Genomic DNA, 57,671 nt, shown 5'->3' with positions numbered 1-57,671 from the left:
GCCGCCTTCCTCGCCGGACGGCTGCCGTTCAACGGAATCATGGACACGGTCACGGCGGTCGTCACGGAGCACGGCAACCTCACCGAAACCGCCGCCGAGGGAACCTCGCTCACGGTGTCGGACGTCCTGGAAGCGGAGACCTGGGCCCGCGCCCGGGCCCGTGAACTGGCAGAACTGGCAGAAATCGCAGCGAAGGCGACCGCGGAGGCGCGCGCATGACCGTACTTCTCACGCTCCTCGGCATCGTGCTCTTCGCGGTGGGGCTGCTCGTCTCCATCGCCTGGCACGAACTCGGCCACCTGTCCACGGCCAAGCTCTTCGGCATCCGGGTCCCGCAGTACATGGTCGGCTTCGGCCCGACCCTGTGGTCGAAGCGGAAGGGCGAGACCGAGTACGGCATCAAGGCCATCCCGGCCGGCGGCTACATCCGCATGATCGGCATGTTCCCGCCGGGCAAGGACGGCCGCGTCGAGGCCCGCTCCACCTCGCCCTGGCGCTCGATGATCGAGGACGCCCGCGAGGCCTCCTTCGAGGAGCTTCAGCCCGGCGACGAGAAGCGGCTCTTCTACACGCGCAAGCCGTGGAAGCGCGTCATCGTGATGTTCGCCGGCCCGTTCATGAACCTGATCCTCGCCGTCCTGCTCTTCTTCGGCAGCGCCATGGCGGTCGGCTTCGAGACCCAGACCACCAAGGTCGCCGGCGTCACCAACTGCGTCATCGACCAGAGCGAGAAGCGCGACACCTGCGAGCCCACCGACCGCCCGTCGCCCGCGAAGGCCGCGGGCCTGCTCAAGGGCGACCGGATCGTCGCCTTCAACGGCGAACGGGTCTCCGACTGGAACACCCTCTCCGAGCGCATCCGCGCCACCACCGGCCCGGCCACCGTCACCGTCCAGCGCGGCGGCGAGGAGCTCCAGCTGCGCGCCACGCTCCTGGAGAACAAGGTCCCCAAGAAGGACGCCGAAGGAAACGTCGTCCAGCCCGTCCAGTACGTCACCGCCGGCTATCTGGGCTTCGAGTCCGGCCGTGAGGTGGTCCCGCTCACCTTCGGCCAGTCCGCCTCCCGCATGACCGACCAGCTCCAGGCCGGCGCCGAGGCCGTCCTCGCCCTCCCCGGCAAGATCCCGGACCTCTGGGACGCCACCTTCGGCGACGGCGAGCGCAAGCAGGACTCCCCGGTCGGCGTCGTCGGCGCGGCCCGGATCAGCGGCGAGCTGATGAACATCGACGCCCCGCCGCAGACCATCCTGGTCTTCTTCCTCCAGCTGGTCGTGATGTTCAACGTCTCGCTGTTCCTGTTCAACATGCTGCCGCTGCTCCCGCTCGACGGCGGGCACATCGCGGGCGCCCTGTGGGAGTCCGTACGCCGCCACACCGCGCGGATCTTCAAGCGCCCGGACCCGGGCCCGTTCGACGTCGCCAAGCTGATGCCGGTGGCCTATGTGGTGGCGGGCGTCTTCGTCTGCTTCACCCTGCTCGTCCTCGCCGCCGACATCGTCAACCCGGTGAAACTGACGTGACGGATGGGCGGCCGGACCCCCGTGGTGTCCGGCCGCCCGCCACCGGGGCGGTAATCTCGAAGACCTGAGCCCGATGAACCACACCTTGGGGTTGTACAGCTGATGACCGCGATTTCTCTCGGAATCCCGACCGTTCCGACCAAGCTCGCAGAGCGGCGCAAGAGCCGCCAGATCCAGGTCGGATCGGTGGCTGTCGGCGGCGACGCCCCCGTCTCGGTGCAGTCGATGACGACCACCCGTACGTCCGACATCGGCGCCACGCTCCAGCAGATCGCCGAGCTGACCGCCTCCGGCTGCCAGATCGTGCGCGTCGCCTGTCCGACGCAGGACGACGCCGACGCGCTCGCGATCATCGCGAAGAAGTCGCAGATCCCGGTCATCGCCGACATCCACTTCCAGCCGAAGTACGTCTTCGCCGCCATCGACGCCGGCTGCGCCGCGGTCCGCGTCAACCCGGGCAACATCAAGCAGTTCGACGACAAGGTCAAGGAGATCGCCAAGGCGGCCTCCGCGGCCGGCACCCCGATCCGGATCGGCGTCAACGCCGGATCGCTCGACGCCCGCCTGCTGAAGAAGTACGGCAAGGCGACCCCCGAGGCGCTCGTCGAGTCCGCCCTCTGGGAGGCCTCCCTCTTCGAGGAGCACGGCTTCCAGGACATCAAGATCTCGGTCAAGCACAACGACCCCGTGGTGATGATCGCGGCGTACCGGCAGCTCGCCGCCCAGTGCGACTACCCGCTGCACCTCGGCGTCACCGAGGCCGGCCCCGCCTTCCAGGGCACCATCAAGTCCGCCGTCGCCTTCGGCGCCCTGCTCTCCGAGGGCATCGGCGACACCATCCGCGTCTCCCTTTCGGCTCCGCCGGCCGAGGAGATCAAGGTCGGCATCCAGATCCTGGAGTCGCTGAACCTCCGCCAGCGCCGCCTGGAGATCGTCTCCTGCCCGTCCTGCGGCCGCGCCCAGGTCGACGTCTACAAGCTCGCCGAAGAGGTCACCGCCGGCCTGGAGGGCATGGAGGTCCCGCTGCGCGTCGCCGTCATGGGCTGCGTCGTCAACGGCCCCGGCGAGGCCCGCGAGGCCGACCTCGGCGTCGCCTCCGGCAACGGCAAGGGTCAGATCTTCGTCAAGGGCGAGGTCATCAAGACCGTCCCCGAGTCGAAGATCGTTGAGACCCTCATCGAGGAGGCGATGAAGATCGCCGAGCAGATGGAGAAGGACGGCGTGATGTCGGGCGAGCCGACGGTCGCCATCGGCGTCTGACCGCGTTCGTACGTCACGAGGCCCCGGCGCCCCCGGCACCGGGGCCTCGCGCTGTCCCGCCGTCGCCCGCGGGCCTCGGACAGGGTTGCGCGCACCACCCGACACCCCGGCGGTGAGCCAGGTAAAGTGCGGAGATCAGCAGACCGCACCGTGAGGCGCCCCCGTGTTGACGCAGACCACCACCCGGGTCCTCGAACCCGCCGACCTCGGCGCCGCGCTCGCCGTCCTGGAGAGCGCCCCCGTCGAGAACGCCTTCGTCGCCGCCCGCGTCCAGGCCGCCGGGCTCGATCCCTGGCGCCTCGGCGGCGAGATGTGGGGCTGGTACGCCGACGGACACCTGCGCTCCCTGTGCTACTCCGGCGCCAACCTCGTCCCCCTCTGCGCCACGCCCGAGGCCGTCCGCGCCTTCGCCGACCGGGCCCGCAGGGCCGGCCGCCGCTGCTCCTCCATCGTCGGCCCCGTCGAGCCCACCGCCCAGCTCTGGCGGCTCCTGGAACCCAGCTGGGGCCCCGCCCGCGACGTCCGCGCCCACCAGCCGCTGATGGTCACGGAGCAGCCCTCCGCCACCGTCGAGCCCGACCCGCTCGTCCGCCGCATCCGCAAGGACGAGCTGGAGGTGATCATGCCCGCCTGCGTGGCCATGTTCACCGAAGAGGTCGGCATCTCGCCGATGGCGGGCGACGGCGGACTGCTCTACCAGGCCCGCGTCGCCGAGCTGGTCGGCTCCGGACGCTCCTTCGCCCGGATCGAGGACGGCAAGGTCGTCTTCAAGGCGGAGATCGGCGCCGCGACCCGCCAGGCCTGCCAGATCCAGGGCGTCTGGGTCGCCCCCGAACACCGCGGCAAGGGCCTCTCCGAGACCGGCATGGCCGCCGTGCTGCGCTACGCCCTCAGCGACGTCGCCCCCGTCGTCAGCCTGTACGTGAACGACTACAACACCCCCGCCCGCGCCGCGTACCGCCGCGTCGGCTTCCGCGAGGTCGGCGCCTTCATGAGCGTGCTGTTCTGAGGCACCGGACCGACTTGTAGGGTGCGGCCATGGACGACGCTGACGTCACGATCGGACCGGTCAACCTCGCCGCGCGGGTGGACGAAGCCCTCGCCGTGCAGGCGCTCGCCTTCGGACTGAGCGAGGACGAGATCGTCGTACGACGGCACATCGTGCTCCGCCATCTGCTGAACCCCGGCGCCTGCGCGTACGGCGCGACCACCGCCGGCGGACGCCTCGTCGGCTTCGTGTACGGCATGCCCAACGACCGCTCCCACTGGTGGTCCGGCATCGTCGAGCCGTACCTCCGCGCCGCGCACACCGTGGAGTGGCTCGACGACTCCTTCGTGATCACCGAACTCCACGTCCACCCCGCGTACCAGGGCCGGGGCGTCGGCCGGGGACTGATCACCACCATCACCGACCGGGCCGAACAGCCCCGCTCCATCCTCTCCGCCATCGACACCGAGAGCCCGGCCCGCACCCTCTACCGCGCCCTCGGCTACCAGGACCTCGCGCGCCAGGTCCACTTCCCCAGCGCGCCGCGGCCGTACGCCGTGATGGGCGCCCCGCTGCCGCTGCGCAGGAAGCCCGCCACGCGGCCCTCGACGGGACCCTCGGCGGGGAACTGATTTCCGCCCGCGCGGGCCCCCCGGCTAACCTCGGGAGCCTCACACTTTTCACCGCAGGAGAGTTCCCCATGGCCCAGGTCCAGCGCATGTCCCGGTTGATGGTCAAGACACTGCGCGACGACCCGGCGGACGCCGAGACGCTCAGCCACAAACTGCTCGTCCGCGCCGGATACGTGCGCCGCAACGCCGCGGGGATCTGGTCCTGGCTGCCGCTCGGCATGAAGGTCCTGGAGAACGTCGCCCGCGTGGTGCGCGAGGAGATGGACGAGATGGGCGGGCAGGAGGTGCTGCTTCCCGCGCTGCTGCCCAAGGAGCCCTACGAGGCCTCCGGCCGCTGGGAGGAGTACGGCCCCGAGCTGTTCCGCCTCCAGGACCGCAAGGGCGGCGACTACCTCCTCGGTCCCACCCACGAGGAGATCTTCACCCAGCTGGTCAAGGACCAGTGCACGTCCTACAAGGACCTGCCGGTGATCCTCTACCAGATCCAGACGAAGTACCGCGACGAGGCGCGTCCGCGCTCGGGCATCCTGCGCGGCCGCGAGTTCCAGATGAAGGACTCGTACTCCTTCGACACCACGGACGAGGGCCTGGCCGAGTCGTACGCGCTGCACCGCGAGGCGTACATCAAGATCTTCAACCGGCTCGGCCTCGAGCACAAGATCGTCTCGGCGATCTCCGGCGCCATGGGCGGCTCGGCGTCCGAGGAGTTCCTCGCCCCGGCCGCGGCCGGCGAGGACACCTTCGTGTACTGCCCGAACTGCGAGTACGCCGCGAACACCGAGGCCGTCACCTTCAAGGCCGAGGCCGTCGACGCGTCCGCGGTCGGCCCGGTCGAGGAGCTGGACACCCCCGATACCCCGACCATCGAGACCCTCGCCCGGCACCTCGGCGTCCCGGCCTCCGCCACCCTGAAGAACCTGCTGGTCAAGGTCGACGGCGAGATCGTCGCCGTCGGTGTGCCCGGCGACCGCGAGGTGGACCTCGGCAAGCTGGAGGACCACCTGGCCCCGGCCGTCGTCGAGATGGTCACCGCCGAGGACTTCGAGGGCCGCTCCGACCTGGTACGCGGCTACGTCGGCCCGCAGGGCCTCGACAAGGTCCGCTACATCGCCGACCCGCGCGTCGCCGCCGGCACCTCCTGGATCACCGGCGCCAACAAGGACGGCAAGCACGCGAAGAACGTCGTCGCGGGCCGTGACTTCGAGGTCGACGACTACCTCGACGTCGTCGTCGTCGAGGAGGGCGACCCCTGCCCGAAGTGCGGCACCGGCCTGAAGATGGACCGCGCGATCGAGATCGGCCACATCTTCCAGCTCGGCCGCAAGTACGCCGACGCCTTCCAGCTCGACGTCCTCGGCCAGAACGGCAAGCCCGTCCGGGTCACCATGGGCTCGTACGGCATCGGTGTCTCGCGCGCGGTCGCGGCCCTGGCCGAGCAGCACGCCGACGACAAGGGCCTGTGCTGGCCCGCCGAGGTCGCCCCGGCCGACGTCCATGTCGTCGCCGCCGGCAAGGCCCTCCAGACCGAGCTGGCGCTCGACGTCTCCGAGCAGCTCAAGGACGCCGGCCTGCGGGTCCTGGTCGACGACCGCGCGGGCGTCTCCCCGGGCGTGAAGTTCACCGACGCCGAGCTCATCGGCGTCCCGAAGATCCTGGTCGCCGGCCGCCGCTCGGCCGAGGGCGTCCTGGAGCTGAAGGACCGCCGCACGGGCGAGCGCGAGGAGCTGACGGTGGCCGAGGCGATCGCCCGCCTCAGCGCGTAACACACGTGGAGGAGCGGGTGGCGGGTCCCACGAAGGGACCGCCACCCGCTCCTTTCGCCTTTCGGGTCAGGGCTCGTCCAGAGCGGACCGGGACGACCGGGACGAGGGCCCGGGGGACGGGTCGACCGGGGGGCCGACGACGGTGTCGTCGGTCTCCTCCTCCTCCGGCTCCTCGTAGTCCCCCAGGTCGGGCAGCGGCGGCTCGTAGCCGTCCCGCGCGCCCGGCTCGCCGGGGAGGGTGGGGGAGAGGTCCGTGAAGGTCTCGGGCAGGGCGACCGGCGGCGCCGCGGCAGCCGGGGGAGTCACGGGCGCCCGCGCCCCGGTCTCGTGACCCGCCTCCCCGCCGCCCTGGGCCTGCGCCGCGCGCTCCAGGAACCGCAGCAGCTCCACCGGGAACGGCAGCACCAGCGTCGAATTCTTCTCCGCCGCCACCGCCACCACCGTCTGCAACAGCCGCAGCTGCAGCGCGGCCGGCTGGTCCGACATCACCGCCGCCGCCTCGGCGAGCTTCTTGGACGCCTGCAGCTCCGCGTCCGCGTTGATCACCCGCGCCCGCCGCTCACGGTCCGCCTCGGCCTGCCGCGCCATCGAGCGCTTCATCGTCTCCGGCAGCGAGACGTCCTTGATCTCGACCCGGTCGATGGCGACCCCCCACCCCATCGCCGGGCTGTCGAGCATCAGCTCAAGACCCTGGTTGAGCTTCTCCCGGTTGGAGAGCAGGTCGTCCAGGTCGCTCTTGCCGATGATCGACCGGAGCGACGTCTGCGCCATCTGCGAGACCGCGAACCGGTAGTCCTCCACCCGCACCAGCGCGTCCGCCGCGTCGACCACCTTGAAGTACACGACGGCGTCCACCCGCACCGTCACGTTGTCCCGCGTGATGCCCTCCTGCGCGGGCACGGGCAACGTCACGATCTGCAGGTTCACCTTGTGCAACCGGTCGATGACGGGAACGATCATCGTGAAGCCGGGCCTGCGCACCTCGGGCAGCAGCCGGCCGAAGCGGAAGACCACGCCCCGCTCGTACTGCTTCACCACGCGCGCGGCCGCCGCCACGTACACCACCGCGGCCGTTCCCACGCCCGCCGCCGCCGTCAACAGCTCCTCGAGCATCACGGCCCCCAGAGGTCCGAGCCGAGTATTACAGCAAGGGTATGCCTCTCGGGGCTGGCCGGCGGATCAAGGCCGGGGCCGCGACGCCTGGCACGGCACCTCGCGGCGTTGCCGAAACGCCCGAATAGCTCCGCTATTAAGGCGCTCCGGCGCCTTGCGATGCACCGCACCAGACGCCGCGTCCTGTCCGACCCTGATCCGCCGGCCAGCCCCCGGAGCCCTCTTGCCCCTACAGCCAGCCGGCGAACTCCAGCAACAGCTCCGCGTCCTGGCGACGCCCCGCCGCCAGGGCGCGGGTGGCCGACTCGACCGCACGGAACAGCGTCCAGGCGCGCAACCGCTCCCGGTCCACTTCCAGGGAGTCCGCCAGCTTGTTGATCCGCCTGCGGGCCACCGACGCCCCCGCCGAGGCGGCCACCAGGTCCTCGACACGGTCCCGCACCAGGCGGGCCAGGTCGTAGGCCCGCTCGCCGACCAGCGGCTCCGGCCCCACGGCGAGCCACGGGCCACGCTCGCCGGACAGGACCTTGCCCTGCCGGAAGCAGCCGTGCAGCAGTAGCGTCTCGGGGGAGTGGGCCACCAGCTCCTCGCGCGCCGCGAGGGCGGCGGCGGTCAGCGCACCGGCCTCGGCGTCGGCGCCGTACTCCGCCATCGCGCCCGCCTGGCGGGCCGTGCGCGCGGCGACCGACTCGAAGCCGTGCTCCGCCGGCGGCTCGACCCACAGCTTCCGCACCGTCCCGGCCGCCTCCAGCAGGGCCTTCGCCTCCGGGAGGGACCGCAGCGACACCTCCGGCTGCAGCCGTTCGAGCACCAGCGGACCGTCCTCGCCCCCCTCGAGCAGCCGCACCGCCCCCCAGCCGTTCCAGTGCGCCAGCGCGTCCCGTTCCAGATCGGGCCGGGTGAACGCGGGGGCGATCTTCAGTGCGGCCGGGGAGCCGTCCGAGCGCCGCACGAGCAGCACCAGGCTGCTCCGGCCGCCGGGGGCCACCACCCGTTCGGTCGTCAGGGCGGCGTGGTCCAGCGCGTCCTGGGTCAGCTCGGGGAGCTTCCCCAGCCACTCGGCCGCGATCGCGTCCCCGTACGTCTCGCCGAGCGCCCGCACCAGTCGCTGCGGCGGTTCGAAACCCATGCGTGCGTTGTTCCTTCCGCGGTACCGGTGCCTGGTCAGGGCCGGACTGGGACCCGCTCGGCGAGCCCAGGAAAGGTTACGCCGGTGCCACGCCAGCGGACGGCCCGTACCGCCGCCTCGCGCAACGCGGCGGCCGCCTCCCGCCGCAGCGGCCCCTCCGAAGCCCGTACGAGATCGGAGTAGACCCCGGCGAGCCGGTCCTCCAGGACCGCCGCCAGGCGGACGGCCGCGGCCGTGTCCGGCACCGCGAACGGCAGCTCGTAGCCGGCCGCCGACGCCGCCGGTTCGCCGCCCAGGTCCCGCACGGTCCTGCGCAGCGCGTCCCGCCGGGCCCGGTGCCCCTCGTACGCCGCCGTGGCCTCCGGGCGCCGCTCCGGGCCGATCCGGCCGCCGACGACCCCGTACCCGTACACCGCCGCGTGTTCGGCGGCGAGGGCCGCCTGGGCCGCTTCGAGGGCGCTCATCCCCGGCCTCCTTCGGTCAGCAGATAGGCGTGGACCGCCGCCGCGGCAGCCACCGAGGCGAGCAGCCGCGCGTACTCGGGCGAGGCTTCCAGGAGCGCGGCCGTGTGCGCGTCGGCGGTCTTCCTGGCCGCCGCGGCCAGCTCCTTCAGGGCGACCGCCGGATCGGCGGACACCGAGGCCGCGGGCGGCGTGGGGGCGGCGGAGACCGCGGCCGTCGGCGGGGCGCTCTTCGCGCCCACGGGGGTCACGGGCGCCGCCGTACCCCCTTCGCCCAGGGCCGTCGCGTGCGCCGCCGCGGCGGCCCGCAGGGGGCTCAGCCGGGCGGAGAGCGAAGGGTGCGCGGCGAGCACCGCGTCGTAACGTTCCCGCAGGGCCTCGGCCGTCGACACCGACCGCCGGCGCCGCAGCGCCTCGGCGCGGGCCGCCCGTTCGGCGGCGCTCGGCCCCTTCGGCCGCTCACCGTCGGCCTCGGAGGTGCAGCCGGCCAGCGCCACCGCGCCGGCCGTCAGGAGCGCGCGTCTGCCTACGGTCCCCGTGCGCCCCACGTCCACTCCCTCGGCCTCCGTCGAAGATCACCGCAGGCGAGCGTACCCGCGCCCCTCGGGCCGGTGGACGGCAACACCCCCCGGGACCGGATACCCTTTGGTCTGACACGCGACGAACCCACAACAGCACACGCGGCCGAGGAGTCACCCGGATGAGCACGACCCAGAGCGACAGGCTGCGCGGACTCCTGGAGCCGCTCGTCCACGCGAAGGACCTCGATCTCGAGGAGATCGAAGTGTCCCGGGCCGGCCGCCGCGGACTGCTGAGGGTCATCGTCGACTCGGACGAGGGCGTCGAACTCGACGCCTGCGCCGAGCTGAGCCGCGCCATCTCCGAGAAGCTCGACGAGACGGACGCGATGGGCGAGGGCGAGTACGTCCTCGAAGTCAGCTCCCCCGGCGCCGACCGTCCGCTCTCCCAGCACCGCCACTACGTGCGGGCCACCGGCCGACTGGTCAAGCTCCAGCTGACCGAGGCCGCGGGCGGCGACGAGGTGATCGCCCGGATCCTGACCGTGGACGACGACGGCCTCGACCTCGAAGTGCCGGGCGTGAAGGGGCGCAAGCCCACCGCCCGCCGGGTCGCGTTCGCCGACATCGCCAAGGCGCGTGTCGAGATCGAGTTCAACCGCAAGGACAAGAAGGAAGAGGAGGCGTAGCCGTGGACATCGACGTGAAGCTCCTGAAGGGCTTGGCACAAGAGAAGGAGATCTCCTTCGACCTGTTGGTCGAGGCGATCGAGTCGGCCCTCCTCATCGCCTACCACCGCACGCCCGACGCCCGCCGCCACGCGCGCGCGCAGCTGGACAAGAACACCGGTCATGTGACGGTGTGGGCGAAGGAAGACCCCTCCGAGCTGGAGGAGGGCCAGGAGCCCAAGGAGTTCGACGACACCCCGTCGGACTTCGGCCGGATCGCGGCGAGCACCGCCCGCCAGGTCATCCAGCAGCGACTGCGGGACGCCGAGAACGACGTCACCTTCGGCGAGTACGCCCGCCGCGAGGGCGACATCGTCGCCGGTCAGGTGCAGCAGGGCAAGGACCCGAAGAACGTCCTGGTCAGGCTGGACGACAAGCTGGAAGCCATCCTTCCGGTCCAGGAGCAGGTGCCGGGCGAGGAGTACACGCACGGTCTTCGGCTGCGTACGTACGTCGTCCGGGTGGCCAAGGGTGTCCGCGGTCCGTCCGTCACCCTGTCGCGCACCCACCCCAATCTGGTGAAGAAGCTCTTCGCGCTGGAGGTCCCCGAGATCGCGGACGGTTCCGTGGAGATCGCGGCGATCGCCCGTGAGGCCGGTCACCGCACCAAGATCGCCGTCCGGTCCACCCGTTCGGGCCTGAACGCCAAGGGCGCCTGCATCGGCCCGATGGGCAGCCGCGTGCGCAATGTCATGGCCGAGCTGCTCGGCGAGAAGATCGACATCGTCGACTGGTCCGACGACCCGGCCGAGATGGTGGCCAACGCGCTGTCCCCGGCGCGGGTCTCCAGGGTCGAGATCGTCGACCTGGCCGCCCGCTCCGCCCGGGTGACCGTGCCGGACTACCAGCTCTCGCTGGCGATCGGCAAGGAGGGGCAGAACGCCCGCCTGGCCGCCCGTCTCACCGGCTGGCGCATCGACATCCGCCCGGACACCGAGCAGTCGTCCGACGGCGAGCGCGACGAGCGTGACGAGCGCGACCACCGCTGAGCAGCTGAGCGGCTGAGCCGCCCAGGGAATGGATCGCGCCGTGGTGACGTTGTGCTACGGCGAGATCACGACAAACGACCGTTCGATTCTTGCCCCGCACGGGTGAGGTCGTTACGGGGAGGTAGACTTAAGCGTGTCTGGCCGGACGCAAGCCCGAGCGTGCCCTGAGCGAACCTGTGTGGGATGCCGGGAGCGAGCGGCCAAGAGCGATCTGCTGCGCATCGTGGCGGTCGAGGGTGCATGTGTCCCCGATCATCGCGGTACGCTGCCCGGCCGGGGTGCGTATCTGCACCCCGCCTCGGTCTGTCTCGACCTGGCGGTCCGCCGCCGGGCGTTCCCCCGGGCCTTCAAGGCCCAGGGACCGCTCGAAACGGCGTCGGTACGACAGTTCGTCGAGCAGGCGGCACCGTAAGAAGAAGTACGGCACGGATTACCAGACCGTGCGGTCAGGTACCTCGCGAGTTGGAAGTAGGTCGAGATTGCGATGAGCACTCGATGAGTACGCGATGAGTACGCCCATGAAGTAGCGACGGTCCGGCGGTAACCGGACCTAAAAGGAGCGAAGTGGCTAAGGTCCGGGTATACGAACTCGCCAAGGAGTTCGGTGTGGAGAGCAAGGTCGTCATGGCCAAGCTCCAAGAACTCGGTGAATTCGTCCGTTCGGCGTCCTCGACGATCGAGGCGCCGGTCGTGCGCAAGTTGACTGATGCACTGCAGGGGCCCGGCGGCAACGCCGGCAAGTCCGCTGCCAAGCCGGGCGCGCCTCGCAAGGCCGCCCCCTCGAAGCCCTCGGCGCCGTCTCCGGCCGCCGCGGCACGTCCCGCTGCCCCCAAGCCCGGCGCACCGGCCCCCAAGCCGGCCCCCGCCGCGCCCGCGGCGCCGGCCCCGGTCACTCCGGCCGCGCCCACGAGCAGCACCCCCTCTCCGGCTCCGGCCGCCTCGGGCCCCCGCCCGGGCCCGAAGCCCGCGCCCAAGCCGGTCACGCCGGCCCCGGCCGCCCCCGAGTTCACCGCGCCCCCGTCGGCCCCGGCCGCCGGCCCGCGTGCCGGTGGCGGCACCCCGGGACCGCGCCCCGCCGGCGAGCGTCCCGCCCGTCCGGGTCAGGGCGCGCCGCGTCCGCAGGGCCAGGGTGCCCCGCGCCCCCAGGGCCAGGGCGCCCCGCGTCCCGGTGGCGCACGTCCGGCCGGTCCCCGTCCGGGCAACAACCCCTTCACCTCGGGTGGCTCCACCGGAATGGCGCGCCCCCAGGCGCCCCGTCCCGGCGGCGGCGCTCCCCGTCCCGGCGGCGGCCCCGGTGCCGTTCCGGGCGCCCCGCGTCCGCAGGGCGGCCCCGGCGGCGCCCCGCGTCCGCAGGGTCAGGGCGGTGCCCGTCCCACCCCCGGTGGCATGCCTCGTCCGCAGGCTCCCCGTCCGGGCGGCGCGCCCGGCGGTAACCGTCCCAACCCGGGCATGATGCCGCAGCGTCCCGCTGCCGGCCCGCGTCCCGGTGGTGGCCCCGGCGGCCGTGGCCCCGGCGGCCCCGGTGGTCGTCCGGCAGGCGGCGGCGGTCGTCCCGGTGGCGGCGGCGGCTTCGCCGGCCGTCCGGCCGGTCCCGGCGGTGGCGGCGGCGGCTTCGCCGGTCGTCCCGGTGGTCCCGGTGGTGGCGGCGGCGGTCGTCCGGGTGGTCCCGGCGGCGGTGGCGGCGGCTTCGGCGGTCGTCCCGGCGGCTTCGGTGGCCGTCCCGGCGGTCCGGGTGGCCGTGGTGGCACGCAGGGCGCCTTCGGTCGCCCCGGCGGTCCCGCGCGTCGCGGTCGCAAGTCGAAGCGTCAGAGGCGCCAGGAGTACGAGGCCATGCAGGCCCCGTCGGTCGGCGGCGTGATGCTGCCTCGCGGCAACGGCGAGACCATTCGCCTGTCGCGCGGTGCGTCCCTCACCGACTTCGCCGAGAAGATCAACGCCAACCCGGCGTCGCTCGTCGCGGTGATGATGAACCTCGGCGAGATGGTGACGGCCACGCAGTCCGTCTCCGACGAGACGCTGCAGCTGCTCGGCGACGAGATGAACTACACCGTCCAGATCGTCAGCCCGGAGGAGGAGGACCGCGAGCTGCTCGAGTCCTTCGACATCGAGTTCGGCGAGGACGAGGGCGGCGAAGAGGCCCTGGTCTCCCGTCCGCCGGTCGTGACCGTCATGGGTCACGTCGACCACGGTAAGACCCGACTGCTCGACGCCATCCGCAAGACGAACGTCGTCGCGGGCGAGGCCGGCGGCATCACCCAGCACATCGGTGCCTACCAGGTGGGCACCGAGGTCAACGGTGAAGAGCGCCGGATCACCTTCATCGACACCCCGGGTCACGAGGCGTTCACCGCCATGCGTGCCCGTGGTGCGAAGTCGACCGACATCGCGATCCTCGTGGTCGCGGCCAACGACGGCGTGATGCCGCAGACGATCGAGGCGCTCAACCACGCCAAGGCCGCCGGTGTCCCGATCGTCGTCGCGGTCAACAAGATCGACGTCGAGGGTGCGGACCCGACCAAGGTCCGCGGTCAGCTGACCGAGTTCGGTCTGGTGGCCGAGGAGTACGGCGGCGACACCATGTTCGTCGACATCTCCGCCAAGCAGGGTCTGCACATCGACTCCCTGCTGGAGGCCGTGGTCCTCACCGCGGACGCCTCGCTCGACCTGCGGGCCAACCCGAACCAGGACGCGCAGGGTATTGCGATCGAGTCCCACCTGGACAAGGGCCGCGGTGCCGTCTCGACCGTCCTGGTCCAGCGCGGAACGCTGCGCATCGGCGACACGATGGTCGTCGGCGACGCGTACGGCCGTGTCCGGGCGATGCTCGACGACAAGGGCAACAACGTCGAGGAGGCGACCCCGTCGACTCCCGTCCTGGTGCTCGGTCTCACCAACGTCCCGGGCGCCGGCGACAACTTCTTGGTCGTCGACGAGGACCGTACGGCCCGTCAGATCGCCGAGAAGCGCGCCGCGCGTGAGCGCAACGCCGCCTTCGCCAAGCGCGTCCGCCGGGTGTCCCTCGAGGACCTCGACAAGGTGCTCAAGGCCGGTCTGGTCCAGGAACTCAACCTCATCATCAAGGGCGACGCGTCCGGTGCGGTCGAGGCTCTCGAGTCCTCGCTGCTCCAGCTCGACGTCGGTGAAGAGGTCGACATCCGGGTCCTGCACCGCGGTGTGGGTGCGGTCACCGAGTCCGACATCGACCTGGCGATGGGCTCCGACGCCATCGTCATCGGCTACAACGTCCGTGCGGCCGGCCGTGCCGCGCAGATGGCGGAGCGCGAGGGCGTCGACGTCCGGTACTACTCGGTGATCTACCAGGCCATCGAGGAGATCGAGGCGGCGCTCAAGGGCCTCCTCAAGCCGGAGTACGAAGAGGTCGAGCTCGGTACGGCGGAGATCCGCGAGGTCTTCCGCTCGTCCAAGCTGGGCAACATCGCCGGTGTCCTCATCCGCTCCGGCGAGGTCAAGCGCAACACCAAGGCGCGCCTCATCCGCGACGGCAAGGTCATCGCGGAGAACCTCAACATCGAGGGTCTGCGCCGCTTCAAGGACGACGTCACCGAGATCCGCGAAGGCTTCGAGGGTGGTATCAACCTCGGAAACTTCAACGACATCAAGGTCGACGACGTCATCGCGACGTACGAGATGCGCGAGAAGCCGCGCGCCTGATCGCGTCCGATCACCGCAGTGAGTCGGGGCCGGTCGGCGGAACTTATTCCGTCGATCGGCCCCGGCCGTTGCGTGTACGGTTCTGGTGTCCCTGCCAAGCCCTTGGCGGGGCCACTGACCCCGAACCGGCGGGACATCCGGACATACATGTATGTGGGGACTCTGTCCTTCGATCTGCTCCTCGGCGACGTCCATTCGCTGAAGGAGAAACGCTCCGTCGTCCGGCCCATCGTCGCCGAGCTCCAGCGCAAGTTCTACGTGAGCGCGGCCGAGGTGGGCGACCAGGACCTCCACCGCAGGGCCCGGCTGGGCGTCGCGCTGGTGGCCGGGGACCAACGGTTCGTATCGGACGTGCTCGACCGCTGTGAGCGGCTGGTCGCGGCCCGGCCCGAGGTGGAGCTGCTGTCGGTGCGACGCAGGCTCCACACTGATGAAGACTGATTGAGCAAGGCAAAGAAGGAGAAGGACCAGTGGCCGACAACGCGCGGGCGAAGAAGCTGGCGGACCTCATCCGGGAGGTGGTCGCCGAGAAGCTGCAGCGCGGCATCAAGGACCCGCGCCTGGGTACGCACGTGACCATCACGGACACCCGCGTCACCGGCGACCTGCGGGAGGCCACGGTCTTCTACACGGTCTACGGCGACGACGAGGACCGGGCCAGCGCCGCGGCGGGCCTGGAGAGCGCCAAGGGCGTGCTGCGTTCCGCGGTGGGCCGGGCGGCGGGCACCAAGTTCACGCCCACCCTGACCTTCGTCGCGGACGCCCTCCCGGAGACCGCCAAGACCATCGAGGACCTCCTCGACAAGGCGCGCGCCTCCGACGCCCAGGTGCGCGAGGTGTCCTCGGGCGCGAAGTACGCCGGCGAGGCCGACCCGTACCGCAAGCCCGGTGACGAGGACGAAGAGGGCACCACCGCCGAATGAGCAACGCAGGAAAGAAGACGCCCGACGGGCTTGTCGTCGTCGACAAGCCGTCGGGCTTCACTTCGCACGACGTCGTGGCCAAGATGCGCGGGATCGCCAGAACCCGGCGCGTCGGCCACGCCGGCACGCTCGACCCCATGGCCACCGGCGTCCTCGTCCTCGGCGTGGAGCGGGCGACCAAGCTGCTCGGCCACCTCGCGCTGACCGAGAAGGAGTACCTCGGCACGATCCGGCTCGGGCAGACGACGATCACCGACGACGCCGAGGGCGAGATCACGGCCTCCGTGGACGCCTCCAAGGTGACCCGCGAGGGCATCGACGCGGGCGTGGCGGAGCTGACCGGCGCCATCATGCAGGTGCCGTCGAAGGTCTCCGCCATCAAGATCGACGGCAAGCGCTCGTACGCCCGGGTGCGCGGCGGCGAGGAGTTCGAGATCCCGGCCCGTCCGGTGACGGTCTCGTCCTTCCAGGTCTACGACGTGCGGGAAGCGGTCGCCGAGGACGGTACGGCCGTCGTCGACCTCGTCGTCTCGGTCGTCTGCTCCTCCGGTACGTACATCAGGGCGCTCGCCCGGGACCTCGGCGCCGGACTCGGCGTGGGCGGTCACCTGACCGCGCTGCGCCGCACCCGGGTCGGCCCCTACAAGCTGGACTCCGCCCGGACCCTCGACCAGCTCCAGGAGGAGCTCACGGTCATGCCGGTCGCCGAGGCGGCCGCGGCGGCGTTCCCCCGGTGGGACGTCGACGAGAGGCGGGCCAAGCTGCTGCTCAACGGCGTCCGCCTGGAGATGCCGTCGTACCCGGCGGGGCCGGTGGCCGTCTTCGGGCCGGAGGGCCGCCTTCTCGCGCTCGTGGAGGACCAGAGGGGCAAGGCCAAGAGCCTGGCCGTCTTCGGCTGAGGCGCGGCCTCGGCGGTCCTATCGTGGGGCGGGCACGCGCGCGTGCCCGGCCCACGATCCCCCCTCGGGACTGTCTCCCCACCCAGGTGCGTCCCTTCACCCTTTCGGGCGGGCGCTCGGAGTGAACCGGGGAGCGCTCGGGGGCGCGTTGGCCCGGTGTGGTGCCCGGGGTGATCACCCCGACCTAACGTCGACACCATGGCACGCGGTGACCTGGGAACGCTGGTACGGATCTGCGATCCGGCGGGCCGACCGCGCGGAACGGGGTTCGTCGCCGACGACCGGGGGACGGTCGTCACCAGCCACGAGGCCGTCGACGGCCTCGCGAGCCTCGTCCTGCACCCGATGGCGGACCCGCACGACTCCGACGGGCGACGCTTCCGCGCCGGGGCCGACGCCGTCACCGCCCTGCCGGAGTCCGGCCTCGCACTCGTGCGGACCGAAGGGCTCGGTGAGGGGCTCGGCGCGCGTCCGCTGCCCATCACCGCCCGGACGGAGATCGAGCCGGGTACGTACGTACGGATCGCCGCGCACGGCTGGCGGGAGGCGCGGGTCCTGGGCCCCGCGCCGGTCACGTACATCGCCGTCGACCGTCTCCACCCGATCGGCGACGCCCTGGAGCTGGCCATCGGCACCGAGGGGGCCGAGGCGCTGCGGCTCGGCGGGCAGGCTGCGGGCGGGCCCGTCGTGGACCCCGCCACCGGAGCCGTGGTCGCCGTCCTCGCCACCGCGCTGCGGGGCGCGCGCCACGCCGCCGGTTATGCCGTCCCCCTCGCGTCCGTCGGTGCGCTGGACGCCCTGCTGCGGCGCAACGCCGCCACCGTTCCCTGCTACGGGCCGGATCTCAACCTCGCGGGTGTGCTGGAGCTGACCGCCACCTCCACCGGATCGGCCGGCGCCCCCCGCGCCTGGGCCGATCCCGTCGAACGGGACGCGGTCGTACGGGAGTTCGCCGCGTTCGCCGCCGGTGAGGCCAGGGTCCTGGCGCTCGTCGGCGCCCCCGGCACCGGCCGTACGACCGCGCTCGCCGCGCACTGCGCCCGCCGGGCCCTCGGCTCGGCTCCGGCCCCCACGGTCTGGCTGCGCGGCGCCGATCTGCGCGCCGACGACGCATCGGTCGCCGACGCCGTGGGCCGCGCCCTCGGCCAGGCCGGCCGGATCGTCGCCGCTTCCGGGGCGCGCGGTGACGTCACCGCCGCCACGCCGGAACGGGCGGCGGCTCTCGCCCGGGCGGCGGGCCGCCCGCTGCTCGTGATCCTGGACGGCCCGGAGGAGATGCCCCCGCGGCTCGCCCACCGGCTCGCCGCGTGGACGAGGGGAACCGAGCGCTGGCTGGGGGCCCATGGGGTCCGCCTCGTGCTCGGCTGCCGCCCGGAGCACTGGGAGCAGGCGGCCCCGCTCTACAGCCCGGCAGCGCTGCACCGCGGTGCTGAGGTCACGCTCGGGGATCTCTCCGAGGACGAGGCACGGGTGGCGCGCGAGCGGTACGGCCTCGCCGCCACCGACCTGGCCGCCGCCGACGCCCGGCACCCGCTCGCGCTGCGGCTGCTGGCCGAGGTACGGGAGGCGCTACCCGGACAGGTGCCCGGCCGCCCCTCCCGGGAGGAGATCTTCCAGGCGTACGTCGATCTGATGTGTCTGCGGATCGCGGTACGGATCGCCGCCGGCACCCGCCCCCTCGTCCGGGGCCCCGCCGTCCGCCGCCTCGCGGCGCGGGTCGCGGGCCGGGTCCACGAGGCCGCCCGCCGCTGCCTCGGCCCCGGCCAGGGCGAACTGGACCGCGAGTCCTTCGAGGAGATCTTCCCCTGGAGAACGGGCTGGGCCTCCGCCGTCCTGACCGAGGGCCTCATCGCCCCCGCCGGCTCCGGCTACCGCTTCCCCCACGAGGAACTCGCCGACTGGCTCCAGGCCGCCCACCTGGACGTCGACGAGGCCCTGCGCGCCTTGATCCCCCACTGGCCCGGGCCACGCCCGCTGCCGGCCGACCGTTCCGACGAGGGGGCCCCGCGCCGAGCGGCCGGGCTCTCCCGGCTGGAGCCCGGGCGGTCCGGTGACGGCCGGTCCGGTGGCGGGGCCCGACGCCTTGACGCCGAGGCCCCGGCGCACCTGCCCGTGCCCCGGCATCGGATCGGACCGGTGCTGCAAGCCCTGCTCCTCCTGGAGCGGGAGCAGGGGCCCGGTGGGCTCGCGCCGCGGCTCGGGGGACTGGTCGAGGCGCTCGGGGCCGGTGGCACGGACGGCGCGTGGTGGGGCGGGCGCCTGCTCGCCGGGGTGCTGCTGCGGGTCCCCGAGCCGCGGGCCTACCTCCCCGTCCTGCGGCTCCTCGCCGACCGCGTCGCCGCCGAGCCCCGACCGGGGGACGGTGACCCCTTCGCGCCCTTCGGCCCACCCTTCTGGGAGGCCCTCCGCATCGGCGAGGACGAGCGGTTCGATCTGCTGCGGCGGCTGGTGCCCGCCCACGCCACCCCCCGGTTCCTGGACGCCGCCGCCGCCCGGCTCGTCGCCGAGCCCCGTGGCGTACAACCGCTGCTCTGCCGCTGGTTCGGCGACGAGCGGCCACTCGCCGACGCGCCCCACGCGACCGTCGCCACCGCCGCGCAGGCCCTCCTGCACACGCACCGGAACCTGGCCGTCGACGATCTCTGCGAGGCCCTCGTCGCCACCGCCCACCCCCTCGCCGACGGACTCCTCGGCGCCCTCGCCGAGGACGAGCCGTCGGCCGTGTGCCGGGCCGTCGACCGGTGGGCGCACGACGACGGCCGGCCCGAGCGCCGGGCCGCGGCGGTCACCTACGGATGCCTGGTCGCCGGGCACGTGACGACCGGCTCCGACCGCGCCCTCCTGCACTACGCGGCCCTCGCCCTGCTGGCCCGCCCCGGCGACACCGCCCTGCACGGCCCCGCCCTCGACCTCCTGGTGCGCGACCCCCTCACCGGCTCCGAGCACCTCGCCGACCCCCGCGTGCCCACGAGCGCGCTCGCCGCCGCCCTCGCCACCCACCCCGAACCGGTGCTCGCCGCCTTCCGGACCCGGCTCCACGGCGGGCCGGGGGAGGAGGAGGCGGCCGCCATCCTGCGGGCGCTCGCCGAGGTCACCACACCCGCCCTCGCCCGCCGGGCCGCCGCCCTCGTCCGCGCGTACGTCGACCGCCACCCCGAGGGCGCGGCACACGCCGCCGCCTACGTCGACCGCCGCCTCGAAGACGGCCCGGCCGCGCGGGCCGTCCTCTTCCCGCTGGTCACCGCCCTGATCCACGGCCCCTCGCAGGTCCGCACGGCGCTCGCCCCGGTCCTCGCGGCGCCCGGCACCGGCGCCTCCCGGTACCTGCGCGGCGAACTGCTCGACGTACTCCTCGCGTACGAACGTGACGAACGCGATGAGTACGACGAACAGCGTGAGCCGGCCGTCCTCGACGCGCTGCTGCGGGCCGCCGCCCTCGACTGCGAGCGGCGCCCCGAGGTCCGCACCCGGGACGTCGTCCGCCGCACCGGACTCCTCCTCGTCCGCACCCCCGAGGGCGCGACCTGGTTCGACCGACGGCTCGTCGACCTCGCGCGCGAACTCCCCGCGTTCGCCGCCCAGCTGACCGGCTGGCTCGCCGCCGACCCGGACGAATGGGCCGTCGTCGTCGGGCCCAGCACGCTCCGTACCCTTCGGACTCTCGGGAGTTCCATGCCGATGCGAACCGAGCGGCGTGAGCATGGCAGTCTTAGACCTGCGTAATCAGGCGGACAGGCGTACAGACGTACAGGCGGACGAGGAGCGGTCACAGTGCAGCGCTGGCGTGGCTTGGAGGACATCCCCCAGGACTGGGGGCGCAGTGTTGTCACCATCGGCTCCTACGACGGTGTGCACCGCGGGCACCAGCTGATCATCGGACGAGCGGTCGAGCGCGCCCGTGAGCTGGGCGTTCCCGCGGTCGTGGTCACCTTCGACCCACACCCCTCCGAGGTCGTGCGGCCCGGCAGCCACCCGCCGCTGCTCGCCCCGCACCACCGGCGCGCGGAGCTGATGGCGGAGCTGGGCGTGGACGCGGTGCTCGTCCTGCCGTTCACGGCCGAGTTCTCGCAGCTCTCCCCGGCGGAGTTCATCGTGAAGGTGCTCGTCGACAAGCTGCACGCGAAGGTCGTCATCGAGGGCCCCAACTTCCGCTTCGGCCACCGGGCGGCCGGCAATGTCGACTTCCTCGCGGAGCTCGGCGCCACCTACGACTACGAGGTCGAGGTCGTCGACCTCTATGTGAGCGGTACGGCGGGCGGCGGCGAGCCCTTCTCCTCCACGCTCACCCGCCGGCTGGTCGCCGAGGGCGACGTGGAGGGCGCCGCCGAGATCCTCGGCCGGCCGCACCGCGTCGAGGGAATCGTCGTCCGCGGCGCCCAGCGCGGCCGCGAGCTCGGCTTCCCGACGGCCAACGTCGAGACGCTGCCGCACACCGCCATCCCGGCCGACGGCGTGTACGCGGGCTGGCTGACCGCCGCGGGCGAGCGCATGCCCGCCGCGATCTCGGTCGGCACCAACCCGCAGTTCAACGGCACGGAGCGGACGGTCGAGGCGTACGCGATCGACCGCGAGGGGCTCGATCTGTACGGCCTGCACGTCGCCGTCGACTTTCTGGCCTACGTCCGGGGGATGCTGAAGTTCGCCACTCTGGACGACCTTCTCGTGGCGATGGCCGGAGACGTGAAGCGCTGCCGCGAGCTGACCGAGGCGTACGACCGGGAGCACGAGAACCGGGCGCACTAGATCCGACGAGAACCGGGAGCACGAGAACCGGGAGCACGAGAGCCGGGAGTACCACGACCCCCGGAGCTCCGGAACGATCGAGCCCGCCGCGCGGACCGGGGTGGAACCGGCCCACACGGCGGGCTCTCGCCGCTGTCGCCGTCACCAGGTGACGACCAGCTCCTTCGGGCCCCGGATGAGGCCCTTCGACTGGAAGACCACGTCCTCGGGCCGCCCCGCCAGGCGCAGCTCCGGATAGCGGCGCAGCAGGGTCGAGATCATCACCTCGGACTCCATCCGGGTGAGCATCGCCCCCATGCAGTGGTGCGGCCCGTGGCCGAAGGAGACGTGCCCCGTGCCCGTACGGTCGAAGTCGATCTCGTGCGGGTTCTCGAAGACCGACGGGTCCCGGTTGGCCGCGAGGTAGGACGCGTACACCGCCTCACCCGCTCGGATCAACACACCGCCGATCTCGACGTCCTCGGTCGCGATCCGAGGCAGCCCGACGCCGTTGCGGTGCGGGATCCAGCGCAGGAGCTCGTCCACCGCCTGCGGCAGGAGCTCCGGCTCGGACCGGAGCCGGGCCGTCAGATCCGGCCGGGTGAGCAGCAGATACACCATGTTGGCGCTGTTGTTGCGGACCGCGTGCGCGCCGCTGATCAGGATCGCCATGGCCAGTGAGACGGCCTCGTCGATGCTGATCCTGCCCTCGGCCAGGGACTCGGCGAGTTCTCCGGCGAGGTCGTCGCGCGGCTCCGCGCGCCGCTGGTCGAGCAACCGGGTGATGTACCCGTGAATCTGCGCCTTGGCCGCCTTGCTGCTCTCCGGCCCCGGGCCCGAGGACAGGATCAGATCGGGCCAGGAGGCCAGCTCGGCACGGTCCTCCTCGGGGATGCCGAGCAGGTCGCAGACCACCGCCATCGGCAGCGGCCCATGCAGATGCCTCATCAGGTCGGCGGGCCGGCCGGCCTCCTCCATCGCGTCGAGCAGTCGCTCCGTGGTCGCCTGCGCCAACGGACGCAGCCGTTTGGTGCCCTGGCCCGTGAACGCCTTCGTCACGGCCTTGCGCAGCTGGGTGTGGTACGGCGGATCGGCGTAGTTCAGGGCCGCCTTCGAGGCGACCATGTGGCCGGTCATCTTCGTGACCATGCGATCGAGCAGGGCCGTTCGGCTGAATCGCGGATCGGAGGTGACGGCGCGGACGTCCTCGTACCGCGTCACCAGCCACGCCTCGTTCTCGGCGGCGAACGGCAGCCGGATCCGGGCCACCGGCTCTTCGGCGAGAAGCTCGGTCAGCAGAGGGTCGAATTCCAGCGCGGGCAGGTCGTCGACGGCCCAGGTGCGCACGGACCGCGGGGCGTCCGGGGCGTTCGGAGCCGCTGGGGCATCGGGGGCGTTCGGGGCCGCCGGGGCGTCCGGGGCTTCTGGGGCGGAGGTGATCTCGGAGGTCATGAGAGGGCTGTTCCCGGACGGGGGCGGCCCCGATACGCCGGGGGCTCACTGCCCCCTGAACGGAGGACGGCCGCGGGCCGTCCGCGACGACCCTCCGTAGGCCCTTCGTGACGCTCGCGGTTGCGGGCTCCGGTTCACCGGGTGAGTGTGGGCCGCAGTTCACGGTGAACGAGAACGAAGGAGCGCGTGTCGTGGTCACTCTGTGCAAACCCGCGGTGTCCGTACCCGAGTACGTGATCACGAGGGAGGAGACGCTTGCCCTCGCCCGCTCCCTTCATGCCGATCACCCTCAACTTCCGCTGGCGCTGCGGCTGATCGAGAACACCGGGGTCACCCAGCGGCACATCGTCCAGCCCATCGAGGACACGCTGAGACACCCCGGCTTCGAGGAACGCAACGCCCTCTACGAGACCGAGGCGAAGGCCAGGGTCCCGAAGGTCGTCGAGGAGGCCCTGGGCTACGCCGAGCTGCGACCCGCGGACATCGACATGATCGTCTACGTGTCGTGCACGGGGTTCATGATGCCCTCGCTCACCGCGTGGCTCATCAACACCATGGGCTTCCCGAGCCACACCCGGCAGCTGCCGATCGCCCAGCTGGGCTGCGCGGCCGGCGGAGCGGCCATCAACCGGGCGCACGACTTCTGCGTCGCCTACCCCGACGCCAACGTCCTCATCGTCGCCTGCGAGTTCTGCTCCCTCTGCTACCAGCCCACCGACCTCGGCGTCGGCTCCCTGCTCTCCAACGGCCTCTTCGGCGACGCGGTGGCCGCCGCGGTCGTCCGGGGCAGGGGCGGCACCGGCATCGCCCTGGAGCGCAACAACTCCCACCTGGTCCCCGACACCGAGGACTGGATCGCCTACAGCGTCCGGGCCACCGGCTTCCACTTCCTGCTCGACAAGCGGGTGCCGACCACCATGGAGCCGCTGGCTCCGGCGCTCCGCGAGATCGCGGGGTCGCACGGCTGGGACGCCGGTGACCTCGACTTCTACATCATCCACGCCGGCGGCCCCCGCATCCTGGACGACCTCAGCCGCTTCCTGGAGGTGGAGCCGGAGTCCTTCCGGTTCAGCCGCGCCACCCTGACGGAGTACGGGAACATCGCCAGCGCCGTCGTCCTGGACGCGGTGCGCAGGCTCTTCGAGGCGGGCGGACTGCCCGAGGGGGCCCGCGGCATCATCGCCGGCTTCGGCCCCGGCATCACCGCCGAGATGTGCCTGGGGAGATGGACCGCGGCACCCGTCCCCTCCCTGGAATCCGACCTGAACGCCCGTCGGATCGTCGGCTACTCGCCCGCGGCGCACCCCGCGCGCGCCGCCCACTGACCGCTCGTCCCCCTGGCATTTCTCGCCATTTCGCAAAGGAGACCCGCATGTCCGTCACCCCGCCGTCCTTCCGCAGATCCGTGCGTGGCCCGGCCGCGCTCACCGCGCTGCTCGCCGGTGTCGCCGCCGTCACCGTGGCCGGCGCACCCGCCCAGGCGGTGGCCCCGCACAAGGCCCGCGTCCCCATGCACCAGTGCTGGGTCAACGACGTCCCCGCCCCGCCCGGCAACCAGGTCAACGGCACGGCGAAGGACGACCACATCTTCTGCGACAGCGACCTCGAAGGGGTCACCGTCTCGGGAGGCAACGGAAACGACATGATCGAGATCAGGGGACTGGTCATCGACTCCGCCGTGATGGGCGGCGAGGGCGACGACGTCATCCGCGCCAAGCACCTGGTGCCGCAGACCGGCTTCAGCATGGTCCGGGGCAACCGGGGCAACGACGTCATCAAGGTGGCCACCGTGCGCGGCGAGGGGGCGAAGCTGGGCGCCGTCGTCCACGGCGACGACGGCAACGACAAGATCACCACCGGTTCGGTGTCCGGGGCACCCGGACAGTTCAACCGGGGCGGCGGAATCGTCACCGGCAACGACGGCGCCGACACCATCAAGACCGGTGTCATCGACTTCTCCGGCCGGGTCCTCGGCGGCAGCGAGGCCGACACCATCGAGGCCGCCGGGCTCGGCCCCGAGTCCGGCGGACTGATCCAGGCCGGTCCCGGCGACGACAAGATCAGCGGACCGGGCGGATCGATCCTGACGGTCGGCGAGCACTGGGGGAGCGTGGACGCCGGAGTCGGCCGGGACGACTGCAAGGTGAAGTCGGTCTCGACGCGGACGTCCATCAGCTCCTGCGAGATCCTTCCCCCGGCGGACCCCGCAGGCCCGGGAGCCAAGCCCGGCAAGCCCGCCGAACCGGCCCAGGCGTCCGATGCCGCCGAGCCCGCTCAGGCGCCCGACGCCGCACAGCCCGCACAGCCCGCCCAGGCCCCCGGAGCCGCCGAGGTCACCATGCCCGCCGGGGCCGCCCAGGCGATCGAGGCCGCCAAGGCCGCGGCGGCGAAGCACCGGGGCTAGGACCCCACCAGTCCCTGCCCCACCACCCCTTCCCCCACCATCCCTTGGCCCGCCACCCAGTGGCAGGCCGCGTCCCGTGCGCCGCTGCCGCCGGCGAGGATCGGAAGGTCCTCGCCCCGGCAGCGGTCCGCGACCGCCGCCGCCTCGCCCGAGGCGAGAACCTGGCAGCGGGCGTGGAAGCGGCAGCCGGACGGGACGCGGGACGGGTCCGGGGGCTCGCCGGTCAGCACCACCGGCTCGCCCCCGGACTCGGGAAGAACCGACAGCAGCGCCCGCGTGTACGGGTGCTGAGGAGACGTCAGTACGGACTCCACCGTCCCGGTCTCCACGATCCGCCCCAGGTACATCACCGCCACCCGGTCCGCGATGTTCCAGGCGAGACCCAGATCGTGCGTCACGACCAGCGCGGACAACCCCAGTTCGTCCCGCAGACGCAGCAGCAGCGCCAGGATCTCCCCCCGTACCGACGCGTCCAGCGAGGCCACCGGCTCGTCCGCCACGATCAGTTCCGGCTGGAGGACCAGGGCCCCCGCGATCACGACCCGCTGGCGCTGCCCGCCGGACAGCTCGTGCGGATAGCGGAGGAAGAAACGCTCCGGCGGACGCAGACCGGCGCGGGACAGCGCCTCCGCGACCGCCGCCCGCTCGTCCCCGTCGTACCCGTGGATCCGCAGCCCCTCCGCCACCGCGTCGTAAACCGTGTGACGCGGGTTCAGGGAGCCGCTCGGGTCCTGGAGGACCAGCTGGGCCCGCTTCCGGTACGCCTTCAGGGCGCGGGAGCTGTACGAGAGCGGCTCACCGGCGAAGGTGATGCCTCCGGACGTGGGCGGCACCAGGCCGAGCAGCGCACGGGCCAGCGTCGTCTTGCCGCACCCCGACTCGCCGACCAGCGCCACGATCTCGCCCGCGCCGATGTCCAGGTCGACCCCGTCCACCGCCCGCGCGGGCGGCGCGCCCCGCCGCCCCGGGAAGGTGACGCGCAGACCGGTCGCCGACAACAGCGGCCCGGCCGGCTCGCCGACAGTGGACGACGCCGCGGAAGCCGCCGCGACAGCACCCTCCCGCGGGGCCGCGCCCGACCCGGACGTGCCAGAAGGAGCCGCTCCCGACGGAGAACCGGCCGGTGCGGACCCTCCTGACGCGGACCCTCCTGACGCGGACGCTCCCGACGGAGACGCGCCCGACCCGGACGCGTCCGGCTGCAACGGGTTCATGAGCCACTCCCGACGTGTACGCAGGCCGCGCGGCGCCCCGCGCCCGCCTCCCGCAGTTCCTGGTCCTGCTCGCCGCAGACCTCCACCGCCACCGGGCAGCGCGGGTGGAACGCACAGCCGCCCGGCAGATCCGCCGGATCCGGCGGATCACCCGGCAGCCCCCGCGGCGCCCGCCGGGACGCCGGATCGCCGATCCTCGGGAACGCCGAGGACAGCGCCCGCCCGTACGGATGCTCGGCCGCGTCGTACACCTCCCGCGCCGGCCCCTCCTCCACCACCCGCCCCGCGTACATCACCGCGAGCCGGTCGCAGGTGTCGGCGAGGACGGCCAGGTCGTGGCTGATCATCAGCAGGCTGATGTCGTCGTCGGCCACAAGCCGCTCGATCAGCCGAAGGATCTGCGCCTGGATCATCACGTCGAGCGCGGTGGTCGGCTCGTCCGCCACGATCAGCCGCGGATCGCAGGCGAGCGCCATCGCGATCATCACCCGCTGGCGCTGGCCGCCGGACAGTTCGTGCGGATACGCGGCCGCCCGCGCCGCCGGCAGACCGACCTGCTCCAGGAGCTCCCCGACCCGTCGCCGCGCGGCCGCCGGAGTCACCCGCCCGTGCACGAGCAGCGGCTCGGCGATCTGGTCGCCGATCCGGTGCACCGCGTTGAGCGAGTGCATCGCGCCCTGGAAGACGATCGACGCCCCCGCCCACCGCACCGCCCGCAGCCGCCCCCACTTCATGGTGAGGACGTCCTCCCCGTCGAGCAGGATCTCGCCGGTCAGCCGAGCGGACGCCGGAAGGAGCCGCAGCAGCGCCAGGGCCATCGTCGACTTCCCGCACCCCGACTCGCCCGCCACCCCGAGCTTCTGCCCCGCGCGCAGGGTCAGATCGACGCCCCGTACGGCGGGGACGGCGGACGCCCCCGACCCGTAGGTCACCGTCAGATCGCGGATCTCGAGGAGGCTCACCGCCCCACCCCCAGCTTCGGGTTGAGCACGGACTCGATCGCCCGCCCGCACAGCGTGAACGCGAGCGCGACCAGCGCGATCGCGATCCCGGGCGGCGCCAGGTACCACCAGTGGCCGGAGGAGACCGCGCCCGCCTCCCGGGCGTCCTGGAGCATGCCGCCCCAGGAGACCACCGTCGGGTCGCCGAGGCCCAGGAAGGCGAGCGTCGCCTCGGTCAGGATGGCGGTGGAGATGCCGAGCGTGGTCTGCGCGAGCACCAGCGGCATCACGTTCGGCAGTACGTGCCGGCTCATGATGTGCCCGTGCCCGCCGCCCAGCGCGGTGGCGCGTTCGATGTACGGGCGGGACTCCACCGCGATCGTCTGGGCGCGCACGAGCCGGGCCGTGGTCGGCCAGCTGGTGACGCCGATGGCCAGGATCACCGTCCACATCGACCGGGACATGACGGTCGCGAGGACGATCGCGAGGACCAGCGCGGGCATCACCAGGAACCAGTCGGTGATCCGCATGACGACGGTCGAGAACCAGCCGCCGTAATGGCCCGCGACGATGCCGACGAGTGTGCCGATGGCGACCGAGAGCGCCGCCGCGAGCAGCCCGACGAGCAGCGAGATCCGGGCGCCCCAGATGAGCAGGCCGAGCAGCGAACGCCCGAACTGGTCGGTCCCGAGCGGGAACGTGGCGCTCGGCGACTCCAGGGCCGTGCCGGGCGCGTTCGTCACCGACTGCACGTCGGCGCCGACGAGCAGCGGGGCGGCGAGCGCCAGCAGCGCGATCAGGGCGAGGCCCGCCAGGCCGTAGAGACCGGCACGGTGAGTGCGGTACTGGCGCCAGAAGCGGGTCACCGTACCGCGTCGGCGTTGCCAGGCCAGCGAGGTCGTCATCGGCCCACCCGGGGATCGAGCAGCGGATAGAGAAGGTCGGCGATCAGGTTCATCACGATCATCGCGCCGGCGAAGACCACGAAAAGACCCTGAACGAGCGGCAGGTCGGGCACGCTGAGCGCCTGGTAGAACAGCCCGCCGAGCCCCGGCCAGGAGAACACCGTCTCCACCAGGATCGAACCGGCCGCCACATGCCCCAGGTTGATGAAGACCATGGTCACGGTCGGCAGGAGCGCGTTCGGTACGGCATGCCGGCGCCGTACGACGTCGTCGCGCAGCCCCTTCGCGCGCGCCGTCGTCAGATAGTCGCCGCCCATCTCGTCGAGGAGCGAGGAGCGCATCACGAGCAGGGTCTGCGCGTACCCGACGGCGACCAGGGTGAGGACCGGCAGCACCATGTGATGGGCGACGTCGAGGACGTACGCGAAACCGGTCTCGCCCGCGCCCGACTCCATGCCACCGGTCGGGAAGAGGCCGGGCACCGGTCCGATGCCGACCGCGAAGACGATGATCAGCAGCAGGCCGAGCCAGAAGGAGGGCACCGACCAGAGCGTCAGCGCGACGCCGGTGTTCAGCCGGTCGCCGAGACCGCCGTGGTTCCAGGCCGAGCGGGTGCCGAGCCACAGCCCGAGCGCGGAGTAGAGCAGCACCGCGACGCCGGTCAGCAGCAGCGTCGCGGGCAGCTTCGCCGCGATGAGCTCGCCGACCGGCGCACGGAACTGGTACGACATGCCGAGATCGCCGGTCAGCGCCTTGCCGCAGTAGTCGGTGAACTGCTGCCACATCGGCAGGTCGAGGCCGAACTGCCTGCGCAGTGTGGCCAGTTGCTCGGCCGAGGTCGGGACGCCGTGCGTCATCGCCTTGACCGGGTCGCCGGGGATGATCCGGAAGAGGAAGAAGCTGGTCACGAGCACGGCGAAGAGCGAGACGGCCGCGCCGCCCAGCTTGCCCGCGACATGGCGGAGGTAGGCGGCGGCGGTACCGGTGCGGGAGGCGCCGTCCGTGGCACGGACCGGTGCGGTCCGCGCCACGTCGGCGGTCGTGCTTGCGGTCGTCACGTCACTACTCGCGGTCGTCGGCGGTGGAACGGCGGCGCATGCCGAGGAAGATCCCGAGCCCGACCACGACCACCACGGCCGCTCCGATGCCCACGATCACCCCGGTGGACGATCCGCCGTCCGAGTCGTCGGACGCGGACGCGGCGGGCACGGCCGACCACCAGCTCCAGTAGCCGTCCTGGCCGTAGAGATTGCCGGCCGCGGCCGGCATCGTGGTGATGGACTTGATCTGGTCCGTGCGGTACGCCTCCAGGGCGTTCGGGTAGGCCATGATGTTCATGTACCCGGTGTCGTACAGCCTGGACTGCATCTGCTTGACCAGATCCGCCCGCTTGGCGGCGTCGTACTCCACCGACTGCCGCGCGTAGAGCGCGTCGAACTGCCGGTCGCAGATGAAGTTGTCGGTGGCCCCGGTGTCCTTCGGGGTGGCCGGCAGGGTGCCGCAGGTGTGGATCGACAGGACGTAGTCGGGGTCGGGGTTGACCGACCAGCCGTCGAAGGCGAGGTCGTAGTCGCCCTTCGTCCACGGGTCGCCGACGTTGTCGAGGCACTCGACCTTCAGCCCGATGCCGAGCTTGCCCCACCACTCCTGGAGGTACTTGCCGACGGCCTTGTCGTTCGGGTCGGTGGCGTGGCACAGGATCCGGAAGTCGAGCGGCCTGCCGTCCTTGCCGACCCGCTTGCCGTCGCCGTTCTTCTTGTATCCGGCCTGGTCCAGGAGCTGCGCGGCCTTCGCCGGGTCGTAGCCGAGCTTCTGCCCGGCGCCCGGCTTCCAGAAGTACGCGCCGAAGCGCGGCGGGATGTACCCCTCGCCCTCGACGGCGTGGCCCTGGAAGACCTTCTCCACGATCGTCGTACGGTCCACGGCCAGGAAGAGCGCCTTGCGGACGGCCGGGTCGAGCAGCGCCTTGTGGCCGTTGCCGAAGGCCTTGCCGTCCTTGGCGCGGGCGCCCGGGTTGGTGGCGAGGGCGAAGAAGCGGCGGCCGGGAGCGTCGTTGACCTTGATGTTCTTCGCCGTCTTCAGGGACGCCGCCTGAGCGGGCGTCAGGTTCGGTACGAAGGAGACCTCACCCTTCCGTAGCGCGGCGACGGCGGCGTCACCGTCCTTGTAGTACTTGAAGACCAGCTCGTCGAACTTGGGCGCGCCGCGCCAGAAGTTCTTGTTCGGCTTCAGCTTGATGTACTGGTCGACCTTGAAGTCCGTGACGATGAACGGGCCGTTCCCGACGATCGGGAACTGCTTGTCGTTGTTGAACTTCGAGAAGTCGCCGACCTTCTCCCAGACGTGCTTGGGCACGATCGGCACGTCGAGCGCCGTCATCGTCGCCTGAGGCTTCTTCAGCTCGATGACCAGGGTCCGCGGGTCGGGCGCGGTGACCTTCTTGAAATTGGAGGTGAAGCTGCCGTTGGCGGTGGCGGCGTTCTCGTCCGTCATCATCTTGTTGAAGGTCCAGGCGGCGTCCTCGGCGGTCGCCTGCTTCCCGTCGGACCACTTCGAGTCCGTACGGATGGTGTACGTCCAGGTCAGCTTGTCGGCCGAGGACTTCCACTCGGTCGCGAAGCCCGGGATGGGCCTGGCGTCCCTCGCGTCGTAGTTCGTGAGGTACTCGTAGGCCAACCGGTGGATGCTGGTGGAGACGAGCTTCTGGGCGAGGAAGGGGCTCAGCGAGTCGACGCTCTGCGAGACGGCGACGGTGAGGGTGGTGCCGCCGCCGGACTTGGCGTCGCCCTCGGCGGGCGGGGCCGCCTGGGCGGCCTGCGGGACGGCCACCATGGTGGTGGCGGTGACGCCGGCGGCGAGGAGGAGTCGGAGGAGTCCGCGGGGGGCGACCGGGCGGGGTGGAACCTTCGTGACCATGACCATGGGACGTGACCTCGCGTCGTGGATCTTGGGGCGCCAACTGGTGAAGCGAAGGTTTATCAGCGGTGGCCGAGCGCGTCAACGATGTCACAAACCCCTTGTGGGCTGCGGGAATGCGATGAGGCTCCGCATCGGAGAGCCGATACGGAGCCTCATTGGTCTATTCCTCTGACGCCTTACTGCTGAGGGGCTGGCGGAGGCTGCGGGGGCGCCTGCGGAGGCTGCTGGGGCCATCCGGCCTGAGGAGCGGGAGCCTGCGGATCCGCTTGCGGCGGAACTGGCTGTCCCTGCTGATGCGGCTGCTGGGCGGCCGGCTGCTGCTGCCAGCCCTGCGGCATGCCGGGCTGTCCCGCCTGCTGCGCGTACCCCTGCTGCGGGGGATACGGCTGCGCCTGCGGATACGGCTGCTGTCCGGGCTGCCCGGGCTGTCCGGGCTGGGTGCCGTACGGCTGACCGGGCTGCGGGGCCTGGGGCGCGTAGGGCTGACCCTGCTGTGGCGCGTACGGCTGTCCGGGCTGCGGTGCGTACGGCTGTCCCGGCATGGGCTGTCCGGGGGTCGCCTGGCCGGGCATCGGCGGGGCCATGTGCGGCGGGAGGCCGCCCTGGCCATCACCCGTCCACAGGCCCTGCGCCTGCTGGGCCCGGACGAAGTCCTCGGCGACCATCGCCGACAGGTTGAAGTACGCCTCGCGCGTCTTCGGCCGCATCATGTCGAGGTCGACCTCGGCGCCCGCCGACAGGTGCTCGTCGAACGGCACCACCACGACACCGCGGCAGCGGGTCTGGAAGTGCTGCACGATGTCGTCGACCTTGATCATCTTTCCGGTCTCGCGGACGCCGGAGATGACGGTGATCGAACGCTGCACCAACTCGGCGTACCCGTGGGCGGAGAGCCAGTCGAGCGTCGTCGAAGCGCTGGAGGCGCCGTCCACCGACGGGGTGGAGATGATGATCAGTTGATCGGCGAGATCGAGCACTCCACGCATCGCGCTGTAGAGCAGACCGGTGCCGGAGTCGGTGAGGATGATCGGGTACTGCTTGCCCAGGACGTCGATCGCCCGGCGGTAGTCCTCGTCGTTGAACGTCGTCGAGACGGCCGGGTCCACGTCGTTGGCGATGATCTCCAGACCGGAGGGCGCCTGCGAGGTGAAGCGGCGGATGTCCATGTACGAGTTGAGGTACGGGATCGCCTGGACGAGGTCACGGATGGTGGCCCCGGTCTCGCGCCGCACCCGGCGGCCGAGGGTGCCGGCGTCCGGGTTGGCGTCGATCGCGAGGATCTTGTCCTGACGCTCGGTGGCCAGCGTCGAGCCCAGCGCGGTGGTGGTCGTGGTCTTGCCGACACCGCCCTTGAGGGAGATGACCGCGATCCGGTAGCAGGACAGGACCGGCGTACGGATGAGCTCGAGCTTGCGCTGCCGCTCGGCCTCCTCCTTCTTGCCGCCGAGCTTGAAGCGGGCGGAGGCGCCCGGGTTCCGGCTGGACTTGGCCTTCTGCTTGTTGTTGCGCAGCAGCCGGTCGGAGGAGAGCTCCACGGCCGCGGTGTAACCGAGCGGGGCGCCCGGCACGGAACGCTCACGCTGGTCGTGCGTGACCGCCGTGGGCCAGGCGGCCCCGGTGCGCGGATCGACCGGATGCTGAGGCTGCCCGCCCTGCGGCGGCAGCGGCGCCTGAGGGGGCTGCGCCTGGTGACCGGGGTGCGACGCCTGCCCCGGCACCTGAGCCTGCGGCGTCCCGGGGTGCGGGAAGCCGTACCCGCCCTGGGGCGAACTCTGCGCCGGAGGCTGCGGGAAGCCGTAGCCACCCTGGGGGGCGGGCGCCTGGGGCGCCTGCGGCGTGCCCGGGTGCGGGAAGCCGTACCCGCCATGGGCGGCGGGGGAGTTGGCGTCGGGCGCCTGAGGAGCCTGAGGAGCGGGCGCCGGGGCCTGGGGCGCCCCGGGGTGCGGGAATCCGTAGCCCTGCGCCTGGGCCTGCGCCTGCGGGGGCAGGGGTGCGGGCATCGGCTGTCCCGGCTGCCCCGGCTGGGGGAAGCCGTAACCGCCGGGAGCGGGCTGCGGCGGCACGGGCGCCTGGGCGTCCGGTGTCGCCTGGGCCGGCCACGAGGCGGCGGCGGGGAGCGGCTGGCCCCCCGTCGGCGCAGGGGCGGGCCACTGCGGCGCGGCGGCGGGCGCCGCCGGCTGGAAGGACGGCGGTAGCGGGGGAAGCCCGGCGCCGGCCTGCGGCGCGGCGGGGGCCCATGGCGCGGAGGCGGGAGGCAGGGCCTGCGCCGGTGAGGTCGGCGGAGTGTCCTGGGACGCGGGGGAGGAGGGCTGGGCCTGCGCCGGTGCGGCCGGCGGAGTGTCCTCGGGCGCGGGGGTGGGGACGGCGTCCTCGGGCGCGTCGCCCGAGTCTGCCTCGGTCTCGGCCTGGGCCGAGCCGTCGTCCTCGCCGTCGTCCTCGCTGTCGGTCGCCGAAGGCTCATCCGAGGGATCCGTGGCGGAGGTGTCCGCCACCGTGGACTGCTCGGGCGAGCCGTCGTCCGAAGCGGCCGCGTCATGCGGGTCCTGCTCGGCCACGGCGGGCGTCGCGCTGTCGTCGCCGGAGTCCGTCGAGGTCGTGACCCCGTCGCCCACCGGAGCCTCCCCGGCCGCCGCGGGCGCGCCGTCGGTGCCGGAGTCCACGTCCGTCGAGGACGACGCCGAGGGGAGGGACCCGTCGGCCGGAGCCTCGGGAGCCGCGCCGGAGGCGTCCGCCACCGGAGGCAGTTCCGGCGCGTGTCCGGCACCGGTCGCCGTGAACGTGCCCGCTTCCTGACCGGCGTTCTCCGCCGCCCGCTCCGAGACCTCCGCCATCTCGCGCTTCAGCGTGGCCGGGGAGAAGCGCATGGTCGCGCCGCTCTCCAGGTCGCCGCCCCCGAGCGACCCACCGTCAGCGGGCGCGGCGGCGGCAGCCGACATGGGAGCCGGCGCGGTCGGTACGGCCGGGGCCGGGGCCGGAGCCGACGGCACGGCCGGAGCCGGAGCCCACTCGGGTTCGTAGCCGCTGCCGGCCGGAAGCCCCGGAACGGCGACCGGCGCGCCGCTCGGCGGCGGCGGGGTGGCACCCCCGGCGCTCCCCGAGCCGGACGCGTTCTGCGTGTACCAGGCCGGAGGGGTGTAGTCGATGGTGAACTCACCCGTCATCTCGGCGGGATCCGCGTCGGACTGATCATCGACGGGTGGATTCCAACCCCCGCGGATCTCGTCCCGATCGCCGTTCACTTTGCCTCCTGGTGTGGTCGCGCACCCTTGTGCTGTCGTGGGCGGGCCCTTCCCACCCTAAACGCCAACGGTGTCGGTGGGGCAGGCCCGAGGGTCCGCCCGCGCCTGTCTGCCCGGTCACGTCCCGCCCCCAAGTGACCTACCCGCACCACAGAGTGATCCCCCTGGCCATACGGTGACGATTCCCCCGCGTTCAAATCCGTACATAAATGGACGGACTTGAAAATCTCCGCGCCGCTCAGTCCATCCGGCGCGCGCTGCCCAACAATCCGGTCTCGGCGTCCGTCGCCTGTGTCATCACGAACTGCCGGTCACCCGGCGTGCACCACAGGGTCACCCCGTCGGCCAGCGTCGACAACGCCTCCGACTCCGCGCGCGGAATCCCCATGATGCGGCCGATCTGCGCCGCCTCGTCCGGGGACACCCGCTGCACACCGACGAGGGAGGACTTCTCCAGGAGCCGCGGCGCCACCGGGCTCAGATACGGCAGCAGGGTCACCACCGACTGCCAGGGGCCCGACACGACCCGGCCGCGCGGGGGACGCATGCCGCAGTCCCGCACCACGACCACCGGGCTGCCCGCCGACGCTCCCTGGGGCGGGACCCGGCCGACGTCGTGCAGCGTGATGCACGGCTGCCCGCCGCCCGCGGCCTGCGCGAGCGCAGTCCAGGCCTGCGCCCGGCCGGTCTCGACGGCCACCCGTGCTCCGGTCGCGGCCGCGCGCAGCGCCATGATCTGGGCCGTCCACAACCCGCCGATCAGCGTGACGTCGTACGGCGTCGGGCGGTTGATGCCGAGGACCGCCGGCCGGCCCTCGGCGTCCACGCCGATGACCATGCCGTCGTCGCCCACCGGCAGGCTGAGGGCGCCCAGTTGCTCCAGCGGTACGGAGTGGCGGTCGCGGCGCGGACCGATGAGCCCGAAGCCGAACCGGGGCCGTACGCCCCGCCCCGCACCCCGTCCCGTACCCCGGCCGGAGCCGCCGTGTCGCCCGCCGCCCGCGCCGGACCCGGCACCGGGCGCACCCGCACCAGGGGCCGTATTCGTCCCAGGCCCCACACCAGTCCCGGGCCCCATACCCGTACCCGCGCCCGGACCCGTAGAAGAGAAGGACATCAGCGCGCGCCTCCCAGCGGCAGCGAAGCCAGCATTCCCGGCACCTGTTCGCGGTCCAGCCGCACCAGACCCGTCTTCACCCCGCGTGCCGCGCGCTCCAGTTCGTGCCGCGCCGCGACCAGCTCCTCGTCGCTGCGTCCGGTGATGCGCACATGCCCGGCCACGGTCACCTCCTGACGGTCACCGCCGCTCAGCGTGAGACTGAAGGTCGTCGCGAGCGCCGGGAGCGAGGTGAGCAGCGCGATCAGCTGCGGCATCGACGCCCCGGCCCCGCCCGCGCCGCCCAGCTGCGGCCAGCGCCCCACCCAGTACGTCGTGTGCCGCCGGTCGTCGACCCGCCAGGTCCGCGCGGTCTCCTGCGTCCGCCGGGCCTGCGCCTGGCCGCGGCCCGCCTGCGCGATCGCCATCGGGCTGGCGCAGGTCGAGGTGGCGAGCGCCGCCGTCAGCTCCTGCTCCGTGAGGACGGTCGCCTTGAACCCGGCACCGGCCAGCCGGCTCGCCAACTGGTCCGCCGCCCGCACCACACACTTCTGCGCGCCCTCAAGGCCTCCGCCGCGTGCGGCGACCGCCTCCGGGCACAGCTCCGGGTCCAGCTTCAGCGCCACCCAGGTGATCCGCAGCGCCGGCGAACCCGTCTGCGCCTGCAGCGGCGCGTAGTTGCGCGCGGCCATCGACTGCTCCGGCAGATGCGGGGCGGGCGCGGGCTGCGTGTGCTGCACGATCTGCGCGGACTCCAGGCGGATCCCGTCGACTTCGAGCACGTCCCGCACCAGCGCCACGGGCAGCGGCCGCGCCGAGCGGTCCGGCCGCAGCGCGGTGCTCTCCGACTCGACCCGCACCACCGCCGTCAGGAAGGTGCCGTCGCCGATCATCCCGACCGGGCGGCGGTCGCGGTCGCTGTACGCGTAGGTCCGCAGCGCCGGGTCGCACTCCACGACCGGCGCGAGTCCCGGCTCCGTGCCTTCCGGCAGGACGAGCGAGGCGGCCCGCCGCGTCCGGGCGCGCAGCGCGAAGAACGTCGTGAGCCACTCGGGCATCGAACGACGGTGGCGGCGCACCAGCGCGAGCAGGACGAGCAGGGCCGCGACCACACCGGCCGGAACCAGCAGCAACGGCTCGATGACCCACGCCACGAGCAGCAGCGCGGCCGCGACCTCGATCAGTACGAGCTGTTGCAATCGGAACGATCCGAAGTGCCCCGGACGCGCCTGCAGGCGCGGTGAGACGGCGGACGGAACGGCCGTCGCGGAGTGCGCCGAGGGCGCGGAGGAGGGTGCGGCCGCCGCGGGCCGCGTCCGCGTCGCGGATGCCATCATGGAGAATCCCCCCAATTCGTCCCGATCACCCTGGCCCGCCAGGGCTTTGGCGGCTGGTTCACCCTACCCGCCCCACACACACCACCGGACAGCAGGCATAGTAGGGGGCCGGTCCGACAGCCGGAGCCCGGGTGCCATGCTCCCCGGGCTCATCGGTGAAGACTGCGCCTGACGAAAATGGGGACTCATGGCATCACGGCGGGATGAGCTCAACGCGTACACCTTTGCGAAGAAGCGCACGGTGGCCGCATTCCTCCAACCTTCACCCTCGGGTACGGAGGAGGGAGCGCCGAGGCCGCTGCGCGCGGTCATCCCCGGCCTCATCGTCGGCGCGCTGGTGCTCGCCGGCTTCGGCGCCTGGGGCATGTTCAGCCCCAAGGCCCCCAAGGGCTGGGACAAGCCGGGCACCAAGGTGATCGTCGGCAAGCAGTCGACCACCCGCTACGTGGTGCTCACCACCGGCAAGGGCAAGGACAAGAAGACGCTGCTCCACCCCGTCCTCAACCTCGCCTCGGCCCGGCTCCTGCTCACGCCCCAGGAGTTCTCGGTCATCCAGGTCGACGACAAGATGCTCGACGCGGGCAAACCGCCCCGCGGACCCATCCTCGGCATCCCCTACGCCCCCGACCGCCTCCCGAACGAGGGCGAGGCCGGCAAGGCCAAGCGCTGGGCCGTGTGCGAACAGCCCGGCGGCGGAAAGGGATCGAGCGTCCAGAAGGCCACCTTCGTCTTCGCCGAACGGGACTTCCACCGCACCGAGGGCGCCGGACAGCTGAAGCCCGGCCAGGTCCTCTACGTCAAGGGGCAGAAGGACAGCGCCCAGTACGTCGTCGACCACACCGGTACGAAGTACCTGGTGCACGACAAGGTGCCGGGGCTCACCACGGCGCTCTTCGGCCTCCACGCGCAGCCGCAGCCCGTCACGGACGACTGGCTCGCCACGATGCACACCGGCAGCCCCGTCGACTTCCCGCGGATCCCCGGCCAGGTCGGCACCCCCGCCGGCGTCGGCGGCGGTCTCAGCCCGACCGAGGACCGCGTCGGCATGGTCCTGCTCGCCCAGACCGGCGCCGGACCGCAGCACTACGTCGTGCTGCCCGGCAAGGTGCAGCCGGTCTCCGACTTCACGGCCTGGCTGCTCATCAACTCCAAGCAGACCGACTCCCTCGACATGGACGGCAGGGCGACCGCCGTCGACCAGCAGTCGCTCTCCCCGGACGCGGCCACCTTCGGCGCCGAGTACCGCTGGCCCTCCCGTAAGTCCTCCCAGGTCAACGCCGTCAGCGGCGCGGGCGCCCGGGACACGGTGTGCAGCGTCCTCAACAAGGTCGACGACAAGGGCCGCACCACGCTGACCACCTGGGCCGGACCCAAGTACCCGGCCGACATCACCGCCGGCGGCACCAGCACGTACGTCACCCCCGGCAGCGGCCTGCTCTACACCCAGATCCAGGGCAACCAGACCAAGCCCGACGGCTCGCTCTTCCTGGTCACCGACACCGGCCTGCGGTACGCGGTGCAGGCCAACGGGGACAGCGACGCGGCCCGTTCCGAGATCGGCACCGGAGACCAGGACAAGCAGACCGACGGCCGCCCGGAACCGAGCGAGGCCCAGACCCGTCTCGGCTACGAGAAGGTCACACCGGTCCTCGTCCCGATCACGTGGTCGGAGTTCCTGTCCAAGGGGCCGAGGCTCGACACCAACAGCGCGCGCCAGCCGCAGGGTTCCTGAGGAGGTGGCAGTGGTGACGTACCGGAAGGCGGCCCTGCTCACCGCCACGGCCCTCACAGGGCTGCTCGTCGCGCCCCTCCCCGCCGCGCACGCGGACTCCGGGGCCGAACGGCCGACGCCGGGCAGCAGCCTCTCCCTCGACGGCAGCGGCGAGTGCACCTTCCCCATGAAGAAGCAGATCGAGGGCATCCCCTGGTCGCTCCAGCGGGTGCTCCTCGACGAACTCTGGCAGGACACCAAGGGGAAGGGCGTCCGGGTCGCGGTCATCGACACCGGCGTCGACGACGTCAACCCGCAGCTGAAACCGGCGGTCGACGCCAAGGCCGGCAAGGACTACCTGAAGCCCGACAAGGAGAACCCGGGCCCCGGCGACGAGATGCGCGGCAAGACGGACGGCACGGTCGACGAGGTGGGCCACGGCACCAAGGTCGCCGGCATCATCGCCGCGCGCCCCCGCGCCGGCACCGGCTTCGTCGGCCTCGCCCCCGAGGCGACGATCATCCCGATCCGGCAGAACGACGAGAAGAACAGCGGCAAGTCCGACACGATGGCGCAGGCGATCGACCACGCCATCGCCAAGGGCGCCCACGTCATCAACATCTCGCAGGACACCACCCAGCCGCTCAGCACCGAGTCCGCCATGGGCAAGGCGGTGGCCCGCGCCCTGCGGAAGAACATCGTGGTCGTCGCCTCCGCCGGCAACGACGGCATGGACGGCAAACTCAAGAACACCTACCCCGCCGCCTTCCCCGGGGTGCTCGCCGTCGCCTCCTCCGACCGCAACAACGAGCGGGCCGTGTTCTCCCAGTCCGGCACGTTCGTGGGCGTCGCGGCCCCCGGCGTCGACATGGTCTCCACCGTTCCCGGCGGGGGGCAGTGCGTCGACAACGGCACCAGCTTCTCGGCCCCGTACGTCGCCGGTGTCGCCGCCCTGCTGCGCGCCAAGTACCCGGCGTGGACCGCACCCCAGATCGTGGCCCGGATCGAGCAGACCGCCGTACGCTCCATCAACGGCCGTGACAATCACGTCGGTTGGGGCGTAGTCGACCCGGTACGGGCCCTCGCCGACGGAGCCGTACCGCAGGACGCGCCCACGGCGGACCCCGGTCCGCCCAAGCCGCCCGCACCCGAACCGGCCCACCTGGCGGTGGCCGAGACACCGCAGGAACGCACCGAACGACTCGCCACCTACGCGCTGGGCATCGGTGGCGTCCTGGTCGCCGTGGTGGCCGGTACGGCCATCGTGATCCGTGACAGCCGACGCCGCCACGGAGCCGCCGCCGGATGAGCCGGTCCCGTCAAGTACTAGTTCAGTCCTTTGCAGTTGGAACTGTCGTACCAAATGGCTAGAGTGACGGTCGGGGGCACGGCAGTGCAGTGACCCAGCACGGGGGCGGCATCAGAAGATTCCCGTCCGAATCACGACCGGAGGGCCCGACAGCAGGACCGTCGGAACGCCACCGAAGGAAGAAGGGGCAAGATGTCGAAAGACCTGAACGTAACCAGTGCCGAACAGACCAAGCTCGCCGGCCGGATCCAGGACTTCCACGACGAGCTGCAGGCCCGCGTCACGTCGCTGAACGGCGTCGTGGACCGCATCCAGGCCGGCTGGCAGGGCGCGGCGAGCAAGGAGTACGACCGGGTCCAGAACGACCTGAACCTGCGTCTGAAGAACATGCGCGTCGAGCTGATCAAGCTCGAGGAGATGATGCGGATGAGCGCCGACGGCTTCACGCGCGAGGAGGAGGACCGCATCCGCGGCTTCCGGAAGATGGACGACACCTCGTCCGGCCAGAGCGCCATCCTCGGCATGGCCTGAGCCCGAGGGCTCGGCAACTCCTCCACGTCCCTCCCACTCCAGGAGTCAAGAACATGACCACTGCCGTCAATTACGACACCGTGACTCAGGCGGCCGGCGACGTCCGTCTCACCTCCACCCAGCTCACCCAGAAGCTGGAGGACCTCATGTCCGAGGTCAACCGCGTCGCCTCCAACTGGGAAGGTGAGGCGAAGGTCGCGTACCGCGAGACCCAGGACCGCCTCACCCGCGACATGGCGGGCATGAACCAGGACCTGATGCGCATCGCGCAGCTGCTCGACGAGTCGGTCATCGGCTACCAGGACACCGACAAGGGCAACGCGGCCCGGTTCCGCATGATGATGTGAGACCACGCGTGACCACGTGAGGGGGTGGCCCGCCGACCGGCGGGCCACCCCCTCACGCACGTCCGGCGGCGCGCCTAGCGCAGATCGAACTCCCCGTCACGCGCGCCGAGTACAAACGCGTCCCACTCGGCCTTCGTGTACCGCAGCACGGTCTCCTTGTCGAGCGACGACCGCATCGCCACCGCCCCGTCGGGCAGATACGCGATCTCCACCCGCTCCTCGTCCGGCGACGTCCCGGGCGCGCCGTGCCACTCGACCCCCGAGATGTCGAGCGCGTAGAGCTCTTCCTTCTGACGTTCCTTCTCGCTGGCGTCGGCCATCGGCGCGATCCTTATCTGTGCTGTGCACGAGCCCGGTGCGGTGAACAAGCCTGTGGATCAGCCTAGTGGCCGAGCCGCTCCGCCGCGGCCCGTACGTCGGATACGGAAACCCGCACGGAGACCCGACCGCCCGGGCCCCGTTGAAGGCCGACCGGCCACAGCCCCCTAGTGCTGGTCCGGCATCCAGCCGAGCTGCACCAGCGGCGTCCCCCGCTTGCGGGAGACGAACGTGCCACGGCCCGGAGGCATCGGCCGTGCGCGGACGTTGCCGAGGATGTCGCCCTCGCCCGGGTCGCCGGAGAGGATGACGCCCTGGGCGCCCAGCTCCTTGGCACGCTGCATGAACGGCTCGTACATCGCCCGCGACGCGCCCGCGGCGCTGCGCGCCACGATGAAGCGGATGCCGACGTCCCGCGCGAACGGCAGGTTGTCCACCAGGACCTGCAGCGGGTTGCCCGAGTTCGTCGCCACCAGCTCGAAGTCGTCGATCAGCACGAACAGCTGCGGTCCCGTCCACCAGCTGCGGTCCCGCAGCTGCTGCGGGGTGATGTCCGGCTTCGGGGCCCGCTTCGTCATCACCGTGTTGATCGCGTCCATGTGCATCTGCATGGCGGACGCCATCGGCGCGTACTCCAGCAGGTGCGAGGGCGCGACCGCCTCCAGCATCGTGCGCCGGTAGTCGCCGACCACGATCCGCGCCTGCTCCGGCGTGTACCGCTCGCACAGCTGCTTGGCGATCAGCCGCAGCAGCGCCGTCTTGCCGGACTCGCTCTCACCGAAGATCAGGAAGAACGGGTCGGTCTCGAAGTCGACGAACACCGGCTCCAGGTTCGTCTCGTCGATGCCGATCGCGATGCCGTGCTGCGGGTACTCGAAGCCCTTCGGGAGCTGCTCCGCCGGCAGCCGCCGCGGCAGGAGCCGCACCGCCGGAGCGGGCGCCCCGGTCCAGGCGCTCTTCGCCGCCTGCACGAACGCCGCCGTGCCCTCCGAGAGGTCCACCGCCGAGCTCGACCCGTCGATCCTCGGCAGCGCGCCCATGAAGTGCAGCTTCTCCGGCACCTGGCCACGGCCCGGAACGCCCGGCGGGACGTTCGCCGCGACCTTCCGGTCGAACTCGGAGTCCATCACGTCACCGAGCCGCAGCTCGAGACGCCCCAGCATCTGGTCCTTAAGAGCGGCCCGCACCTCCATGTACCGGGCCGCGGTGATCACCACGTGGATGCCGTAGCCCAGACCGCGTGCCGCGATGTCCGAGACGACCGGCTCCAGCATGTCGTAGTCGTTGCGGAAACCGCCCCAGCCGTCGATGACCAGGAAGACGTCGCCCCAGGCCTCGCCCGGCAGTTCGCCCGCGGCGCGCTTGCGCCGGTAGGTGGCGATCGAGTCGATGGAGTGCGACCGGAAGAACTCCTCGCGCCGGTTCAGCACACCGAGGACCTCGGCGACCGTCCGCCGCACCCGCTCGGGGTCAAGCCGGGACGCCACCCCGCCCACGTGCGGCAGGTCGGCCAGCGACACCATGCCGCCGCCGCCGAAGTCCAGCGCGTAGAACTGCACCTCGGCCGGGGTGTGGGTGAGCGCGAACGACGAGATCAGCGTCCGCATCAGCGTCGACTTGCCGGACTGCGGACCGCCGACCACCATCATGTGGCCCGCCGCGCCGGAGAAGTCCCGGTACAGCACCTCACGCCGCTGCTCGAAGGGCTTGTCGATCAGGCCGAGCGGGACCGTCAGACCGCCCGGACGCGTGTACTCCGTCGCCGTCAGACCGCGGTCCGCGGTCTGCGCGAGACCCGGCAACAGCTGGTCGAGCGAGGGCGCCTGGTCCAGCGGCGGCAGCCACACCTGGTGGGCCGGTACGCCCTGCCCCTCCAGGCGCCGCACGATCACGTCGAGGACGGTGTCCGCGAGCGCGTCGTCCTCCTCCTCGCGCTGGGCCGTCAGATACGCCGGGTCGGGCGCCGCGTACACCACCGGCACCGGCGAGGCCGTGAAGAGCGCCGGACGCCGCTCGATCGGGATCTGCCCGGCCGTCAGGCGCGGCCCGCCCGTCCGGTACGTCCCCGAGACGTACGCCGCCTTGAAGCGGGTCATCTCGTCCGTACCGAACTTCAGATAGCCCGAGCCCGGCACCGACGGCAGGTGGTACGCGTCCGGCACACCGATCGCCGTACGCGACTCGGCCGCCGAGAACGTCCGCAGACCGATCCGGTACGAGAGGTACGTGTCGAGGCCGCGGAGCTTGCCCTCTTCCAGGCGCTGCGAGGCGAGCAGCAGATGCACACCCAGGGAGCGGCCGATGCGGCCGATCTGGATGAACATGTCGATGAAGTCCGGCTTGGCGGTGAGGAGTTCGGAGAACTCGTCGATGACGAGGACGAGCGAGGCCAGCGGCTCGAGCGGCGCACCCGCCGCCCGCGCCTTCTCGTAGTCGTGGATGTTGGCGTAGTTGCCCGCCGAGCGCAGCAGCTCCTGACGGCGCTGCAGCTCACCGCGGATCGCGTCGCCCATGCGGTCGACGAGGGTGAGGTCGTCGGCGAGGTTGGTGATGACGGCCGCCACGTGCGGCATCTGGGACATGCCCGCGAACGTCGCACCGCCCTTGAAGTCCGCGAGGACGAAGTTCAGCGTCTCGGAGGAGTGCGTCACCGCCAGACCGAGCACCAGGGTGCGCAGCAGCTCCGACTTGCCGGAACCGGTCGCGCCCACGCACAGACCGTGCGGGCCCATGCCCTCCTGTGCGGCCTCCTTGAGGTCCAGCATGACCGGCTGGCCGTCCTCGCCGACACCGATCGGCACCCGCAGCCGCTCGGCCACCGAACGGGGTCGCCAGGTCCGCGCCACGTCCACCGACGCGGCGTCGCCCAGGTTCAGCAGGTCCGTGAAGTCCAGGTTGGCCAGCAGCGGTTCGTCGTCGTCCCCGCCGCCCATCCGCAGCGGCGCCAGCTGCCGCGCCAGCGCCTCGGCGGCCGGCAGTGAGATCCCGTCCGGCACACCCTCGTAGGCGAAACCGCCGCCCGATTCCAGGCGCAGCCGGCCCGGCCGTACCACCACCGACAGGCCGCCGCGCGGCTCGTCCAGCTCACCGGAGACCACCTCGACGATGGTCACACCCTGGAGCCCCTCGGGCGCCGCGAGCAGCGAGTCCGGCGGCACCATCCCGCCGTCCAGGACGACCACGACATGCGGCTGGTCCAGGACCGGCTGGTTGTCCCGGCTGAAGCGGGGACGGCCGTCGAGCCGCGAGCGGATCAGCGACTCCAGCTCACCGAGGTCGTCGCCGAACAGCCGCTTCGTGCCCGCCCCGTCGACCTGCCCTGGCACCTGCGTGTGCGGCAGCCACTTCGTCCAGTCCCAGCGCTCCTGGGCACCCCGGGCCGCCACCACCGCGACCATCATGTCCTCGGGGGAGTGCAGCGTCACCAGCTGGGAGACCAGGGCGCGCGCCGCTGCCTGCGCCGCCTCCGGGTCACCGGAGACCGTCACGTGGTAGAAGGCGCGCATCGAGACCGCCATCGGCAGCCCGTCCAACGAGCCGTGCACCGCGAGGAACTGCTGCATCGCGCCCGCGCACAGCGGCTCCAGCTCGTCCACCGGGGCCGTGTCCGGCGCCACCAGCGGCGTCGCCAACTGCTGGGCGCCGAGCCCGATCCGTACCTGACCGAAGTCCTTGTCGCCCACCCGGCGTTCCCACACCCGCGAGCCCTCGGCCACCACCGACCACAACTGCTCGGGGGAGGGGTGCAGGTACAGCTGCGCGTCGCGCTGCCTGCGTGCCGTCCGCCGGACCGTACGCCGGGTCTGCGCGAGGTATTTGAGGTAGTCGCGCCGGACATCGGCAATTTGCCCCTGCGTACCCTTGCGGAACCGCACGAGCTGGGCGATCACCATGCCGACCGTCGAGACCAGCATCAGAATGCCCATGATGCGCATGAACGGATGCGCGCCCGGCATGAAGAAGAACACCACCGACGAACCCATGCCGAGCATCGGCAGGAGCTGCATGAGAATGCCCTCCTGCTGACCCCGCGGCAGCTCCGGCGGGGACTCCAGGACCAGTTCCTCGCTGGGTACTTCCGGAGGAAGGGACCTCGGCGGGCGTTTGACGACGATCTGGCTCACCGGCGCATCAATCCCTCGTTACGGGCCGACTTCGTGCGGGAGTTCCGCACCGGCGCCCCCGTCGGCGACGGCCTCCCCCGAGACCGCGATCCTACTTGCAGCGACCGACACCCGTCCCCGGTAGGGTGGCGCGCGCACTGTGCGCAACCGCGAATCAGGGGGTCCAGACACGTGAGTACGACCGCAGCGACCGGCTTCTGCCGCGTCACCGTCGTGGCGCCGGACAGTCGTATCGACGTCGCACTCCCCGAGGACATCGCCGTCGCCGACGTCTATCCGGAGATCCTGCGGCTCACCGGCCAGACCCAGTCGGCGGGCGAGCCGACCGGCTACCACCTCGTCCGGCGCGACGGTTCGGTCCTCGACGGCGCCCGCACGCTCGCCGCCCAGCAGGTGCTCGACGGTGAGGTCCTCTCGCTGCGCCCGTTCGCCCAGTCGCTGCCGCCCGCCGTCTTCGACGACGTCTCCGACGCCGTCGCCTCCGCCGTCACCCGCGACCGGCACCTGTGGAGCGACGACCTCCTGCGCGGCGCCGGCCTCCTCGGCGGCGTCCTGCTGCTCGTCCTGATGGGCTTCGTGCTCTGGTTCGCCGACCCGGTCCGCCACGACATGAACAGCCTCCCCGGCGTCGTCGCGGGCGCCGCCGGCGTCCTGCTCACCGCCTTCGCCGGAGTGCGCGCCCGGGTCTACAAGGACCGCGCCACCGCCGTCGCCCTCGGTCTCGGCGCCCTCCCGCTCCTGCTGATCGCGGGCTCCGGGATCGTCGGCCCCGACGCCGGCCAGGGCCCCGGCCGGCTCCAGTTCCTCCTCGGCTGCGTGACCGTCCTGGTCGCCTCCGTCACCCTCGTCGCGCTCACCCCCAGCGGTGACGCCCCCTTCGTCGCCGCGACCTTCCTCGCCACGGTCGGCACCCTCGCCACCTTCCTGGCGATCGTCACCGAGTCCTCCGCCACCGAGACCGCCGCCGTCTGCGCCCCCGTCGCCATCGGCCTCGTCGCCTTCCTCCCCGGCCTTTCCGCCCGCTTCGCCCGGCTGCCCATCGGCTACGCCTCCCCGCGCAGCGCCACCGACGACGAGTTCCACGCCGACCCGAACCAGCCCGCCCCCGAGGAGGGCCGCCCCGTCGACGGCGAGCGCATCGCGCTCCAGGCCCGCCGCGGCCACGAGATGCTCCTCGGCCTGGTCGGCGGCTGCGCCGCGGTCGTCGTCGGCTCCGCGGCCGTCCTCGGCTTCGCCGGCAACGTCTGGGGTCAGCTCCTCGCCTTCGCCGCGGGCCTCGCGATGCTGCTGCGCGCCCGGCTCTTCCGCTACACCTCACAGGTCGCCTGCGTCCTGGTCGCCGGCATCGCCGCGATCGCGCTGCTGATCCTCGGCCTCTCCCTGAACCCGCCGGCCGACCTGGTCAAGGACCTCCTGATGTACGGGGACCGCGGCGGCCTGGACATCCGTACGATCTGGCTCACCGCGGCCGTCGCGGCGGGCGCCGCCCTGCTCACGGCCATCGGCCTGATCATCCCGAGGAAGGGCCTCTCGCCCTTCTGGGGCCGCCTGCTCGACCTGGCCGAGGGCTTCGTCCTGCTCTCCCTGGTCCCGCTCTGCCTCGCCGTCCTCGACGTCTTCATGGCGGCCCGGTCCCTCACCAGCAAGTAAAGAGGGCCGGGCGGGGCCGCTCCCCGGGGCTGGTACGCTGTGTGACGGCCGTTTGTGTACGCGCTCCCGGAAGCTCGAAGCTCTGGAAGCTGCGCCCATCGGACCTTCGCCCGCCGAGTCACGGAAGCTCCCCTGAGAACCAGACCAGGGGCACTCGCGGACGCACGAACACCAAGAGGAGTACCGAGTGTCTCTCGACGCCGCTACGAAGAAGCAGATCATGGCCGAGTTCGGCACCAAGGAGGGCGACACCGGCTCCCCCGAGGTCCAGGTCGCGATGCTCTCCCGCCGCATCTCGGACCTGACCGAGCACCTCAAGCAGCACAAGCACGACCACCACTCCCGTCGTGGTCTGCTGATCCTGGTCGGCCAGCGTCGCCGCCTCCTGCAGTACCTGGCCAAGAAGGACATCCAGCGCTTCCGCGCCCTGGTCGACCGCCTCGGCATCCGCCGCGGTGCGGCCGGCGGTGCCAAGTAAGACGCCGTGAAGGGAGCGGTTCCCACTTTTAGGGGGCCGCTCCCTTTGCTGTACGTGCGCGATGTGCCGACCGGCACTTAGTCTGGACGCACAACGCCACATTTCCACGAGCGAGAAGCCACCGGCAGGCCGCCGGTCCTCGGTAGTGGCCCCCGGACCACTGATCCCGGGTGCTTCGATCGAAGACCGGCCCGCACCCGAAGGTGCGCTTCTCCTCCGCCACCGTCCCCGGCCACACGGGCCGACGGACGAAAAGACGAACACGTAGGAGAAACCCATAGTGGAGAACGAGACCCACTACGCCGAGGCCGTCATCGACAACGGCGCCTTCGGCACCCGCACCATCCGCTTCGAGACGGGCCGCCTCGCCAAGCAGGCCGCCGGCTCCGCCGTCGCGTACCTCGACGACGACACGATGGTCCTCTCGGCCACCACCGCGTCGAAGAAGCCCAAGGACCAGCTCGACTTCTTCCCCCTCACGGTGGACGTCGAGGAGCGGATGTACGCGGCCGGCAAGATCCCCGGCTCCTTCTTCCGCCGGGAGGGCCGCCCCTCCGAGGACGCGGTCCTCACCTGCCGCCTGATCGACCGGCCGCTGCGCCCCTCCTTCAAGAAGGGCCTGCGCAACGAGATCCAGATCGTCGAGACGATCATGGCGCTCAACCCCGACCACCTCTACGACGTGGTCGCGATCAACGCCGCCTCCTGCTCCACGCAGCTGGCCGGCCTGCCCTTCTCCGGCCCGATCGGCGGCACCCGTGTCGCCCTGATCAAGGGCCAGTGGGTCGCGTTCCCGACGCACACCGAGCTCGAGGACGCCGTCTTCGACATGGTCGTCGCCGGTCGCGTCCTCGAGGACGGCGACGTCGCGATCATGATGGTCGAGGCCGAGGCAACCGAGAAGACGATCGAGCTCGTCAAGGGCGGCGCCGAGGCGCCGACCGAGGAGGTCGTCGCCGCCGGTCTCGAGGCCGCGAAGCCCTTCATCAAGGTCCTCTGCAAGGCCCAGTCGGACCTCGCCGCCAAGGCCGCCAAGCCGGTCGGCGAGTTCCCGGTCTTCCTCGACTACCAGGACGACGTCCTGGAGGCGCTCACCGCCGCGGTCAAGAGCGAGCTCGCCCAGGCGCTCACCATCGCCGGCAAGCAGGAGCGCGAGACCGAGCTCGACCGCATCAAGGAGCTCGCCGCCGAGAAGCTCCTCCCGGCCTTCGAAGGCCGCGAGAAGGAGATCTCGGGCGCCTATCGCGCGCTGACCAAGAAGCTGGTCCGCGAGCGGATCATCAAGGACAAGGTCCGCATCGACGGCCGCGGCATCACGGACATCCGTACGCTCGCCGCCGAGGTCGAGGCCATCCCGCGCGTGCACGGCTCGGCGCTCTTCGAGCGTGGCGAGACCCAGATCCTGGGCGTCACCACCCTCAACATGCTCCGCATGGAGCAGCAGCTGGACACCCTCTCCCCGGTGACCCGCAAGCGCTACATGCACAACTACAACTTCCCGCCGTACTCCGTCGGTGAGACCGGCCGCGTGGGCTCGCCCAAGCGCCGCGAGATCGGCCACGGCGCGCTCGCCGAGCGCGCCATCGTGCCGGTGCTGCCGACGCGCGAGGAGTTCCCCTACGCGATCCGCCAGGTGTCCGAGGCCCTCGGCTCCAACGGCTCGACGTCCATGGGCTCGGTCTGCGCCTCCACCATGTCGCTGCTGAACGCCGGTGTGCCGCTCAAGGCCCCCGTCGCCGGTATCGCCATGGGCCTGATCTCCGAGGAGATCGACGGCAAGACCCACTACGTCGCCCTCACCGACATCCTCGGTGCCGAGGACGCGTTCGGTGACATGGACTTCAAGGTCGCCGGTACGAAGACCTTCGTCACCGCGCTCCAGCTCGACACCAAGCTCGACGGCATCCCCGCCTCGGTCCTGGCCGCCGCGCTGAAGCAGGCCCGTGACGCGCGTCTGCACATCCTCGACGTGATGAACGAGGCGATCGACGTTCCGGACGAGATGTCCCCGAACGCGCCGCGCATCATCACCGTCAAGATCCCGGTGGACAAGATCGGTGAGGTCATCGGCCCCAAGGGCAAGATGATCAACCAGATCCAGGAGGACACCGGCGCCGACATCACGATCGAGGACGACGGCACCATCTACATCGGTGCCGCCCAGGGCTCGCAGGCCGAGGCCGCCCGCGCCACGATCAACGGCATCGCCAACCCGACCATGCCGGAGGTCGGCGAGCGCTACCTGGGTACGGTCGTCAAGACCACCACCTTCGGTGCGTTCGTCTCCCTGATGCCCGGCAAGGACGGTCTGCTGCACATCTCGCAGATCCGCAAGCTCGCCGGTGGCAAGCGCGTGGAGAACGTCGAGGACGTGCTCGCGGTCGGCTCCAAGGTCCAGGTCGAGATCGCCGAGATCGACCAGCGCGGCAAGCTCTCCCTCGTCCCCGTCATGGCGGACGAGGACGGCGCCGCCGACGACGCGAAGGACGACACCGACCAGTGACGTCCCGTAGTTCCGCGACGACGGCCCGCCCCTCCTCGGAGGGGCGGGCCGTCGCCCGTACCCAAACGCTTCTCCCGGGCAAGGACGGCATCGGCACGGTCCGCCGCACGACCCTCCCCGGCGGCCTGCGCGTCGTCACCGAGACGCTGCCCTCCGTACGCTCCGCAACCTTCGGCATCTGGGCGCACGTCGGCTCCCGCGACGAGACGCCCACCCTCAACGGCGCCACGCACTACCTGGAACACCTCCTCTTCAAGGGCACCAAGAAGCGCAGCGCCCTCGACATCTCCGCCGCGCTCGACGCGGTCGGCGGCGAGATGAACGCCTTCACGGCGAAGGAGTACACCTGCTACTACGCGCGGGTCCTCGACACCGACCTGCCGCTGGCGATCGACGTCGTCTGCGACATGCTGACCGGCTCGCTGATCCTCCAGGAGGACGTGGACGCCGAGCGCGGCGTCATCCTCGAAGAGATCGCGATGACCGAGGACGACCCGGGCGACGTCGTGCACGACCTGTTCGCGCACACCATGTTCGGCGACACCCCGCTCGGCCGCCCGGTCCTGGGCACCGTCGACACCATCAACGACCTCGACCGCGGCCGGATCGCCCGCTTCTACAAGAAGCACTACGACCCGACCCACCTGGTCGTCGCGGCCGCGGGCAACGTCGACCACGCCACGGTGGTACGCCAGGTCCGCCGCGCCTTCGAGAAGGCCGGCGCCCTCACCCGTACCGACGCGCTGCCGGTCGGTCCCCGCGAGGGCCGGCGCACCATCCGCACCGCGGGCCGCGTCGAGGTCCTCGGCCGTAAGACCGAACAGGCCCACGTGGTCCTCGGCATGCCGGGCCTCGCCCGTACCGACGAGCGCCGCTGGGCGCTCGGCGTGCTGAACACCGCGCTCGGCGGCGGCATGTCCTCCCGCCTCTTCCAGGAGGTCCGCGAGAAGCGCGGCCTGGCCTACAGCGTGTACTCGTACACCTCCGGCTTCGCCGACTGCGGCCTCTTCGGCGTGTACGCGGGCTGCCGCCCGGGCCAGGTCCACGACGTGCTGAAGATCTGCCGGGACGAGCTCGACAAGGTGGCCGCGGACGGCCTGTCCGACGACGAGATCGCCCGCGCCATCGGCCAGCTCTCCGGCTCGACCGTCCTCGGCCTGGAGGACACCGGCGCGCTGATGAACCGCATCGGCAAGAGCGAGCTGTGCTGGGGCAGCCAGATGTCGGTCGACGACATGCTCGCCCGCATCGCGGCGGTCACCCCGGACGAGATCCGGGAGGTCGCCCGTGATGTGCTCGGACAGCGGCCCTCGCTGTCCGTCATAGGGCCGATGAAGGACAAGCAGGCGGCACGCCTGCACGAATCCGTCTCCTAGAGAGAGTTCAGAGCAATGAGCAAGCTGCGCGTGGCGGTCCTCGGAGCCCAGGGCCGCATCGGCTCCGAGGCCGTACGGGCCGTCGAGGCCGCCGAGGACATGGAACTGGTCGCGGCGCTCGGCCGCGGCGACAAGCTGGAGACGCTCGCCGAGACGGGCGCCCAGGTCGCGGTCGAGCTGACCACCCCCGCCTCGGTGATGGACAACCTCGACTTCTGCGTACGCCACGGCATCCACGCGGTCGTCGGCACCACCGGCTGGACCGAGGACCGCCTCGCGCGGCTGAACACCTGGCTCGCCGCCTCCCCGGAGACCGGCGTCCTGATCGCCCCGAACTTCTCCATCGGCGCCGTCCTGACCATGAAGTTCGCCCAGATCGCGGCCCCGTACTTCGAGTCGGTCGAGGTCGTGGAGCTGCACCACCCGAACAAGGTCGACGCCCCCAGCGGCACCGCCACCCGCACGGCCCAGCTGATCGCCGCCGCCCGCGCCGAGGCCGGCCTCGGCGCCCAGCCGGACGCCACCGCGACCGCCCTGGACGGGGCCCGCGGCGCGAACGTGGACGGCGTCCCGGTCCACGCCGTCCGCCTGAGGGGCCTGCTGGCCCACCAGGAGGTGCTGCTCGGCGGCGAGGGCGAGACCCTGACCGTCCGCCACGACTCGCTGCACCACTCCAGCTTCATGCCGGGCATCCTCCTGGGCGCCCGCCGCGTGGTCACGACTCCGGGCCTCACCTTCGGCCTGGAGCACTTCCTGGACCTGGGCTGACGGCCATGGGCGGAAAGATCACGTACTTCTTCCTCGCCACCATCCTCGTGCTCGTCTTCGCGGTGGTGGCGATGGAGGGCGTACTCCTCCTGCTGACCGGCGAACCGGCCGCCATGGGCATGGGCGCGGTCGCGTTCCTGCTGCCCGGCGTCGGCGGCTGGTTCCTCTGGAAGAACACCCGCTTCGCCCGCGGCGCGCAGCGGCTCGCCCGCGAGCTGGAGGCCGAGGGCGGCCTGCCCGTGGACGAGCTGAAGCGCACACCGGGCGGCCGGATCGACCGCGACTCGGCCGACGAGGTGTTCGCCCGGCGGCGCGCGGAGACCGAGGAGTCACCCGAGGACTGGCGCTGCTGGTTCCGGCTGGCGGTCGCCTATCACGACGCCCGCGACACCCCGCGCGCCCGCAAGGCGATGCAGCGCGCGATCGCCCTGCACGCGGGCCGTACGGTCAGCGCGTAGCGGCGACCGCGACGGGCGGCACGACGCCGTACTCGGCGGTCCAGGCCTCGACCGTGTCGGCCGCGCGGTCGAACGCCTCGACGCGGGAGAGGAAGTCGGCATTGTGGTCGGTGAGCAGAGTGATCTGCTCACCACCCTGCCGTACGAGGATCAGGGCCTGGCCCTGCACGGTGCGGGGCAGCCCCAGCCAGCGCACCGGCTGCTGCGCGGTGCGCACCTCGGCCACCTGCCCCCAGGCCACCGTCGTGTTCGCGAGGAACCCCACGCGCCGCACGCCGTGGCGGCTCACCCAGACACCCACCCGCAGCATGCGCAGCGCGGAGGCGATGATCAGCGCCGCCAGACCGAACGTGACGACCGCGCCGGGCGCCGCCCCCGCGGCCGCGATGATGACCGCCGCGAGGAGCACGAACGAGGCGAAGAGCAGCGCGAGCGCCGCCGCACCGACCCGCCAGGAGCCGGGCCGGTAGGGACGACGCCACTGGTCGTGGTCGTCGAACGGCAGCGCGACGTCGTCGGACGCGTCAAAAGCGCGGTCGGCCGTCAGAAAAGGCAGGGGCACGACAGGTCCTCACTCACAAGCACGCTCGAAGGGGCTGTGCCCGGTGAGGCTACCCAGGGGGTCTCGACCGGGCCACCCCAGGGGGCCGTACTGAATCAACGGGCGTCGGAGGCCTCGGACTGCTGTCGGTGGCTCTCGGCGGCGCCCGACTGGAGCGAGGGCATTCCGAAGAGCAGCGACCCGACGAGACCGGCCACGACGGTCAGCCCGACCAGCGTACGGCCCGCGAGCTGGGAGACGCTGAGGCGCTCCCGAGGCGGCGGAGTGACGTTACTGCGGAAGCGGTCGGCCTCGGCGACGAACGCGAACGGGACGGCTTCTCGCCGGCTGAACATGGAAAACACTCCTTGAGCTCGTGGTGTTCGGTGTCACAGGGAGAGACGATCAAAGTCGCCGTTCGGTGCCCGATTTCCACGGATTGACCGAAGAAAGCCCCTCGGGTGGGTGCACGGGTCCGCTGTCGGTGGCTCCCCGTAAAGTGGGCGCCGCCCGAGCGACGCAATGGGAAGGACCCGCCGGTGAGCACCACCCCCGCAGAAGATCTCAAGCCCAGTTTCCGCAGTGATGTGACCGTCGAGCTGGTGAAGCACAGCGCCGCCGACTCGGACGTGCTGTGGGCGGCCCGCGTCTCCACCGCGGGCGAGCAGTCGCTCGAGGAGCTGCAGAAGGACCCCGAGCGGTCCAAGGGGCTCATCAACTACCTCATGCGGGATCGGCACGGCAGCCCCTTCGAGCACAACTCGATGACGTTCTTCATCAGCGCCCCGATCTTCGTCTTCCGCGAGTTCATGCGGCACCGCGTCGGCTGGTCGTACAACGAGGAGTCGGGCCGCTACCGGGAGCTGGAGCCGGTCTTCTACGTCCCGGACGCCTCCCGCAAGCTGGTCCAGGAGGGCCGCCCCGGCAAGTACGTCTTCGTCGAGGGCACGGAGGCCCAGCAGGAGCTGGTCGGCCGCACCATGGAGACGTCGTACCTCCAGGCGTACGAGGCGTACCAGGAGATGCTGGCCGCCGGTGTCGCCCGCGAGGTCGCCCGCGCGGTCCTGCCCGTCGGTCTCTTCTCCTCGATGTACGCCACGTGCAACGCACGCTCGCTGATGCACTTCCTCGGTCTGCGCACCCAGCACGAGCTCGCCAAGGTCCCCTCCTTCCCACAGCGTGAGATCGAGATGGTCGGCGAGAAGATGGAAGAGCACTGGTCGCGCCTCATGCCGCTGACCCACGCAGCCTTCAACAAGAACGGCCGTGTGGCCCCATAGCGCACAGATGTACGATCCCGTCGCGCGAAGTGTCCGTATTGCGACGTTTCACGAAGTTCATCTAGGCTGATCAAACGGACCCGGCACTGCTTGAACCCCCGAGCAGGCAGTGCCGGGCTCCTCTTCTCACGTCCCCCTAGGGGACACCCGGCGTTGAGCAGCGAGTAGCGTGTTACCCATGGCTCCGATCTCCACTCCGCAGACCCCCTTCGGGCGGGTCCTCACCGCCATGGTCACGCCCTTCACGGCGGACGGCGCACTCGACCTCGACGGTGCCCAGCGACTCGCCGCCCATCTGGTGGACGCAGGCAACGACGGCCTCGTCATCAACGGCACCACCGGCGAGTCCCCGACCACCAGCGACGCGGAGAAATCGGAGCTGGTACGAGCGGTCCTCGAGGCGGTCGGAGACCGCGCCCACGTCGTCGCCGGCATCGGCACCAACGACACCCACCACTCCATCGAGCTCGCCCGCACCGCCGAACGTGACGGCGCTCATGGCCTGCTCGCCGTCACCCCGTACTACAACAAGCCCCCGCAAGAGGGCCTGTACCGGCACTTCTCGGCCATCGCCGACGCCACCGGCCTGCCCGTGATGCTCTACGACATCCCCGGCCGCAGCGGCGTCCCCATCGACACCGAGACGATCGTCCGCCTCGCCGAGCACCCCCGGATCGTCGCCAACAAGGACGCCAAGGGCGACCTCGGCCGCGCCAGCTGGGCCATCGCCCGGTCCGGCCTCGCCTGGTACTCCGGCGACGACATGCTCAACCTGCCGCTGCTCTCCGTGGGCGCCTGCGGCTTCGTCTCCGTCGTCGGCCACGTCGTCACACCGGAACTCCGCGCCCTCCTGGACGCCCACCTCAACGGCGACGTCCAGAAGGCCACCGAGATCCACCAGCAGCTGCTCCCGGTCTTCACCGGCATGTTCCGCACCCAGGGCGTGATCACCACCAAGGCGGCCCTTGAACTCCAGGGCCTCCCGGCCGGCCCCCTGCGCCTCCCGCTCGTGGAGCTTTCCCCCGAGGAAACCGCCCAGCTCAAGCTCGATCTCGCCGCCGGCGGGGTAGAGCTCTAGCAAAAGACTTCACAACTGAATATCCGATCTGCGGACGCCCGCGACCCGAGCGGTCCGACGTCCGACGAGATCTCCGAAAACACACAACAGCAAGTGCACGAATGTCATGCGCGCCACGTGCCCACGCGGTACGTGGCGTGTGTGGTGAGGAGAGTCTTTTGAGTCATCCGCATCCTGAACTCGGCGCCCCGCCGAAGCTGCCCAAGGGCGGCCTGCGCGTCACCCCGCTCGGCGGGCTCGGTGAGATCGGCCGCAACATGACGGTCTTCGAGTTCGACGGCCGGCTGCTGATCGTCGACTGCGGCGTCCTCTTCCCCGAGGAGGAGCAGCCGGGCATCGACCTGATCCTGCCCGATTTCACCACCATCCGGGACCGCCTCGACCAGGTCGAGGGCATCGTGCTCACGCACGGCCACGAGGACCACATCGGTGCCGTCCCGTACCTGCTCCGGCTCAAGCCGGACATCCCGCTCATCGGCTCCAAGCTGACCCTCGCCCTGATCGAGGCCAAGCTCCAGGAGCACCGCATCCGCCCCTACACCCTCGAGGTCGTCGAGGGGCAGCGCGAGCAGCTGGGACCCTTCGACTGCGAGTTCATCGCGGTCAACCACTCCATCCCGGACGCGCTGGCCGTCGCCATCCGCACCCCCGCGGGCATGGTGGTGCACACCGGCGACTTCAAGATGGACCAGCTCCCGCTGGACGGCCGGCTCACCGACCTGCACGCGTTCGCGCGCCTGAGCGAGGAAGGCATCGACCTTCTCCTCTCGGACTCGACGAACGCCGAGGTCCCGGGCTTCGTCCCGCCGGAGAAGGACATCTCCAACGTCCTGCGGAACGTCTTCGCGAACGCCCAGAAGCGCATCATCGTGGCGAGCTTCGCCAGCCATGTGCACCGCATCCAGCAGATCCTCGACGCCGCCCACGAGTACGGACGCCGGGTGGCCTTCGTCGGCCGCTCGATGGTCCGGAACATGGGCATCGCCCGTGACCTCGGCTATCTGCGGGTCCCGGCCGGCCTGGTCGTCGACGTCAAGACGCTGGACGACCTCCCGGACGACGAGGTCGTGTTGGTCTGCACCGGCTCCCAGGGCGAGCCCATGGCCGCCCTGTCCCGGATGGCCAACCGCGATCACCAGATCCGGATCGTCCCCGGCGACACCGTGATCCTGGCTTCCTCGCTCATCCCCGGCAACGAGAACGCGGTCTACCGCGTGATCAACGGCCTGACCCGATGGGGCGCCCACGTCGTCCACAAGGGCAACGCCAAGGTCCACGTCTCGGGCCACGCCTCGGCGGGCGAGCTGCTGTACTTCTACAACATCTGCAAGCCGAAGAACCTGATGCCGGTCCACGGCGAATGGCGCCACCTGCGCGCCAACGCCGAGCTGGGCGCGATGACGGGTGTCCCCAAGGACCACATCGTCATCGCCGAGGACGGCGTCGTCGTCGACCTGGTCGACGGCAAGGCGAGGATCGTCGGCAAGGTCCAGGCCGGTTACGTGTACGTCGACGGCCTCTCGGTCGGCGACGTCACGGAAGTCCACCTCAAGGACCGCCGCATCCTCGGCGACGAGGGCATCATCTCGGTCTTCGTCGTCGTCGACTCGTCGAGCGGCAAGATCGTCGGCGGGCCCTACATCCACGCCCGCGGCTCCGGCATCGAGGACACGGCCTTCGACGCCGTGATCCCGAAGGTCGAGCAGGCCCTGAACAAGTCGGCCCAGGACGGCGTGATGGAGCCCCACCAGCTCCAGCAGCTGATCCGGCGCACCATCGGCAAGTGGGTCTCGGACACCTACCGCCGGCGCCCGATGATCCTCCCGGTGGTCGTCGAAGTCTGACCCTCGAACCCCCCAACCAGGAGCGGGGCGCCTCGATTTGCATCGGGGCGCCCCGCTCCAGTACGTTTACGGCTCCGCCAGATCGGGAACCCCGGCACCTCTGTGTGCCACGAACGGGTGAACGAGAGGGGCGGGAAATCCGACTCAGAACTTCTGATAAAGTCGGAGCCGCCGGAAAGGGAAAGCGCGAAAGCGAATACCCGGAACGGCAAGCCCGCTCCAGCGGGTGGCGGAAACGGAAAACGGGTCTGCTAAGCTGGAAACACGAAAGACCGAAGGGAAAAGCCCGGAGGAAAGCCCGAGAGGGTGAGTACGAAGGAAGCGTCCGTTCCTTGAGAACTCAACAGCGTGCCAAAAATCAACGCCAGATTAGTTGATACCCCGTCCATCTTCGGATGGCGAGGTTCCTTTGAAAGTCCTTCCTTCGGGAAGGCGAAACACAGCGAGGACGCTGTGAACGACCGGTCCTATTCCGACCGATCGTTCCGCTCTCGTGTGTGCGCACCCGATTACGGGTAAACATTCACGGAG

At 71.5% G+C, this 57,671-nt stretch carries 47 protein-coding genes (1 of these 47 running past the window's edge); 30 read left to right on the top strand and 17 right to left on the bottom strand.

The genetic code is table 11. The annotated features are described in order from the left end of the window. The 6 genes from dxr to ACF06X_RS19275 all read left to right on the top strand — a co-directional run. Positions 1-219, top strand: the 3' portion of a protein-coding gene (gene dxr / locus ACF06X_RS19300) for a 1-deoxy-D-xylulose-5-phosphate reductoisomerase (protein ID WP_392288489.1). The gene continues 1,062 nt to the left of window position 1, outside the view; the window shows 219 of its 1,281 coding nt (coding positions 1,063-1,281); the start codon falls outside the window, past its left edge; the stop codon is at positions 217-219. Next, positions 216-1,520: a M50 family metallopeptidase gene (locus ACF06X_RS19295; protein WP_392288488.1), complete on the top strand. Its 1,305-nt coding sequence runs from the start codon at positions 216-218 to the stop codon at positions 1,518-1,520. Before dxr ends, ACF06X_RS19295 begins: the two co-directional genes overlap by 4 nt. 102 nt (positions 1,521-1,622) lie before the next feature. Beyond that, positions 1,623-2,780 (top strand): flavodoxin-dependent (E)-4-hydroxy-3-methylbut-2-enyl-diphosphate synthase, encoded by a 1,158-nt coding sequence (gene ispG, locus ACF06X_RS19290; RefSeq protein WP_392288487.1) that lies wholly within the window; start codon positions 1,623-1,625, stop codon positions 2,778-2,780. Positions 2,781-2,943: 163 nt separating this feature from the next. Next, on the top strand, positions 2,944-3,789 hold the full coding sequence (locus ACF06X_RS19285; protein WP_392288486.1) for a GNAT family N-acetyltransferase: 846 nt from the start codon (positions 2,944-2,946) through the stop codon (positions 3,787-3,789). Between the two features lie 29 nt (positions 3,790-3,818). Then, complete coding sequence (locus tag ACF06X_RS19280; RefSeq protein WP_392288485.1) at positions 3,819-4,400, top strand: GNAT family N-acetyltransferase; 582 nt, start codon at positions 3,819-3,821, stop codon at positions 4,398-4,400. A 68-nt stretch (positions 4,401-4,468) separates the two neighbouring features. Further along, a complete protein-coding gene (locus ACF06X_RS19275) occupies positions 4,469-6,163 on the top strand; it encodes a proline--tRNA ligase (protein ID WP_392288484.1) in 1,695 nt (564 codons plus the stop codon). A 66-nt stretch (positions 6,164-6,229) separates the two neighbouring features. Here ACF06X_RS19275 and ACF06X_RS19270 read toward each other — a convergent pair whose 3' ends face one another. The 4 genes from ACF06X_RS19270 to ACF06X_RS19255 form a co-directional block, all read right to left on the bottom strand. Further along, the gene (locus ACF06X_RS19270; RefSeq protein WP_392288483.1) at positions 6,230-7,276 is read right to left on the bottom strand and encodes a slipin family protein; all 1,047 of its coding nucleotides are present in this window, start codon (positions 7,274-7,276) and stop codon (positions 6,230-6,232) included. A 229-nt stretch (positions 7,277-7,505) separates the two neighbouring features. After that, a complete protein-coding gene (locus ACF06X_RS19265; RefSeq protein ID WP_392288482.1) occupies positions 7,506-8,405 on the bottom strand; it encodes an aminoglycoside phosphotransferase family protein in 900 nt (299 codons plus the stop codon). A 35-nt stretch (positions 8,406-8,440) separates the two neighbouring features. After that, the gene (locus ACF06X_RS19260) at positions 8,441-8,869 is read right to left on the bottom strand and encodes a ferritin-like domain-containing protein (RefSeq protein WP_392288481.1); all 429 of its coding nucleotides are present in this window, start codon (positions 8,867-8,869) and stop codon (positions 8,441-8,443) included. Continuing rightward, a complete protein-coding gene (locus tag ACF06X_RS19255; protein ID WP_392288480.1) occupies positions 8,866-9,414 on the bottom strand; it encodes a hypothetical protein in 549 nt (182 codons plus the stop codon). Before ACF06X_RS19255 ends, ACF06X_RS19260 begins: the two co-directional genes overlap by 4 nt. A gap of 152 nt (positions 9,415-9,566) precedes the next feature. On the opposite strand from ACF06X_RS19255, the gene rimP reads away from it, so the two are divergent. The 9 genes from rimP (at position 9,567) to ACF06X_RS19210 (ending at position 21,338) form a co-directional block, all read left to right on the top strand. Continuing rightward, positions 9,567-10,073 (top strand): ribosome maturation factor RimP, encoded by a 507-nt coding sequence (gene rimP / locus ACF06X_RS19250; RefSeq protein WP_392288479.1) that lies wholly within the window; start codon positions 9,567-9,569, stop codon positions 10,071-10,073. 2 nt (positions 10,074-10,075) lie between these two features. Continuing rightward, on the top strand, positions 10,076-11,101 hold the full coding sequence (nusA, locus tag ACF06X_RS19245) for a transcription termination factor NusA (RefSeq protein WP_392288478.1): 1,026 nt from the start codon (positions 10,076-10,078) through the stop codon (positions 11,099-11,101). A 133-nt stretch (positions 11,102-11,234) separates the two neighbouring features. Then, complete coding sequence (locus tag ACF06X_RS19240) at positions 11,235-11,513, top strand: YlxR family protein (protein ID WP_392288477.1); 279 nt, start codon at positions 11,235-11,237, stop codon at positions 11,511-11,513. Positions 11,514-11,665: 152 nt separating this feature from the next. Further along, positions 11,666-14,773 (top strand): translation initiation factor IF-2, encoded by a 3,108-nt coding sequence (gene infB, locus ACF06X_RS19235; protein WP_392288476.1) that lies wholly within the window; start codon positions 11,666-11,668, stop codon positions 14,771-14,773. A gap of 147 nt (positions 14,774-14,920) precedes the next feature. After that, the gene (locus tag ACF06X_RS19230; protein ID WP_392288475.1) at positions 14,921-15,214 is read left to right on the top strand and encodes a DUF503 domain-containing protein; all 294 of its coding nucleotides are present in this window, start codon (positions 14,921-14,923) and stop codon (positions 15,212-15,214) included. Positions 15,215-15,243: 29 nt separating this feature from the next. Then, complete coding sequence (gene rbfA, locus ACF06X_RS19225; RefSeq protein WP_392288474.1) at positions 15,244-15,696, top strand: 30S ribosome-binding factor RbfA; 453 nt, start codon at positions 15,244-15,246, stop codon at positions 15,694-15,696. Continuing rightward, entirely contained in the window at positions 15,693-16,595 is a 903-nt protein-coding gene (gene truB, locus ACF06X_RS19220; protein ID WP_392288473.1) for a tRNA pseudouridine(55) synthase TruB, read from the top strand. Before rbfA ends, truB begins: the two co-directional genes overlap by 4 nt. Before the next feature lie 198 nt (positions 16,596-16,793). Next, a complete protein-coding gene (locus ACF06X_RS19215; protein ID WP_392288472.1) occupies positions 16,794-20,318 on the top strand; it encodes a trypsin-like peptidase domain-containing protein in 3,525 nt (1,174 codons plus the stop codon). A gap of 48 nt (positions 20,319-20,366) precedes the next feature. Further along, positions 20,367-21,338 (top strand): bifunctional riboflavin kinase/FAD synthetase, encoded by a 972-nt coding sequence (locus ACF06X_RS19210; RefSeq protein WP_392288471.1) that lies wholly within the window; start codon positions 20,367-20,369, stop codon positions 21,336-21,338. Positions 21,339-21,479: 141 nt separating this feature from the next. Here the strand turns inward: ACF06X_RS19210 and ACF06X_RS19205 are convergent, their stop codons facing one another. Next, positions 21,480-22,769 (bottom strand): cytochrome P450, encoded by a 1,290-nt coding sequence (locus ACF06X_RS19205; RefSeq protein WP_392288470.1) that lies wholly within the window; start codon positions 22,767-22,769, stop codon positions 21,480-21,482. Positions 22,770-22,960: 191 nt separating this feature from the next. On the opposite strand from ACF06X_RS19205, the gene ACF06X_RS19200 reads away from it, so the two are divergent. After that, positions 22,961-24,094 (top strand): type III polyketide synthase, encoded by a 1,134-nt coding sequence (locus ACF06X_RS19200; protein ID WP_392288469.1) that lies wholly within the window; start codon positions 22,961-22,963, stop codon positions 24,092-24,094. A gap of 47 nt (positions 24,095-24,141) precedes the next feature. Further along, complete coding sequence (locus ACF06X_RS19195; protein WP_392288468.1) at positions 24,142-25,173, top strand: hypothetical protein; 1,032 nt, start codon at positions 24,142-24,144, stop codon at positions 25,171-25,173. Here the strand turns inward: ACF06X_RS19195 and ACF06X_RS19190 are convergent. The 8 genes from ACF06X_RS19190 to eccE form a co-directional block, all read right to left on the bottom strand. Continuing rightward, a complete protein-coding gene (locus ACF06X_RS19190) occupies positions 25,170-26,387 on the bottom strand; it encodes an ABC transporter ATP-binding protein (protein WP_392288467.1) in 1,218 nt (405 codons plus the stop codon). The genes ACF06X_RS19195 and ACF06X_RS19190 overlap by 4 nt on opposite strands. Then, complete coding sequence (locus ACF06X_RS19185; RefSeq protein WP_392288466.1) at positions 26,384-27,349, bottom strand: ABC transporter ATP-binding protein; 966 nt, start codon at positions 27,347-27,349, stop codon at positions 26,384-26,386. Before ACF06X_RS19185 ends, ACF06X_RS19190 begins: the two co-directional genes overlap by 4 nt. Further along, complete coding sequence (locus ACF06X_RS19180) at positions 27,346-28,233, bottom strand: ABC transporter permease (protein ID WP_392288465.1); 888 nt, start codon at positions 28,231-28,233, stop codon at positions 27,346-27,348. Before ACF06X_RS19180 ends, ACF06X_RS19185 begins: the two co-directional genes overlap by 4 nt. Beyond that, entirely contained in the window at positions 28,230-29,291 is a 1,062-nt protein-coding gene (locus ACF06X_RS19175) for an ABC transporter permease (protein WP_392288464.1), read from the bottom strand. The genes ACF06X_RS19180 and ACF06X_RS19175 overlap by 4 nt, the downstream gene beginning before the upstream one ends. Before the next feature lie 4 nt (positions 29,292-29,295). Continuing rightward, the gene (locus ACF06X_RS19170) at positions 29,296-31,149 is read right to left on the bottom strand and encodes an ABC transporter substrate-binding protein (protein WP_392289015.1); all 1,854 of its coding nucleotides are present in this window, start codon (positions 31,147-31,149) and stop codon (positions 29,296-29,298) included. A gap of 179 nt (positions 31,150-31,328) precedes the next feature. After that, a complete protein-coding gene (locus ACF06X_RS19165; protein ID WP_392288463.1) occupies positions 31,329-34,391 on the bottom strand; it encodes an SCO5717 family growth-regulating ATPase in 3,063 nt (1,020 codons plus the stop codon). Between the two features lie 238 nt (positions 34,392-34,629). After that, the gene (locus ACF06X_RS19160; protein WP_392288462.1) at positions 34,630-35,508 is read right to left on the bottom strand and encodes a hypothetical protein; all 879 of its coding nucleotides are present in this window, start codon (positions 35,506-35,508) and stop codon (positions 34,630-34,632) included. Continuing rightward, positions 35,508-36,821, bottom strand: a complete 1,314-nt coding sequence (gene eccE / locus ACF06X_RS19155) for a type VII secretion protein EccE (protein WP_392289014.1) — start codon at positions 36,819-36,821, stop codon at positions 35,508-35,510. The genes ACF06X_RS19160 and eccE overlap by 1 nt, the downstream gene beginning before the upstream one ends. A gap of 190 nt (positions 36,822-37,011) precedes the next feature. Here eccE and eccB point away from each other — a divergent pair, with 190 nt between their 5' ends. From eccB to ACF06X_RS19135, 4 genes are all read left to right on the top strand, one after another. Further along, a complete protein-coding gene (gene eccB, locus ACF06X_RS19150; protein WP_392288461.1) occupies positions 37,012-38,556 on the top strand; it encodes a type VII secretion protein EccB in 1,545 nt (514 codons plus the stop codon). A gap of 13 nt (positions 38,557-38,569) precedes the next feature. Continuing rightward, positions 38,570-39,844, top strand: coding sequence for a type VII secretion-associated serine protease mycosin (gene mycP / locus ACF06X_RS19145; RefSeq protein ID WP_392289013.1), 1,275 nt, complete (start codon positions 38,570-38,572; stop codon positions 39,842-39,844). Positions 39,845-40,036: 192 nt separating this feature from the next. After that, the gene (locus ACF06X_RS19140) at positions 40,037-40,375 is read left to right on the top strand and encodes a WXG100 family type VII secretion target (protein ID WP_392288460.1); all 339 of its coding nucleotides are present in this window, start codon (positions 40,037-40,039) and stop codon (positions 40,373-40,375) included. Positions 40,376-40,428: 53 nt separating this feature from the next. After that, complete coding sequence (locus ACF06X_RS19135) at positions 40,429-40,722, top strand: WXG100 family type VII secretion target (RefSeq protein ID WP_392288459.1); 294 nt, start codon at positions 40,429-40,431, stop codon at positions 40,720-40,722. 74 nt (positions 40,723-40,796) lie between these two features. Here the strand turns inward: ACF06X_RS19135 and ACF06X_RS19130 are convergent, their stop codons facing one another. Beyond that, positions 40,797-41,042, bottom strand: coding sequence for a DUF397 domain-containing protein (locus tag ACF06X_RS19130; protein WP_392288458.1), 246 nt, complete (start codon positions 41,040-41,042; stop codon positions 40,797-40,799). A gap of 165 nt (positions 41,043-41,207) precedes the next feature. Continuing rightward, the gene (gene eccCa, locus ACF06X_RS19125) at positions 41,208-45,164 is read right to left on the bottom strand and encodes a type VII secretion protein EccCa (protein WP_392288457.1); all 3,957 of its coding nucleotides are present in this window, start codon (positions 45,162-45,164) and stop codon (positions 41,208-41,210) included. Between the two features lie 171 nt (positions 45,165-45,335). Between eccCa and eccD the strand changes: the two genes are divergently transcribed. From eccD to ACF06X_RS19095, 6 genes are all read left to right on the top strand, one after another. Then, positions 45,336-46,814, top strand: a complete 1,479-nt coding sequence (gene eccD, locus ACF06X_RS19120; RefSeq protein WP_392288456.1) for a type VII secretion integral membrane protein EccD — start codon at positions 45,336-45,338, stop codon at positions 46,812-46,814. A 187-nt stretch (positions 46,815-47,001) separates the two neighbouring features. Next, positions 47,002-47,292, top strand: a complete 291-nt coding sequence (rpsO, locus tag ACF06X_RS19115) for a 30S ribosomal protein S15 (RefSeq protein WP_158991116.1) — start codon at positions 47,002-47,004, stop codon at positions 47,290-47,292. Positions 47,293-47,572: 280 nt separating this feature from the next. Next, a complete protein-coding gene (locus ACF06X_RS19110) occupies positions 47,573-49,795 on the top strand; it encodes a polyribonucleotide nucleotidyltransferase (protein ID WP_392288455.1) in 2,223 nt (740 codons plus the stop codon). Then, a complete protein-coding gene (locus tag ACF06X_RS19105) occupies positions 49,792-51,171 on the top strand; it encodes a M16 family metallopeptidase (RefSeq protein WP_392288454.1) in 1,380 nt (459 codons plus the stop codon). The genes ACF06X_RS19110 and ACF06X_RS19105 overlap by 4 nt, the downstream gene beginning before the upstream one ends. 15 nt (positions 51,172-51,186) lie before the next feature. Beyond that, positions 51,187-51,939 carry a 4-hydroxy-tetrahydrodipicolinate reductase gene (dapB, locus tag ACF06X_RS19100; RefSeq protein ID WP_392288453.1) on the top strand — a complete coding sequence of 251 codons (753 nt, stop codon included), beginning with the start codon at positions 51,187-51,189 and terminating at the stop codon, positions 51,937-51,939. A 5-nt stretch (positions 51,940-51,944) separates the two neighbouring features. Then, complete coding sequence (locus ACF06X_RS19095; RefSeq protein ID WP_392288452.1) at positions 51,945-52,397, top strand: hypothetical protein; 453 nt, start codon at positions 51,945-51,947, stop codon at positions 52,395-52,397. Here the strand turns inward: ACF06X_RS19095 and ACF06X_RS19090 are convergent. Further along, positions 52,387-52,959 carry a hypothetical protein gene (locus tag ACF06X_RS19090; protein ID WP_392288451.1) on the bottom strand — a complete coding sequence of 191 codons (573 nt, stop codon included), beginning with the start codon at positions 52,957-52,959 and terminating at the stop codon, positions 52,387-52,389. The genes ACF06X_RS19095 and ACF06X_RS19090 overlap by 11 nt on opposite strands. Positions 52,960-53,054: 95 nt before the next feature. Continuing rightward, positions 53,055-53,294: a hypothetical protein gene (locus ACF06X_RS19085; RefSeq protein WP_158991127.1), complete on the bottom strand. Its 240-nt coding sequence runs from the start codon at positions 53,292-53,294 to the stop codon at positions 53,055-53,057. Positions 53,295-53,477: 183 nt separating this feature from the next. Here ACF06X_RS19085 and thyX point away from each other — a divergent pair, with 183 nt between their 5' ends. The 3 genes from thyX (at position 53,478) to ACF06X_RS19070 (ending at position 57,140) form a co-directional block, all read left to right on the top strand. Beyond that, entirely contained in the window at positions 53,478-54,218 is a 741-nt protein-coding gene (thyX, locus tag ACF06X_RS19080) for an FAD-dependent thymidylate synthase (RefSeq protein WP_392288450.1), read from the top strand. Positions 54,219-54,396: 178 nt separating this feature from the next. Continuing rightward, positions 54,397-55,296, top strand: a complete 900-nt coding sequence (dapA, locus tag ACF06X_RS19075; protein ID WP_392288449.1) for a 4-hydroxy-tetrahydrodipicolinate synthase — start codon at positions 54,397-54,399, stop codon at positions 55,294-55,296. A gap of 158 nt (positions 55,297-55,454) precedes the next feature. Continuing rightward, positions 55,455-57,140: a ribonuclease J gene (locus ACF06X_RS19070; protein ID WP_392288448.1), complete on the top strand. Its 1,686-nt coding sequence runs from the start codon at positions 55,455-55,457 to the stop codon at positions 57,138-57,140. Positions 57,141-57,671: the final 531 nt, after the last annotated feature.

This window comes from Streptomyces sp. NPDC015346, from assembly GCF_043078785.1.
GTDB lineage: Bacteria > Actinomycetota > Actinomycetes > Streptomycetales > Streptomycetaceae > Streptomyces.
The sequence above is the reverse complement of the archived record's forward strand: the minus strand, read 5'-3'. Positions and strand labels throughout refer to the sequence as shown.

What these genes read in the sequence shown, in the direction of transcription:
- ACF06X_RS19265 (WP_392288482.1), bottom strand. Translation starts at nt 8,405, where the DNA reads ATGGGTTTCGAACCGCCGCAGCGACTGGTGCGGGCGCTCGGCGAGACG.
- ACF06X_RS19230 (WP_392288475.1), top strand. Translation starts at nt 14,921, where the DNA reads ATGTATGTGGGGACTCTGTCCTTCGATCTGCTCCTCGGCGACGTCCAT.
- ACF06X_RS19280 (WP_392288485.1), top strand. Translation starts at nt 3,819, where the DNA reads ATGGACGACGCTGACGTCACGATCGGACCGGTCAACCTCGCCGCGCGG.
- dapA (WP_392288449.1), top strand. Translation starts at nt 54,397, where the DNA reads ATGGCTCCGATCTCCACTCCGCAGACCCCCTTCGGGCGGGTCCTCACC.
- rimP (WP_392288479.1), top strand. Translation starts at nt 9,567, where the DNA reads ATGAGCACGACCCAGAGCGACAGGCTGCGCGGACTCCTGGAGCCGCTC.
- ACF06X_RS19215 (WP_392288472.1), top strand. Translation starts at nt 16,794, where the DNA reads ATGGCACGCGGTGACCTGGGAACGCTGGTACGGATCTGCGATCCGGCG.
- ACF06X_RS19275 (WP_392288484.1), top strand. Translation starts at nt 4,469, where the DNA reads ATGGCCCAGGTCCAGCGCATGTCCCGGTTGATGGTCAAGACACTGCGC.
- ACF06X_RS19095 (WP_392288452.1), top strand. Translation starts at nt 51,945, where the DNA reads ATGGGCGGAAAGATCACGTACTTCTTCCTCGCCACCATCCTCGTGCTC.
- dapB (WP_392288453.1), top strand. Translation starts at nt 51,187, where the DNA reads ATGAGCAAGCTGCGCGTGGCGGTCCTCGGAGCCCAGGGCCGCATCGGC.
- ACF06X_RS19170 (WP_392289015.1), bottom strand. Translation starts at nt 31,149, where the DNA reads ATGGTCACGAAGGTTCCACCCCGCCCGGTCGCCCCCCGCGGACTCCTC.
- ACF06X_RS19130 (WP_392288458.1), bottom strand. Translation starts at nt 41,042, where the DNA reads ATGGCCGACGCCAGCGAGAAGGAACGTCAGAAGGAAGAGCTCTACGCG.
- ACF06X_RS19160 (WP_392288462.1), bottom strand. Translation starts at nt 35,508, where the DNA reads ATGTCCTTCTCTTCTACGGGTCCGGGCGCGGGTACGGGTATGGGGCCC.
- ACF06X_RS19205 (WP_392288470.1), bottom strand. Translation starts at nt 22,769, where the DNA reads ATGACCTCCGAGATCACCTCCGCCCCAGAAGCCCCGGACGCCCCGGCG.
- ACF06X_RS19140 (WP_392288460.1), top strand. Translation starts at nt 40,037, where the DNA reads ATGTCGAAAGACCTGAACGTAACCAGTGCCGAACAGACCAAGCTCGCC.
- ACF06X_RS19135 (WP_392288459.1), top strand. Translation starts at nt 40,429, where the DNA reads ATGACCACTGCCGTCAATTACGACACCGTGACTCAGGCGGCCGGCGAC.
- truB (WP_392288473.1), top strand. Translation starts at nt 15,693, where the DNA reads ATGAGCAACGCAGGAAAGAAGACGCCCGACGGGCTTGTCGTCGTCGAC.
- ACF06X_RS19180 (WP_392288465.1), bottom strand. Translation starts at nt 28,233, where the DNA reads ATGACGACCTCGCTGGCCTGGCAACGCCGACGCGGTACGGTGACCCGC.
- eccE (WP_392289014.1), bottom strand. Translation starts at nt 36,821, where the DNA reads ATGGCATCCGCGACGCGGACGCGGCCCGCGGCGGCCGCACCCTCCTCC.
- ACF06X_RS19190 (WP_392288467.1), bottom strand. Translation starts at nt 26,387, where the DNA reads ATGAACCCGTTGCAGCCGGACGCGTCCGGGTCGGGCGCGTCTCCGTCG.
- ACF06X_RS19270 (WP_392288483.1), bottom strand. Translation starts at nt 7,276, where the DNA reads ATGCTCGAGGAGCTGTTGACGGCGGCGGCGGGCGTGGGAACGGCCGCG.
- ACF06X_RS19085 (WP_158991127.1), bottom strand. Translation starts at nt 53,294, where the DNA reads ATGTTCAGCCGGCGAGAAGCCGTCCCGTTCGCGTTCGTCGCCGAGGCC.
- ACF06X_RS19295 (WP_392288488.1), top strand. Translation starts at nt 216, where the DNA reads ATGACCGTACTTCTCACGCTCCTCGGCATCGTGCTCTTCGCGGTGGGG.
- ACF06X_RS19195 (WP_392288468.1), top strand. Translation starts at nt 24,142, where the DNA reads ATGTCCGTCACCCCGCCGTCCTTCCGCAGATCCGTGCGTGGCCCGGCC.
- eccB (WP_392288461.1), top strand. Translation starts at nt 37,012, where the DNA reads ATGGCATCACGGCGGGATGAGCTCAACGCGTACACCTTTGCGAAGAAG.
- ACF06X_RS19260 (WP_392288481.1), bottom strand. Translation starts at nt 8,869, where the DNA reads ATGAGCGCCCTCGAAGCGGCCCAGGCGGCCCTCGCCGCCGAACACGCG.
- ispG (WP_392288487.1), top strand. Translation starts at nt 1,623, where the DNA reads ATGACCGCGATTTCTCTCGGAATCCCGACCGTTCCGACCAAGCTCGCA.